Annotated in this window: 36 protein-coding genes; 34 read left to right on the forward strand and 2 right to left on the reverse strand. The window is 50.6% G+C overall.

What is annotated here, in order from left to right; all coding sequences use genetic code 11:
* The first annotated feature begins 90 nt into the window (after window positions 1-90).
* From Psfp_RS13735 to argH, 16 genes are all read left to right on the forward strand, one after another.
* Window positions 91-471 (forward strand): hypothetical protein, encoded by a 381-nt coding sequence (locus Psfp_RS13735; protein WP_134219109.1) that lies wholly within the window; start codon window positions 91-93, stop codon window positions 469-471.
* Window positions 468-737, forward strand: a complete 270-nt coding sequence (locus Psfp_RS13740; RefSeq protein ID WP_134219110.1) for a hypothetical protein — start codon at window positions 468-470, stop codon at window positions 735-737. The genes Psfp_RS13735 and Psfp_RS13740 overlap by 4 nt, the downstream gene beginning before the upstream one ends.
* A 153-nt stretch (window positions 738-890) precedes the next feature.
* A complete protein-coding gene (locus tag Psfp_RS13745) occupies window positions 891-1,679 on the forward strand; it encodes a DUF4279 domain-containing protein (protein WP_134219111.1) in 789 nt (262 codons plus the stop codon).
* Window positions 1,680-1,772: 93 nt separating this feature from the next.
* The gene (locus tag Psfp_RS13750; RefSeq protein WP_153189535.1) at window positions 1,773-2,252 is read left to right on the forward strand and encodes a hypothetical protein; all 480 of its coding nucleotides are present in this window, start codon (window positions 1,773-1,775) and stop codon (window positions 2,250-2,252) included.
* Window positions 2,253-2,314: 62 nt separating this feature from the next.
* Window positions 2,315-3,115, forward strand: a complete 801-nt coding sequence (locus Psfp_RS13755) for a DUF4279 domain-containing protein (protein WP_134219113.1) — start codon at window positions 2,315-2,317, stop codon at window positions 3,113-3,115.
* 200 nt (window positions 3,116-3,315) lie between these two features.
* Window positions 3,316-3,597 carry a hypothetical protein gene (locus Psfp_RS13760; protein ID WP_134219114.1) on the forward strand — a complete coding sequence of 94 codons (282 nt, stop codon included), beginning with the start codon at window positions 3,316-3,318 and terminating at the stop codon, window positions 3,595-3,597.
* 319 nt (window positions 3,598-3,916) lie between these two features.
* Entirely contained in the window at window positions 3,917-4,900 is a 984-nt protein-coding gene (pdaA, locus tag Psfp_RS13765; RefSeq protein WP_134219115.1) for a delta-lactam-biosynthetic de-N-acetylase, read from the forward strand.
* A gap of 198 nt (window positions 4,901-5,098) precedes the next feature.
* Window positions 5,099-6,142 carry an N-acetyl-gamma-glutamyl-phosphate reductase gene (gene argC / locus Psfp_RS13770; protein WP_134219116.1) on the forward strand — a complete coding sequence of 348 codons (1,044 nt, stop codon included), beginning with the start codon at window positions 5,099-5,101 and terminating at the stop codon, window positions 6,140-6,142.
* 175 nt (window positions 6,143-6,317) lie between these two features.
* Window positions 6,318-7,535, forward strand: a complete 1,218-nt coding sequence (argJ, locus tag Psfp_RS13775; protein ID WP_134219141.1) for a bifunctional glutamate N-acetyltransferase/amino-acid acetyltransferase ArgJ — start codon at window positions 6,318-6,320, stop codon at window positions 7,533-7,535.
* Between the two features lie 406 nt (window positions 7,536-7,941).
* Window positions 7,942-8,829, forward strand: a complete 888-nt coding sequence (argB, locus tag Psfp_RS13780; protein WP_134219117.1) for an acetylglutamate kinase — start codon at window positions 7,942-7,944, stop codon at window positions 8,827-8,829.
* A 204-nt stretch (window positions 8,830-9,033) separates the two neighbouring features.
* Entirely contained in the window at window positions 9,034-10,233 is a 1,200-nt protein-coding gene (locus Psfp_RS13785; RefSeq protein WP_134219118.1) for an aspartate aminotransferase family protein, read from the forward strand.
* Between the two features lie 281 nt (window positions 10,234-10,514).
* Complete coding sequence (gene argF / locus Psfp_RS13790) at window positions 10,515-11,435, forward strand: ornithine carbamoyltransferase (protein WP_243120654.1); 921 nt, start codon at window positions 10,515-10,517, stop codon at window positions 11,433-11,435.
* A 204-nt stretch (window positions 11,436-11,639) separates the two neighbouring features.
* Window positions 11,640-12,845 (forward strand): argininosuccinate synthase, encoded by a 1,206-nt coding sequence (locus tag Psfp_RS13795; RefSeq protein WP_134219119.1) that lies wholly within the window; start codon window positions 11,640-11,642, stop codon window positions 12,843-12,845.
* A 597-nt stretch (window positions 12,846-13,442) separates the two neighbouring features.
* Window positions 13,443-13,622: a hypothetical protein gene (locus Psfp_RS13800; protein ID WP_134219120.1), complete on the forward strand. Its 180-nt coding sequence runs from the start codon at window positions 13,443-13,445 to the stop codon at window positions 13,620-13,622.
* 309 nt (window positions 13,623-13,931) lie between these two features.
* Complete coding sequence (locus tag Psfp_RS21755; RefSeq protein WP_192895432.1) at window positions 13,932-14,102, forward strand: hypothetical protein; 171 nt, start codon at window positions 13,932-13,934, stop codon at window positions 14,100-14,102.
* A gap of 14 nt (window positions 14,103-14,116) precedes the next feature.
* Entirely contained in the window at window positions 14,117-15,499 is a 1,383-nt protein-coding gene (gene argH / locus Psfp_RS13805; protein ID WP_134219121.1) for an argininosuccinate lyase, read from the forward strand.
* Between the two features lie 101 nt (window positions 15,500-15,600).
* Here the strand turns inward: argH and Psfp_RS13810 are convergent, their stop codons facing one another.
* Window positions 15,601-16,155: a hypothetical protein gene (locus tag Psfp_RS13810; protein ID WP_134219122.1), complete on the reverse strand. Its 555-nt coding sequence runs from the start codon at window positions 16,153-16,155 to the stop codon at window positions 15,601-15,603.
* 27 nt (window positions 16,156-16,182) lie between these two features.
* On the reverse strand, window positions 16,183-16,533 hold the full coding sequence (locus tag Psfp_RS13815; RefSeq protein WP_134219123.1) for a hypothetical protein: 351 nt from the start codon (window positions 16,531-16,533) through the stop codon (window positions 16,183-16,185).
* Between the two features lie 535 nt (window positions 16,534-17,068).
* Between Psfp_RS13815 and ilvE the strand changes: the two genes are divergently transcribed.
* The 18 genes from ilvE to Psfp_RS13905 all read left to right on the forward strand — a co-directional run bounded on the left by ilvE (window position 17,069) and on the right by Psfp_RS13905 (window position 41,132).
* Window positions 17,069-17,971, forward strand: a complete 903-nt coding sequence (gene ilvE / locus Psfp_RS13820; protein ID WP_134219124.1) for a branched-chain-amino-acid transaminase — start codon at window positions 17,069-17,071, stop codon at window positions 17,969-17,971.
* A gap of 113 nt (window positions 17,972-18,084) precedes the next feature.
* Complete coding sequence (gene ilvB / locus Psfp_RS13825) at window positions 18,085-19,743, forward strand: biosynthetic-type acetolactate synthase large subunit (protein ID WP_134219143.1); 1,659 nt, start codon at window positions 18,085-18,087, stop codon at window positions 19,741-19,743.
* 371 nt (window positions 19,744-20,114) lie between these two features.
* The gene (ilvN, locus tag Psfp_RS13830; RefSeq protein WP_134219125.1) at window positions 20,115-20,636 is read left to right on the forward strand and encodes an acetolactate synthase small subunit; all 522 of its coding nucleotides are present in this window, start codon (window positions 20,115-20,117) and stop codon (window positions 20,634-20,636) included.
* Window positions 20,636-21,628 (forward strand): ketol-acid reductoisomerase, encoded by a 993-nt coding sequence (gene ilvC / locus Psfp_RS13835; protein ID WP_134219126.1) that lies wholly within the window; start codon window positions 20,636-20,638, stop codon window positions 21,626-21,628. The genes ilvN and ilvC overlap by 1 nt, the downstream gene beginning before the upstream one ends.
* Window positions 21,629-21,871: 243 nt before the next feature.
* A complete protein-coding gene (ilvB, locus tag Psfp_RS13840) occupies window positions 21,872-23,533 on the forward strand; it encodes a biosynthetic-type acetolactate synthase large subunit (protein ID WP_134219127.1) in 1,662 nt (553 codons plus the stop codon).
* Window positions 23,534-23,824: 291 nt separating this feature from the next.
* Window positions 23,825-25,366, forward strand: coding sequence for a 2-isopropylmalate synthase (locus Psfp_RS13845; protein WP_134219128.1), 1,542 nt, complete (start codon window positions 23,825-23,827; stop codon window positions 25,364-25,366).
* 29 nt (window positions 25,367-25,395) lie between these two features.
* On the forward strand, window positions 25,396-26,658 hold the full coding sequence (leuC, locus tag Psfp_RS13850; RefSeq protein ID WP_134219129.1) for a 3-isopropylmalate dehydratase large subunit: 1,263 nt from the start codon (window positions 25,396-25,398) through the stop codon (window positions 26,656-26,658).
* A complete protein-coding gene (gene leuD, locus Psfp_RS13855) occupies window positions 26,659-27,150 on the forward strand; it encodes a 3-isopropylmalate dehydratase small subunit (protein WP_134219130.1) in 492 nt (163 codons plus the stop codon).
* 57 nt (window positions 27,151-27,207) lie between these two features.
* The gene (gene leuB, locus Psfp_RS13860; RefSeq protein WP_134219131.1) at window positions 27,208-28,287 is read left to right on the forward strand and encodes a 3-isopropylmalate dehydrogenase; all 1,080 of its coding nucleotides are present in this window, start codon (window positions 27,208-27,210) and stop codon (window positions 28,285-28,287) included.
* Window positions 28,288-28,335: 48 nt separating this feature from the next.
* Window positions 28,336-28,695, forward strand: a complete 360-nt coding sequence (locus Psfp_RS13865; RefSeq protein ID WP_134219132.1) for a four helix bundle protein — start codon at window positions 28,336-28,338, stop codon at window positions 28,693-28,695.
* Between the two features lie 65 nt (window positions 28,696-28,760).
* The gene (gene cimA, locus Psfp_RS13870; RefSeq protein ID WP_134219133.1) at window positions 28,761-30,368 is read left to right on the forward strand and encodes a citramalate synthase; all 1,608 of its coding nucleotides are present in this window, start codon (window positions 28,761-28,763) and stop codon (window positions 30,366-30,368) included.
* A gap of 221 nt (window positions 30,369-30,589) precedes the next feature.
* Window positions 30,590-31,423 (forward strand): diadenylate cyclase CdaA, encoded by an 834-nt coding sequence (cdaA, locus tag Psfp_RS13875; protein ID WP_134219134.1) that lies wholly within the window; start codon window positions 30,590-30,592, stop codon window positions 31,421-31,423.
* Between the two features lie 4 nt (window positions 31,424-31,427).
* Window positions 31,428-32,390: a CdaR family protein gene (locus Psfp_RS13880; RefSeq protein ID WP_134219135.1), complete on the forward strand. Its 963-nt coding sequence runs from the start codon at window positions 31,428-31,430 to the stop codon at window positions 32,388-32,390.
* 138 nt (window positions 32,391-32,528) lie between these two features.
* On the forward strand, window positions 32,529-33,866 hold the full coding sequence (gene glmM, locus Psfp_RS13885) for a phosphoglucosamine mutase (protein WP_134219136.1): 1,338 nt from the start codon (window positions 32,529-32,531) through the stop codon (window positions 33,864-33,866).
* A 688-nt stretch (window positions 33,867-34,554) separates the two neighbouring features.
* The gene (glmS, locus tag Psfp_RS13890; RefSeq protein ID WP_134219137.1) at window positions 34,555-36,384 is read left to right on the forward strand and encodes a glutamine--fructose-6-phosphate transaminase (isomerizing); all 1,830 of its coding nucleotides are present in this window, start codon (window positions 34,555-34,557) and stop codon (window positions 36,382-36,384) included.
* Window positions 36,385-36,551: 167 nt separating this feature from the next.
* The gene (locus Psfp_RS13895) at window positions 36,552-37,385 is read left to right on the forward strand and encodes a TnsA endonuclease N-terminal domain-containing protein (protein ID WP_205079576.1); all 834 of its coding nucleotides are present in this window, start codon (window positions 36,552-36,554) and stop codon (window positions 37,383-37,385) included.
* The gene (locus Psfp_RS13900) at window positions 37,382-39,586 is read left to right on the forward strand and encodes a Mu transposase C-terminal domain-containing protein (protein ID WP_134219139.1); all 2,205 of its coding nucleotides are present in this window, start codon (window positions 37,382-37,384) and stop codon (window positions 39,584-39,586) included. Before Psfp_RS13895 ends, Psfp_RS13900 begins: the two co-directional genes overlap by 4 nt.
* The gene (locus Psfp_RS13905; protein WP_243120655.1) at window positions 39,573-41,132 is read left to right on the forward strand and encodes an ATP-binding protein; all 1,560 of its coding nucleotides are present in this window, start codon (window positions 39,573-39,575) and stop codon (window positions 41,130-41,132) included. The genes Psfp_RS13900 and Psfp_RS13905 overlap by 14 nt, the downstream gene beginning before the upstream one ends.
* The last annotated feature ends 177 nt before the right edge of the window (window positions 41,133-41,309 follow it).

Here is a 41,309-nt window from a genome sequence, read left to right on the forward strand (position 1 = left end):
GGAACGGTTAATTGATCCCTGGACAACATATGAACCGAAGTAAACCTCAGTTTCCACTATTGGTTAGTATAACCATATAATTATTATGACTTGTTAATTACATATTATGGTAAACCGATCACGGATGTATTAGCATCATCAATATTAGTTCCATATAGCGAGGAAGTTGCAGATAGTGTAATTGATCCGCCTCCTCGATGCTTAATTTTTTTCGGAGGTCAAATTCAAATTACTGGATTTTCAAGACATGCTATAAACCAGGCGATCTCGCGTGATGGGGTTGGTGTTTCTAGTGAAGCAATATTAGATGCAGTCAATAATCCAACTAAAGTGATTCCTCAAGTTGGTGGTACAATTAAGTATGTCGGCGAAAGAGCGGTTGTTATACTTAACGAAGAAGGTAAAGTAGTTACGACATGGGCTAGAAATAGATTAGGATGGCGTATTTTTGAATGGGGGGGATTAAAATGACTAATTATAAACTACACCCTGAAGAGAAAAGATTACTTCATGAAATCATTATAAAACATCAACCAAAATTATTGCCCCTATTAGATATATTAGCTTCATCCGGAAATATAGTATTAACTTCTGAACAAAGAGAGAATCTCCGTGAGGTTATAGCGGATGAGCTTGTTGTAAGTGGGCTTGATAAAAACTACGAACCGAACCCACGAGGGTTAATATTAGAAGGTTTAATTGATCGCCTATGGTATTTCTCTGAAGATAGTCAATAATCAATAACCGGGCAAATGCTTGAATGTAAATTATAAATTAGGCCATTTACTGGTTGTATTTTAGGCCACAAGGTGGAGGCAGTGATGGTGATCGTTAACATTAACATATCTCAGGAAGATTGCCCATTGAATTAAAAGTTTGGGGTATGATTTATGGAAGCTATTGATTTATTACCTGATGAATTAAAAGTGAAATCCCTGTCCAGAAAAGAAGTTATACTTTCGTATGAAGATGTCATAAAGGCTATAAATAATTACTCTAATAATAACTGGGTTGTACTGAACTGGGAGGGTTGGATTAAATATTCTGAAGGAAAACACGGCCATTCAAGAAATTATCGAGGAATATCAGATATTATCAAGGAAGAAAGTGAAAGTTGGGATTCCTTTGTTAAAAGGGCGGCTATTCACTGTATTAGTACTATCAAACAAGCTCAAAAATTATGGCACAGTAAACCGGAGTATCCTGGGGCAATGTTGTATTTTTGTGTTACTGCTGTTGAAAAACCAGCATCTGATGAAGATATTAAAGAATTTGAAGAACATTATTATTATTGCTTCTCCGCTACCCTGCGAATCTTTGGAGATGAAGTTCCCTTTGAAGAAATCTCCAAAACTATTGGATTAATTCCCACATATACCCATAGAAAAGGCGTTCCAATGCATGTTAATAGGCCAAATAGATTATGGGAACACGATATGTGGTCGTATGAAGCACCTATTCAGGAAGAAGAACCTTTGGATGTTCATATTGAAGCACTTTGGAATAAATTAAAGTCTCACAGAGATTACCTGCTTAAATTAAAAGAACATTTTTCAGTAGATATATTTCTCAGTTATGGTTCAAATTCTGGTACTGCGGGTTTTGGGATTAAGCCAGGGGCATTAGAAATGTTTATTGAACTAAATATACCTTTTACGGTTTCCGTTATAATTGGTTAACCTTTTTCCTATGATGAGAACGGACGCATATTTCGGATAAGAGATGGTCAGACGGATCGAAGCAGATTGTTCAATTACTATCCCAACGGATGGGTGCAAAATAGAAATGACATAATTAGTATAATAATTTCAGTAGTTATAGGTAATACAATTAGTAATATTGTAAGTTCTGTATCTCATTCTTCATCTCATTCTATATCGTATAGTTCTCCAGATGATTCTTTAATTATTTTAGCAATGGGAGGCCGTGGTGAAGGTCTCGTAGATAAGGTTGCTAGGGAAAGAGGTTTGAATCGAAGAAAATTCGGGGATTATGTTGAAAAGCGTAAAGGTGATTATGACAGGCGTGGTAATGATAACTTTAATGAAGAAGAGATGCATGGATTAGCAGATGATTTTGAAAGCGAATATGGTAAAGGTAACAGTTGGAAAGATAGATTTAGAATAGTGCCCATTCCTGCTTGGTCTGGGGAAGCAGCGTTAAGTCCCGCAGCACCCGCTTTTGTGCCATTCCCAACAAAGGTATGGAATGATTGGATAAAAATTATGAATCCTTCTAATGTAGTTTATTAAGATTGCCAACATTCGAAAATAAACGAGTGCTAAAATATAAGAACTTGGAGGAAAGATAACATATGAGAGCTATTGATTTATTGCCAGAAGAATTAAAAATAAATTCTTTATCTAGAAAAGAAGTTATACTTTCGTATGATGATACACAAAAAGCAATAAATATCTTTAAAAAAAATAACTGGGTTATATTAAAATGGGAAGGTTGGGTTAAGTATTCTGAAGGCCAATATGACCGATCAGAAAAATTTAGAGGAATATCATATATACTTAAAGATAAAAAAGAAACCTGGGAATCTTATGTAAAAAGGTCCGCAAAACGCTGTCTCGAGACTATTAAAAAATCACAGCAAAAATGGGATATTAACCCAGAGTATCCTGATTCGATATTATTTTTTTGTTTAATTGCCGAAGAAAAACCGAAATCACAGGAAGACTTAAGTGATTACGAAGAAGAGTATTATTTTGCGTATTCAGCAACCTTACGTATCTTCGGCGACAGAATTGACAATTTTGATGAGATTAATAAAAACGTTGGGTTAATGCCCACCCACACACACAAAAAGGGTACACCAATTAATGTTAAAAGACCAGGTAAATTGTGGAACAGTGACATGTGGTCATATAAAATACCTGTTCCGGAAGAAGAACCTTTAGATGTCCATATACAGACATTATGGAATAAATTAAAACCACATAAGGAGTACTTGCTTAGCTTGAAGAAACATTTGAAGGTAGATGTGTTTCTCGGATACCGTTCAAATTCGGACACTGCTGGTTTTCGTATTGCCCCAAAGTCTTTAGAAATGTTTGCCGAATTAAATATTTCTTTTGAAGTTTCTGTTATTATTGCAGGAAGATATTAAGATAAACTCTTGACGGTAAGGAGGATAGGTATCTTAACATAGCAGGCTTTAACTATATTATGTTAAAAGACAAATTTAACTTTTTAAGAAAGCAGCTGAACTAGGTGTGAAAGTACTGTTATTGGTAACTTGTGATGCCTACGATGCGATGACTACGAACGGTCTTATGGGCCGGCAGTGATACCTGCTGGTGGGGAAATGTGCAATATTACGCAGGAAAGACAGCCAGTGGGGTTTATGGTGGCTGTGAAGCTATAGCGAACGATTATGGACTTAAAGATGCTTTAACAACTGTGGGAATGTCATTTGGTGATGGTTATAGTAAGGCTGTGCTTGCAAAAGATCCCCTTATTGTAGCTAAGAAACCGATAACAAAAGCCACTGCTCACTTTGTACCATTTGTTGGTAAAGGTTTGATTATCAAAGATGGGATTACTTTTTTTAGCGGCTTCAAGAAAGGTTGGAATGATTATGGAAGGTAATAAAAGCAAAAAAGTCACGTTATTGTCGCATATATTAATAGTGTTAATTATTTCATTTATATTAGGAATAGCTGAATCTCAGATATTATTGGATAAGCCCCTAAAATATTGTGAAAATATGACCTGCTATGCAGGTGGTTCTAAAAGGCTTATGACTTACGGGGCTTATTGATCTGAAAAAAACATGCTTCTAAAAGGAGAGTGGATTTTTCTGTCGAATTATTAATTGCATAATTCAGGGATCTTGTCGTATCAGGGATAATCAGAGTGATTTTCGTCAATCATAGTTTTATAATCAATTTTCAGCCGGGAGTATATTATGGATTATTTAAAAAACAAAAAGGTAGCTGTGAGCATTTTGATTGTAGGCCTGTTTGCCCTGGTCGGCGCAGCAGGTTATGCCCTGAAAAAACCTGCAAATGTAACCGGGCCGAGCAGTTCAGGTGAGGTTTACCAGGCTCAGTCCAACGTCGACGAGACTATTCCCACTGCCATTACCGGGGATGCGCCATCAATAGATGAAGATGGAGCAACCGCCGGAGTTCCAGCGGAAGAAAAGCCGGCAGTGGAACAAAAGCCCGCGCAAAGCACAGTTGTGACCGGCAATCTCTCCAACAACAAGAAGGGCTGGGGCTTAAAACGCAATGATACCCACCAGCAGCCGGAGATGTCTGCGTCTACCAGCGCCGGGCTTAGTAAATACGGCGCTTACTGGATTGGCAGCCCCGACGAAAAAACATTGTACCTGACCTTTGACGAGGGGTATGAAAACGGCTACACCTCCCGGATCCTGGATATACTCAAGGCTAATGACGTGAAGGCCGCTTTCTTTGTCACAGGACATTACTTGAAATCACAACCGGAACTGGTCAAACGCATGGTTGATGAAGGGCATATCGTGGGCAACCATACCGACAGCCACCCCAGCCTGCCTGGCATATCAGATGAGGAAATAAAAAAGGAACTCCAGGTTGTGGAGCAGGCTTACGAACAGCTTACCGGCAGGAAGGGTATGAGATACCTCCGCCCGCCCATGGGCGAGTACAGCGAGCGGACCCTCGCGGTAACCCGGGAACTGGGCTACCACAACATTTTTTGGAGCATGGCCTTTGTTGATTGGGTGCCCATGCCCGGCGGGCCGGACGAGGCTTACCAATCGGTAATGGACAACCTGCACAACGGCGCCCTGGTCCTGCTGCATGCGGTCTCCAAGGATAACACGGAGGCGCTGGACAAGATCCTTAAAGATACCAAAGCCCAGGGTTATATTTTTAAGACCCTGGATGACCTGGCCGGAAATTAACCGGCTCTCACGCGCAGAAAACAGGGCGGCAAACAGCCGCTCTTTTCTCATTTCTTAGGCGCCAATCGAGATGGTTCTCGCTGGAAACCTTCTCTTGCCGATATTTTTCTCTGATCGGAACTTTGGTTGTTGTAATATTATGCAGTCATCTGTATAATTATTAATATTACGTTTTGTGATTTAACGGGGGGAGAGCTTTTGTCAATCAAAATAAGTATTATCGGAGCCACGGGCTATACAGGCGCGGAACTGGTCAGGCTCCTGTCCGGGCACCCGGAAGCCGAACTGGTGGCTTTAACCACCCAAAGCTACGTGGATATGCCCTTCTGGGAGGTTTATCCGCATCTGTATAAATATAATCAGCTCATAGCTGAAAAAATGGATTTAGCCAGGCTCCTGGACCAATCGGATGTGTTATTTGTAGCCTTGCCGCACGGCCATGCCATGCCGGTCGCCTTGGAGGCGGCGCGCCGCGGCAAGGTCGTGATCGACCTTGGGGCAGACTTCCGCCTGAACGATTACCGTGTCTATGAAGAGTGGTACAAGGTTGAGCACGGAGCCAGGGAACTGCTCGGGACGGCAGTTTACGGCTTGCCCGAGGTGAACAGGGAGGCGGTCGGCAAGGCGTCTCTGGTGGCCAATCCAGGCTGCTATCCTACCAGCGCCATTTTGGCTCTGGCGCCCCTGCTGAAAAACAAACTGGTCAACCTGCGCAGTATCATTATAGACTCGAAATCAGGCGTTTCCGGAGCAGGCCGCGGGCTTTCCCTTGGTTCGCATTTTAGTGAGGTTAATCAGAATTTCAAGGCTTACAATGTGGCGATCCACCGTCATACACCGGAAATTGAGCAGGAACTGGGGAAAATAGCGGGTGAGGCTGTGACCGTATCATTTACCCCGCACCTTTTGCCGGTAACCAGAGGTATCTTAAGCACGGTTTACGCGGAGCTCGCCTCCCCCCTGCGGCAGGAAGAGATCCAGGAAATTTTCCTTGATTATTACCAGGATGAGTATTTTGTCCGTGTGTTGCCGAAAGGGATGCTGCCCCAGATAAAATGGGTGGCCGGAACCAACCACTGCGACCTTGGAGTCACGGTAGACACCCGCACCGGTCGGGTGGTGGTTATTTCCGCTATCGACAACCTGGTTAAGGGAGCCTCCGGCCAGGCGGTCCAAAACATGAACATCGTCTGCGGCCTGCCCGAATATACCGCCCTGGCCGGCCCCGCGCTTTATCCGTAGAGGCGCTGAAGCATTTAGAAACCCACACCGCTATCGCGGCGCCGGCCGGGAATGAAGATATGCCAATCAACAACATTGGCACGAGTGAACGCGCGCCTGCGTTGGGCTGGGATGCAAGCGGTGTCTTTTATTTTGGGTGGGCAAACATTTTTACCGGAGGTTTTTTAAAGTGGAAATAAAAGAGTCCAAGTTTGATTGGGTCCCCGGAGGGGTTACCGCGGCTTCCGGTTTTTCAGCCGGTACCGCTTTTGCCGCGATCAAGCAGGTTGACAAGAGGGATGTCGCGGTTATTTATTCTGTTGTCCCGGCTGCCGCCGCCGGGGTTTTTACCTTGAATAAGGTCAAGGCCGCCCCGGTGCTGGTGACCATGCGGAACCTGTCTACGGGTACCGCCCAGGCCGTGGTTGTCAACAGCGGCAACGCCAACGCCTGCAACGGCGAGCAGGGCTTGCGCGACGCGCAGGCTATGGCCGCCGTGACGGCAGAGGTCCTGGGCATACCGGCGGAAGCCGTTTTGGTGGCCTCAACCGGGGTCATTGGCCGCAAAATGCCGATGGAAAAAATCCTGCCGGGCATCCGCGCGGCTGCCGGCCAGGTTGCGCCGGAAAACGGTCCTCTGGCAGCCCAGGCTATCATGACCACCGATACCTTCCCCAAGGAAGCCGCGGTCCGGTTGGAATTGGGAGGTAAACAGGTCACCATTGGGGCTATGGCCAAGGGCTCCGGGATGATTCACCCGAATATGGCGACGATGCTATGCTTTATCACCACCGACGCCGCAGTAGCGCCCGGCTGCCTCAAACAAGCATTAAAATATGCCGCGGACCGGAGCTTCAACCTGGTCACCGTGGACGGGGATACCAGCACCAATGACATGGCGGTAATCCTGGCCAACGGCAGGGCCGGCAACGGGGTAATCCGGGAAGAGGATAGTGACTACGTCAACTTCCGGGAGGCTCTCACCGAAGTATGCGCCAGCCTGGCCAGGGACATAGCCAGGGACGGTGAGGGAGCGACCAAGTTGATTATTGTTGAGGTTTTAGGCGCCGCCACTGAAAAGGACGCCCGCCAGGCGGCCAAGGCGGTGGCTGGCTCAAGCCTGGTCAAGGCGGCGGTCTTCGGGCGGGACGCCAACTGGGGGAGGATCATCTGCGCCGCAGGTTACTCGGGGGCCGATTTTGACCCGGAAAAGGTTGATATCTTTCTGGGGGATGAGCAGGTGGCAAGGGATGGCGGCTCTATTGACTTCAGTGAAGAGCGCGCCCTGGAAATACTTAAAAAGGATACGGTCAAAATTACTTTAAACCTGAACTCCGGCGACTGCGGCGCCACCGCCTGGGGCTGCGACCTTTCCTACGATTACATTAAAATAAACGCAGACTATCGCACGTAAGATAAGTTTTTGGGGTCAGGCTTACTCAAGGGATAGATCTTAAGGGTCGGTCGTAGGGCGTAAGGCGTAAAACTCTTAGATGAACGTAATGGGGCGAGGGATATCTTAAAAAGGTCCCACAGGTGGCAGATATACTTACGGCTTACGTCTCAGCTCGAATAAATACAGGTGCGAATTCATTCGCACACGAGTCGTTGATAAAATTTGGTCCCAAATACTAGAGTAAATCATGCAAACTTGAGAACAGGTAAACTGACCCCGAAGGAATGCAGTATATACTACGCCTTACACCTGACCACAGAGGAATGCACTATAGAATTACGCCCTACGCCCGACCACAGAGGAATGCACTATAAGCACGGCATCTACAACGGCCTGCATCTAAATATTGGGGGGGGGGTAAATCGTGACTACTGCCCAGGATAGAGCTAAAATACTGGTGGAGGCCTTGCCTTACATCAAGAAATTTTACGGTAAAACCATTGTCGTCAAATACGGTGGTCACGCCATGCTGTCGCAGGACCTTAAAGAAGCAGTCTTTACCGACATGGTACTGATGAAGTATGTGGGTATGCATCCGGTAATAGTACACGGGGGCGGGCCCGACATCACCGCTATGCTCCAAAGGATTGGGAAAAGGTCCCACTTTGTAGGAGGCTTAAGGGTGACTGACAAGGAAACCATGGAGATTGCGGAGATGGTCCTGATCGGTAAAATCAACAAAGAAATTGTCGCCCAGATTAACCGCATCGGAGGCCGGGCCGTGGGCCTGTCCGGCCAGGACGACGGGCTCTTTGAAGCAGTTAAAAAGTACCGTATCGTACGTACTCCCGAAGGCGCCGAAGAACTGGCCGACATCGGCTTTGTGGGAGACATCAGCAAGGTTAATCCCGAAATTGTAACGGCGATTATCGAGAGGGGCTGTATACCGGTGGTATCACCTGTGGCTGTGGGAGCAGGCGGGGAAAGCTACAATATCAACGCCGACCACGCCGCCGGGAGGTTGGCTGCCGCGCTCGGCTCCGATAAATTGATTATACTTACCGATGTGGAGGGGATCATGGCCGACCGCAGCGACCCCAACTCACTCATTTCATCCATACGTGCTGATGAAATTGCCCTGTTAATTGATAAGGGCGTCATCGACGGAGGCATGATCCCCAAGGTCGAATGCTGCCTGGACGCCCTGGCCAGTGGAGTGCAGACGACCCACATCCTGGACGGCAGAGTCCCTCACTCAATCCTGTTAGAAATTTTTACAGACAAAGGTATTGGAACCATGGTGGAGAAGTAGAAATGGACGTGGGACGTGAGACATGGGACGTGAGGATTTTGGCGGAATTTTATTTACACAGAGTAAGTTATGTCTTAAGTCGTAATTTGATAACAGAGAAGTAGCAAGCTGAAATAAGAATAAGCATCTTGTCGTGGGATCTGAAAGGAATGCAGTATATACCCACGTCCCACGACTCACGACTAACAACTGGGGGGGTTATTCATGAACACGAAGGAAATTATTGAACTCAGCGAAAAATATCTGATGAAAAATGTCGGGCGTATTGCCCTGGCCCCGGTGCGGGGTGAAGGAGCGCGCCTGTGGGATGCGGACGGTTTGGAATACCTGGATTTCGTCAGCGGTATTGCCGTAAACTCACTCGGCCACTGCCCGCAGTCCGTGGCTGACGCGATCAGTTGGCAGTCTCACCAGTTGATGCACTGCTCCAACCTCTACTACATAGAGCCGCAGGCTCTGCTGGCCAAGCTTCTGGTAGAAAATTCCGACCTGGACAAGGCTTTCTTCTGCAACAGCGGCGCCGAGGCCAATGAGGCCGCCATCAAGCTGGCCCGCAAATACGCCAGGTTGAACTACGGCGAAGAGAAGTTTGAGATCATCACAGCTTTAAACTCCTTTCACGGCAGGACCCTGGCAACAGTTACCGCGACGGGGCAGCCGAAATACCAAAAGGGTTTTGAGCCGCTGCCGGGCGGGTTTAAATATGTACCCTTTAACGACCTGGGCGCTCTGGAGGAGGCCATAGGCCCCTCAACCTGCGCGGTTATGCTGGAGCCGATTCAGGGTGAGGGCGGGGTCAATGTGCCTGCGCCTGAATACCTGGAAGGGGTTGCCGGGCTCTGTCAGGAACACGGGGCGCTGTTGATCTTTGATGAGGTCCAGTGCGGTCTGGGCCGGACCGGCAGCTTCTTTGCCTATGAACATTACGGGGTGGCGCCGGATATTCTCACGCTGGCCAAGGCTCTGGGCGGAGGTTTTCCGATTGGCGCCACGCTGGCTAAAGAGAAGGTTGCCGCAGCCTTTCAACCAGGCGACCACGCCTCCACTTTCGGCGGCAACCCGCTGGCCTGTGTCGCGGCCCTGGCCGCCATGCAGGAGCTGCTTTACGGCGGGGTCCTGGAAAACGCCATTTCCGTTGGAGAATACTTCTATGAACAGCTAAAAGGACTGGCCGCCAAATACGATTATGTGAAGGATGTCAGGGGCATGGGCCTGCTGCTCGGGATGGAACTGTCGGTCAAGGGTAAGCCGTTGGTAGAAGGCTGCCATACAAGAGGACTTTTGATTAACTGCGTGAATGATTACGTTCTCCGCTTTATTCCTCCCCTGACCATTAATACGTCGGATGTAGACCTGGCGGTCGGAATTCTCGATGAGGTAATGGCAGAATTAAAAACTGAATAAATATAAACTGTTGAAATGGCGCCTGCATCGCTGGTGTTTTCAATGATGCGTGGCGCCGCCGGCGGTATAGGCGACTATTCGAAATATAAGTGACAGCGTCCGATAGTGAAAGGTGAGCTGTTTAGTCGATATACGACGGATTAATTGTCCTGCATTTCAATGTGCGGCCGGTCTGTACTTGCGGCAGGGATGTCTCTTGAAACCATAGTAACCTAAACGTGGCAATACGTTTAGGTTACTTAAGAAAGAAGGTATTTAGATTGCTATCTGTAGGAATGGATATGAAAGGCCGGGATTTTTTGAACCTGCAGGATTATACGCCGGGGGAGATAGGCGCTTTACTTGAATTGGCCGAAGAGCTAAAGGAAAAGCAAAAGAGTAACGTGCCTCACCCTTACTTGCAGGGGAAAACCCTGGGGATGATTTTTCAAAAATCCTCCACCCGTACCCGGGTTTCCTTTGAGGTGGCCATGTACCAATTGGGAGGGTACCCCCTATTCTTAAACGCCGGCGACCTGCAGTTGAACCGGGGTGAATCCATCGCCGATACCGCCCGGACACTATCCCGCTACCTGGATGGAATAATGATCCGCACCTACTCTCATGCGGACGTCGAGGAACTGGCCAAGTATGCCGCCATACCTGTGATTAACGGTCTCACCGACCTGAACCATCCCTGCCAGATCATGGCTGACCTGATGACCGTCAAGGAGCATAAAGGGCAACTGGCCGGGCTCAAACTGGCCTATGTGGGGGATGGCAACAATATCTGCCATTCTTTGCTTTTTGGCTGCGCCAAGGTTGGTATGAGTATCAGTGTAGCTTCTCCCAAAGATTACTGGCCGCAGGAGCAAATCGTAAACCAGGCCAGACAGGACGCACTGTCGGCCGGGGCCGCGGTTAGAATAACCACTGACCCGGTTGAAGCGGTGTCCGGGGCGGACGTAGTGGTGACCGATGTTTGGGCCAGCATGGGGCAAGAGGTTGAAAAGGCCGAACGCGTTGCAGTCTTTGCGCCCTATCAGGTCAACCGGAAGCTGGTTGCGCACGCCAAGCCCGACTATATTTTCCTCCATTGCCTGCCGGCCCACCGGGGCGAAGAGGTTGTGGAGGAAGTTATTGACGGATCTCACTCGGTCGTCTGGGACGAGGCTGAAAACCGCCTGCATGTTCAGAAAGCGGTGCTGGCAGCCCTGCTCTAAAGACATCTGTCCTGCTCGACGCGAAACCAGCAGAAAAGCAACCTGGCAATGTGGGCACGATCGTACTTGCACGAAAAGGCTTGACTTGCGGGTCTGGGGTTATCCTCCGCTCGTTCCGGATAACCCCAGACCCACTACCCCAGAGGCTTTTCGAGAACCATTGCAATAAGTTTAATTCTAAAAGGATAAGGAGATGTTGTTTGAATGTCTAAAGTAGTGCTGGCCTATTCGGGGGGCCTGGATACGTCCATCATCATACCGTGGTTAAAGGAGAACTATGGCTACGAGGTTATTGCCATGGCTGCCGACCTCGGCCAGGGGGAAGAGCTTGCCCCATTGCGCGAGAAAGCCATTAAAACCGGAGCCAGTAAGATATACATCGAGGATGTGCAGCGGGAGTTCGTCGAGGACTATATTTACCCCACCTTAAAGGCGGGCGCGGTATACGAGGGCAAGTACCTGCTGGGGACTTCCATGGCCCGGCCGCTGATAGCCAAAAAACTCGTTGAAATCGCCAGGAAGGAGGGGGCCGAGGCCATAGCCCACGGCGCCACCGGCAAGGGCAACGACCAGGTCCGCTTCGAGCTGGCGGTGAAGGCATTGGCTCCCGATTTGAAGGTGATCGCGCCCTGGCGGGAATGGGATATCCGTTCCAGGGAAGACGCTGTCGACTATGCCGGCGCCAGGGGCATCCCAGTCCCGGTCACCAAAGCCCGCCCCTACAGCATGGACCGCAACCTGTGGCACTTAAGTCACGAGGGGGCGGACCTGGAGGATCCCTGGAACGAGCCGCAGGATGATATGCTGGTCCTGATTACGCCGCCCCATAGAGCACCGGATAAACCAACCTACGTCACGCTCGATTTTGAGCAGGGGATTCCCGTCAAGTTGGACGGTGAGACTCTCGACCCCGTAGCCCTGATCCAGAAGCTGAACGAAGTTGCCGGGGCCAACGGCGTGGGTATCGTCGACATGGTGGAAAATCGCCTGGTGGGGATGAAGTCGCGCGGTATTTATGAAACCCCGGCTGGTACGGTGCTTTTTGCAGCCCACCGCGAAATGGAGCTTTTGACACTGGACCGGGCGACCCTGCACTTTAAGGAAGGTGTCGCTTTACGTTACGCCGAGCTGGTGTACGACGGGGTATGGTTCGCCCCGCTCAGGGAAGCCCTGGATGCCTTTGTAGACAGCACCCAGCGGACGGTCACCGGTACCGTGGTGATGAAGCTGTATAAAGGGAACTGCTCGCCGGCCGGCGCCAGGTCTCCCTACTCTCTCTACGACCAGGAGCTTTCCACCTTCAGCCGCGACGAGATTTACAACCAGCGGGATGCGGAAGGCTTCATCAACCTGTTCGGCCTGCCCTTGAAAGTCCGCGCCATGATGGAGCAGAAGGCGGGCTTAAGGTAGGCCCTGAACTTAATGTCATACTGTTACAACCGAAAATTGGTTCAGTTAACAGTTGGCGCCGCCCAAAACGGCGCCAACTTTCTCTGTCACGCCTATCTCAAAAGTATGTTCGAAATGACCCGATTTTGCAGGTCTGGGGTTAAAATTAGCCGTAGGCCGTAAGGCGTAAAACATAATAGCAAGGGATCATCCCCCTACCTTTTTTAATAACCTTACGCCCTACCCTGACCGGTAAGAAATGCAGTATCAGCCTGCACCTGGATGCGTTCCTTAGCGCGTGCGTTGCATGCAGAAAAGCTTGAATAGCGCGTAGCTGCCGGGTGGCTGTCTGTAGATGCGGTTGGCATGATGTTATAGTTGCTGAAATGTAGAATTGCGAAGAGAGCGGAGGAAAACCCCGTACCCACTGCCCCAGAGGCTTTTTCTGAATCATTCTACAATCACCTTTTTCTTAACCCGAATTTAAGCTTGGCTTAACATTGCCATGGTTGTCTCTTGAACTGCTTCGTATACAATATAATTAATTTCTGTACTTTTAAGGAGGAGGATTTTGGTATATGATTATATGAGGTAATGTAGTGACAAGAGGTAATCTAATTGAGGAAGCTGACTGTGACCTTCGTATGTGAAAACAGGCATGATGTGGAGAGCGTTACGGTAGACCTGACGCGCCGGGGCGATTTGACCAATGATGAGATTTGGGAACTGCAGACCAAGGGCTGCCAGTGTAAGAAATGCGGCAGTAAAAATTTTATCTACCGCACCCGGTACAAATAGATATCATTGACTTTCCAAGATTTAGGTGTTATGATGAATGCATTCCGTTGAAGTGCTCCAAATATTTGCGACAGGAAGGAGGAAAGTGATGACAGGTGAGTTAATCAACGAAATCCTGGCCGGTATAGGCCTGGAGCTGTTGGAGGAAGACACCCGGCAGGGCAATGCCGGCCGCGAAATCCCGGTTAGCCAAAAGTAAGAGGAGGTAGGTGAGTGAAATTGCCTTCCTCTTTCTTATTTTTGTTTATAGTTGCATAAAAACCAGGACATGTTAAAATTAGATAAAAACTTACATTGAGGTGAAAAAGAATGGAAGAACAGGAGAGAATTGAAGGCCAGGAGTTCACGGAGGACCATCCTTACCGCAACAACAAAGGCTTAAAGATTTTTATTCTCGTGCTTACCATAGCTGTTTTTGTCATTCCTGTCTTTGTAGTGTTAAACATGCTCAAAGGTAGACCACCTTTTATGTTTTTCTAGAAGGAGCGCGGTATATGACCAAACTTTGGGGAGGTCGTTTCCAGAAGGAGACCGACCACCTGGTAGAGGATTTTCATTCATCTATTTCATTTGACCAGAGGCTTTATCAATATGATATCAAGGGCAGCATAGCCCACGCCCGGATGCTCGGCAGGTGCGGCATTATTACTGAAGAGGAGGCCGGCGCTATTGTATGCGGGCTGGAAGAGGTGCTTGCTGAAATAAAAGCCAGCCAGGTGGAGTTTTCGGTTGAGGCTGAGGATATCCACATGAACGTTGAGCAGCTCTTGACGGCCAAAATCGGCGACCTTGGGAAAAAGCTGCATACCGCCCGCAGCAGAAACGACCAGGTGGCGCTGGACATCCGGATGTACCTCAAGGACGAGATCGACCAGGTCAGCGGGTTGTTGCGCCAGCTGCAGGAAGCCCTGCTGGACCTGGCTGAAAGGCACCTGGGCGTCTTAATGCCGGGCTACACCCACCTGCAGCGCGCCCAACCCGTTACCCTGGCCCATCACCTCCTGGCCTACTGCCAGATGTTTGGCCGGGACGAGGGCCGGCTGGCCGACTGCCGCCGCAGAACCGACGTAATGCCCCTGGGCGCAGGAGCCCTGGCCGGGACCACTTTTCCGCTCGACCGGCAATATGTGGCTGAACAGCTCGGCTTTGCGGCCATCACCCAGAACAGCCTGGACGCCGTCAGCGACCGTGACTTCGCGGTTGAGTTTACCGCGGCCGCGTCCCTGGTGATGGTACACCTGAGCCGTTTTTGTGAGGAGATTATACTCTGGGCCTCAGCTGAATTCGCCTTTATTGAACTGGATGACGCGTTCAGCACCGGCAGCAGCATGATGCCCCAGAAAAAGAACCCGGATGTTGCGGAACTGATCCGGGGCAAATCCGGGCGGGTGTTTGGGAACCTGCAGGCTTTGCTGACCATGCTGAAAGGGCTGCCCCTGGCCTACAACAAAGACATGCAGGAGGATAAAGAGGCTCTGTTCGACGCGGTGGACACCGTCAAAAAATGTCTCCTGGTTTTCAGGCCCATGCTTGAAACCATGCGGGTCAAAGAGGATAATATGCAAGCCGCGGCAAGCAAGGGTTTTACCAATGCCACCGACCTGGCCGATTACCTGGTGCGCCGGGGATTGCCTTTCCGGGAAGCCCACGAGGTAGCGGGCAAACTTGTGTTTCACTGTTTGCAGCAAAAAATTACCCTTGACCAGTTAAGCCTTGATGATTACAGTAAATTTTCCACTCTGGTGGAGGAGGGCGTGTATGACGCCATCAGCCTCAAAAGGTGTGTGGATGCCCGGCGGGTGCCGGGCGGTCCCGCTTTGGAAGCCGTGCGGGAAGCCATCGCCAAAGCCAGGCAGCGGTTGGCGGCGAGTAAATAAAACAACTGCGCCCGTATAAAGAAGTCAAAGTCGCCCTGAAGGCGACTTTGCTGATCCATGCAGTGGCCGGCATACTAAAACAATTCTTGTTTCATTCGGCGCTATTTTTCTTCTTTCTTTTCCTTTTCCTTTTCCTTTTCCGCGTAAGGAACGCCTGGATATATACCTGGAGATAAACCGGGAGCAATGCCTGGCGGGGAAATGGGTACCCATGGGGGTAAGGTTGCTCCGGGGCCGGCCGGTGGAAGAATACCGGGGATCGGGCCTACGCCAACGCCAGGGCAGGGAATGCCGGGGATCGGCCCTACGCCAACGCCAGGACAGGGAATGCCAGGTCCCATGCCCATATCAGGGCAGGGCACGCCAGGACCCATGCCCATGCCGGGCCCCATACCTATACCAGGACCCATGCCCATACCGGGTCCCATGCTGGGGCAGGGCATGCCGGGGGATACCGGCGTACACATATCACTGTATGCACAAAGTATATTATGGTAAACCATAGCTTCTTGCAGTTCACCGCTCATAAAGCGCAGCAGCTTTTTTCTTACCAACTCGTTTGGAGCTACCATGGCCAGCTGTGCCGCCATGCAGATTTGCCGAAGTTCCACGTTAAGCAGTTGACATATCTGATCCATAAACAGGTTTTCCTGCATGATTTTTCAAACCTCCTTTACTCATGTCTACTTTTTGTCAGTTTGTTCTCCTTCGCCATAAAACAGCGGCGGGCCGCCGGGGGGATTTACCATGTGACCCGGATCGCCCATTCCTGGAACGATAGAGGCACAGCCAAACTCTCCTGCCAGTTCACATAATCTTTGCACCTTCATGGCTTCCTCGGCAGCCGATTGGGCAAACATTTGCCTGAGGCAGGAACTTGGCGCGGTCTGGGCAAGCTGGGTATAGACGGGTATCTCCATTTGTTCACTCTGTATGAGCCTTTTTAGAATTTCACAGGGGTCACGTGGACACATCATATCGTCCATCATGCCGCCGGTCATGCCTCCAACAAGACCTTCTTTACTCGCATCCATAGGAACTCCTCCCAATACTAATTTGCTATATATATATGAATAAAGAATAAATGTGGTTACCTTCCCCTCTGAAGCTAAATTTTACAAACGCTATGTTTACAGGGTATACGCCGTCAAAGAAAAAATTCTTGACACATATTTGGGTTTTATGTATACTGGATAACAAATTCAATTTGGTAAAGGCTGTGAAGGGGACCAAGGCTTAGTATCATGGCGGCAGAGAGCTGGGGTAGCTGAAAACCGGCGCTTATGTGCAAGGCTTACACATCACCCTGGAGCCGCCGGCTGAAAGAATTTAGTAAGCTGGGCCGGGTTGGCGCCCGTTAAAAAAGCCGTGCTTGTTAAGCACATCAAGAGGCCTTCGCCTTTGGCGGAGGCAAGCAGGGTGGTACCGCGCGGGTTATAAGCCCCTCGTCCCTGGCAGTATATTCAAGCTGCCGGGAGAGGGGTTGTTTTATTTCTTTAATAACTTTAATATTAGAGAGAAATATCAACATGTTTAAACATAATTAATTCATCTGGGGGAGTGGATACCATGATAATTTACCTTAACGGCGAGTTTGTACCAGAGGAGCGGGCTGTAGTTTCGGTCTTTGACCACGGGCTTTTATATGGTGACGGGGTGTTTGAAGGGATCCGCGCCTACCATGGCCGGGTCTTTAAACTGGGTGATCACCTGGACCGGCTTTACGACGGGGCCAAGGCTATTGCCTTGGAAATACCTGTGGCCAAGGAGGAAATGCAGGAGATCGTGCTTGAGACACTGCGGCGCAACGATTTGCGTGACGCCTACATCCGCCTGGTGGTGACCAGGGGTGTCGGCGACCTGGGTCTCGATCCCCGCAAATGCTCCAAAGCCTTTGTTTTCTGTATAGCTGCTTCTATTACACTGTATCCCGAAGAGCTATATGAAAAAGGGCTGTCGGTGATCACTGTGGCAACCCGTCGCAATATCCCTACCGCCTGTATTCCCCGTGTCAAATCGTTAAACTACCTGAACAACATCTACGCCAAGATAGAAGCTGCCCGGTCCGGCGCGCCTGAGGCCATTATGCTGAACCAGGAGGGTTACGTGGCCGAAGCAACGGGAGATAATATTTTCCTGGTCAAAAAGGGCGCTCTTATTACCCCGGCGCTCCATGTGGGACTCCTGGAAGGCATTACCCGCAATACGGTAATGGACCTGGCCAGGGAGCGAAACATATCGGTTGAAGAAAAAGTGTTTACTCTTTATGATGTTTACACTGCCGACGAGGTCTTCTTAACCGGTACCGCCGCCGAGATTATTCCAACCGTCCAGGTTGACGGGCGACTTATTGGAGACGGACAGCCGGGACCCATGACTAGGGAATTAAGGACTGCTTTTCACGAACTGACCAAGGTGGACGGTCCCCTGATTTATCAGGAGAAGGCTGAATGCGGCTGCTGCGCGAAATAATAATATGAAATAATTTAAAACGGGGCTATCGGCCGGCCGCGTTCCGGCCTTTTTTATTACTTATACTGACTTTGTACTACGACTGATGACCGGGAGGATTAACTGTGGGTGGAGTGAAATTATCCGGGGCGGAGATCCTGTTAAAAAGCTTGCAGGCTGAAGGTGTGGATACCATATTCGGCTACCCCGGCGGCCAGGCCCTGCCAATTTATGACGCGCTTTACGATTCCGACATCAGGCACATCCTGACCAGGCATGAGCAGGGGGCCGCCCATGCGGCCGACGGCTATGCCCGCGCCACCGGAAGGCCAGGTGTGTGTCTGGCCACTTCAGGCCCCGGCGCCACCAACCTGGTGACCGGCATAGCCAATGCCTACATGGATTCGGTACCGATGGTGGCTATTACCGGACAGGTTTCCCGCGCTCTTTTAGGCCGGGATTCTTTTCAAGAAGCAGATATCATCGGTATCACCCTGCCCATTACCAAGCACAGCTACCTGGTGGAGGACCCGTCCGAACTGGCCCGGGTTGTCAAGGAGGCGTTTCATGTCGCCACCACCGGCAGGCCTGGTCCGGTGCTGATCGATATGCCCAAGGACGTTTCTTCCGGAATGTTTGATTATGAAGCGTCCGGTGAACTTCAGCTGCCTGGCTACAGTCCGGTAAAAGACGGGGAGCCCGGCCGGGTGCTGGAGGCGGCCAGGGCTATTGCGGCATCAAAGCGCCCGGTTATTTACGCCGGTGGCGGCGTGGTTATCTCCGGGGCTCATAATGAGCTTTTGCAGTTGGCTGAACTGCTGATGGCGCCGGTCTGCACCACCCTTCTGGGAATGGACGGCTTTCCGGGCAACCACCCGCTTTCCCTCGGTATGCTGGGTATGCACGGGACCAAGTACGCCAACTTTGCCGTCTGTGAGTGCGACCTCCTGATTGCCGTGGGCGCACGTTTTAACGACCGTGTAACCGGTAAATTGGAGACTTTCGCCCCGGAGGCCAAGATCATCCATATTGACATAGACCCGGCTGAAATTGGGAAGAATGTGCGGGTGGATATTCCCATCGTGGGGGACGTGAAGAGAGTTTTGAAACAGCTTCTGGCAGTCCTCCAGCCCGGACTGGGCGAGGCCTGGCGGGACAGGATCCAGGCCTGGAAGAAAGAATATCCCTTAAGCTACTGTGATAATGGAAGGCTGAAGCCGCAGTCGATCATCAAGGAAATTTACAACCTTACCGGAGGCGCCGCCCGGGTGACGACCGAGGTGGGACAGCATCAGATGTGGACGGCCCAGTATTACACTTTTACCAAGCCTCGTTCTTTCATTACCTCCGGGGGCTTTGGCACCATGGGGTTCGGCTTGCCTGCCGCCATCGGCGTCCAGGTGGGCTGCCCGGATGACGTGGTCTTTGATATTGCCGGCGACGGCAGCATCCAGATGAATATCCAGGAAATGTGTACGGCGGTAAATTACGAACTGCCGGTCAATGTCGCTATCCTGGACAATGGAGTCCTGGGTATGGTTAGGCAGTGGCAGGAACTCTTCTACAACCGCCGCTATTCCCAGACAGAGCTGTCCAACCCGGACTTTGTCAAATTGGCTGAGGCCTACGGAGCTGAAGGGATCAGGGTAACCAAACCGGCCGAGGTGGCCCCGGCCTTAGAACAGGCCATCCGCTCCAGCAAACCGGTGATGATAGATTTCATCGTGGACAGGGAAGAAAACGTACTCCCCATGGTACCACCTGGGGGGTCAATCGGCAAAATGCTAGGCTAATGAGACGTGAGACGTTAGTGACATATTATAAAAGTCGTAGGCCGTAAGGCGTAGGGCGTAAAGGGCAACAGTGGTAACTTTGGTGATTCGTATGGATGGTGGAATAATATTGAAATCCAGTGTTAAGTAAAGGGATATAAGAATAACTTAACCTGCGATTTATACTCAACGCCCTGCGGCCTACAGTTTATGACTTGAAGGTATGAGGCTATGGTGTTAGGGGTAAACGGTCGCTGCCCGGGACACATTTTCAGCCGCAACCAGCTTTAACTACGCCTGACGACTTACGCCCTACGCCCTGTTTGAGTTAAGGCGCAAGCATCTCTGGTTAAAAAAGTTTTAATATATCTAGTGCTATAGGGGGGAGTCAGATGAGGCACACCCTGGCGGTGACAGTGGAAAATAACACGGGTGTATTGACCCGGGTGGCCGGTCTTTTCAGCAGGCGGGGTTTTAACATTGACAGCCTGGCGGTTGGCAGGACAGAAAACCCGCGCATTTCGAGAATGACTATCATTGTGGAGGGCGACGACCAGGTCGTTGAGCAGGTCGCCAAGCAGCTGCACAAACTGGTAGACGTTATTAAAATCAGTGACATCACGCGCAGCCCCTATGTTGACCGGGAACTGGTGCTGATCAAGGTGAACGCCGAACCTGCGTCCCGTGCCGAAATCATGCAGCTGGTGGACATTTTCCGGGCGCGCATCGTCGACGTGGGACCTAAAACCCTCACTGTCGAGGTAACCGGAGACGAAGGTAAAATTGACGCTTTTGAACAATCATTGCGCCCATTTGGGATCAAGGAACTGGTCCGTACGGGTAAAATCGCTATGCTGCGAGGCATAAAGACCAGTTCTAAAAATAACAGCCACAAAGAGGAGGATACCAACTAATGGTAAAAGTCTATTATGACGAGGATGCGGATCTCAGTTTGCTAAGGGGTAAAAAAGTTGCTGTTATGGGTTACGGCAGCCAGGGGCATGCCCAAGCCCAGAACCTCAAGGATAGTGGTGTAGAGGTCATCGTCGGCCTGCGCAAGGGCCGGCCCAGCTGGCAGCAGGCCGAGGCGGACGGGCTGAAAGTTATGACCGTGCCCGAAGCGGCGGAACAGGCGGATATCATCCAGATCCTTCTGCCGGACGAAATGCAGGCCAGGATTTACCGGGAGCAGATCGCGCCTTATCTCAAAGAAGGCAACGCCTTGATGTTTTCCCACGGTTTTAACATCCACTTTGACCAGATTGTACCGCCGGACAATATAGACGTGTTCATGGTAGCGCCCAAGGGACCGGGCCACATGGTTCGCCGCATGTATGTGGAAGGAAAAGGAGTTCCTTCTTTGGTTGCGGTTTACCAGGATTATACGGGCAAAGCCAAAGACCTCGGCCTGGCCTATGCCAAGGGTATCGGGGGAACAAGGGCAGGTGTGTTTGAGACCACTTTTAAGGAAGAAACCGAGACCGACCTTTTCGGCGAGCAGGCCGTGCTGTGCGGCGGTGTCACCGCCCTGATGAAAGCCGGTTTCGACACCCTGGTAGAGGCGGGCTATGCTCCTGAAATGGCTTATTTCGAGTGCATTCACGAGATGAAATTAATCGTTGATTTGATTAACGAGGGCGGCCTTAGCCAGATGCGCTATTCAATCAGCAACACTGCCGAATACGGCGACTATATGACCGGCTCGCGCCTGATCACTGAAGAAACCCGCAAGGAAATGAAAAAAGTCCTGTCCGAAATTCAAAACGGCGTGTTTGCCAAGAATTGGATCCAGGAGAACCAGGCCGGCTGTCCGTCCTTTAAAGCAATTGCCAGACAGGAGAAAGAGCTCCTGGTCGAAAAAGTCGGAGCCAGACTCCGCTCAATGATGTCCTGGCTGAAAAAGTAGCAGGTATTTGGGGATGAAGTCGTAGGCCGTAAGGCGTAAGGTGTAAAATGCAGACGCGTGAGCTTTGCAACGACCATATTGATGTAGGTGCGAATTCATTTGCACAGACCTAAGAGGAATGCAGAATAACTACGCCCTACGACTTATGCCTTACGACAGTGTTTATGACTTACGAATGCGACTGGCTATACAATCATTCCTAGGATGAAAATATAAATTTGTATTTTGGGGGGGGTGTTGGCTATGGAAATCACTGTGGCGGAGGCGCTGGTTCGCTGCCTGGAACAGGAAGGCGTCGAAATGGTTTTCGGTTATCCGGGGGGAGCAATCCTGCCCGTATACGACGCCTTGAACAATACATCTATTAAGCACGTCCTGGTACGGCACGAACAGGGGGCTGCTCATGCTGCGGACGGGTATGCCCGTGTCACCGGCAAGGTTGGGGTCTGTATGGCCACATCCGGACCCGGCGCCACCAACCTGATTACCGGTATCGCCAACGCCTATATGGACTCAGTCCCCATGGTGGTAATCACAGGCCAGGTAGCGACCACCCAGGTGGGTACGGACGCTTTCCAGGAGGTGGACATAACCGGCATCACCCTGCCTATAACCAAACATAATTATTTGGTGAAAGAACCGGAACAGCTGCCGGCTATCGTCAAAAAGGCCTTCCATATCGCGTCCACCGGACGTCCGGGACCGGTACTGATCGACCTGCCTAAAGACGTGGCAGAATCCAGAATTAAATTCAAGTATCCCAAAACCGTCGAACTGTCCGGCTATAAGCCCACCTACAAGGGACACCCCTCGATGGTCCAGCAGGCGGCCAGGATGATCATGGAGTCTGAGCGCCCGGTTATATATGCCGGCGGAGGGATCAGGATCTCCAACGCCGCTCCGGAACTGCTGCAGCTCGCGGAAACCATCTCCGCCCCGGTGACCCATACGCTGATGGGCCTTGGTTGTTTTCCTGGCAACCATCCCCTCTTCCTGGGCATGCTGGGCCTGCACGGAACACGCCATGCCAACCAGGCGGTAACAGAGTGCGACTGCCTGATTGCCGTGGGAGCCCGTTTTGACGACCGGGTGGTAGCCAAGATAAGCGGGTTTGCGCCAACAGCCAGGATTATCCATGTTGATATAGACCCGGCTGAAATCGGCAAGAACGTCCGTATTCACCTGCCCATTGTAGGGGATGTCAAAAATGTCCTGCGGGCGATCCTGCCGCTTTTGGAGATTAAGGACAACACCCCCTGGGTCGAGCGTGTCCAGGAATTGAAAAGGAAATACCCTTTGCAGTACAGTCGCGACGGCCTTTTGAAACCACAATTTGTTCTTGAAAAGTTGAATGAACTAAAAGATGACAGCGCCATAGTCGTTACCGATGTGGGGCAGCACCAGATGTGGGCGGCACAGTACCTCCGCTTTAAGGAGCCGCGCAGCTTTTTGTCTTCAGGCGGCCTGGGCGCCATGGGCTATTGCCTGCCGGCGGCGGTCGGCGCCAAGCTGGGCGCCCCGGACAAGGATGTCATTGTGGTGATCGGTGATGGCGGCTTCCAGATGACCATGCAGGAACTGGGGACAGCAGCCGAACAACGGCTTAACCTGAAAATTTTCATCCTCAACAACCACAGATTGGGTATGGTGCGTCAACTGCAGGAGTTTTACTGCGACAAAAGGTATATTGCCGTGGACCTGCAATTCAATCCCGATTTTGCCGAACTTGCCAAAATCTACGGGATGGAAGGCTACACCGTTAACACGGAGGAACAGCTGGAAGCAATCCTGCCACAGGTTCTGGCATCTCCTGCTCCGGTAATTATTAACTGCATGATTGACCCGAATGAAAACGTCATGCCAATGGTCTTAAGCGGTTCGACCATCAGTGAAGCAATAGACTAAAGCTATACTAAGTGAATCTCGTATCCGCAAGAAACAGTTACAGACTCAAAAAATATATGTAAGCGAAAAAGCATTGGCGTAAGGCGTAGGGCGTAAGGCGTAAAGTTGCTTGATGGGTTATCTCTCAAGATATGTGCAGATTATCCAAAGACCCGGATGGAATGCAGGATATAATACGCCCTACGCCCTACGCCTTACGACGCTATAAATATGGTTGCTAGAAAACAATAACAGCTAATCCGTATATACAGGTCGGATGTTCGACGATAGATGACGGAATATGGAGGTTTTATGAGTCAGCGAGTCTACATTTTTGACACCACCTTAAGAGACGGAGAACAATCTCCGGGGGTCAGCCTCAATATTGGTGAAAAAATTCAGATAGCCAGGCAGTTGGCCAGGCTTGGGGTCGACATCATCGAGGCCGGCTTTCCCATTTCCTCGCCAGGTGACTTTGAGGCGGTCCGTGCCGTAGCGCGTGAAGTAAAGGGTGTGACGGTAGCCGGCCTGGCCAGAGCCAACTTCCAGGATATTGACCGGGCCTGGGAAGCGGTTCGCCACGCCGAACAGGCGCGCATACATACTTTTATCGCCACTTCGGATATACACATGCAGCATAAGCTGCGCATGAGCCGGGAGCAGGTGCTGGAAGCGGCCGTGGCCGCGGTTAAGCGCGCCAAAGGCTTTACGGGCGACGTTGAGTTTTCGGCGGAGGACGCGTCCCGTACCGAACCCGCTTTTTTATTCCAGGTCATTGCCGCCGCCATTGAGGCCGGGGCCACGGTGATCAATATACCGGACACCGTCGGCTATGCCGTCCCCGGAGAGTGGGGCAGCTTTATCGAGACCATCTGCCGCGAGGTTCCCGGCATTGACCGGGTGACCGTCAGCGTGCACTGCCACAACGACCTGGGGTTGGCTGTCGCAAATTCTTTGGCGGCTGTCTTAAACGGCGCCAGGCAGGTGGAAGGAGCGATTAACGGCATTGGTGAGAGGGCCGGCAACGCCGCGCTGGAGGAAGTGGTGATGGCGCTTTACACCAGAAAGGACAGGTATAATAATCTTTACACAGGTGTTCATACCGAGGAAATTTACCGTACCAGCAGGCTGGTCAGTACTTTGACCGGCATGAAGGTCCAGTCTAACAAGGCCATTGTCGGCAACAACGCCTTCGCCCACGAGTCAGGTATCCACCAGGCTGGCGTCTTAAAAGAGCGCACTACCTATGAAATTATGAACCCGGCCATGGTCGGCGTCAGCAAAAGCAACCTGGTCATGGGCAAGCACTCCGGCCGGCACGCTTTTCGCCAGAGGCTTGAGGATATGGGCTTCGCCCTTTCCGAGGAAGAACTGAACAAGTCCTTTGAACGTTTCAAAAAACTGGCTGATAAAAAATCGGACATTACCGATGATGATATAGAGGCAATTGTCGAGGAAGAAATGAAACTGGTGCCGCAGACCTACAGCCTCGACTATATGCAGATTTCCAGCGGCACCGCGGTCGTTCCCACCGCCACCATCGGGCTTTTAAAGGATGAAGCGCGGCTGGAGGAAGCCGCCTGCGGCAACGGACCGGTTGACGCCATCTGCCGCGCGGTGGATAAAATTACCGGCATCAACTGCACCATGATCAGCTGGGGCATCAACGCCATCACCGCCGGCAAGGACGCGCTGGGTGACGTGACCTTAAAGATTACCACCGACGGCCAGCGGGTTTACACAGGCCGCGGGATCAGCACCGACGTCCTGGAAGCCAGCGCCAAGGCCTATATCAACGCTGTCAACAAGCTGGTATGGGAAGCGGAGCAGGCTAAAGCGGCGGAAGGGGAATGATTATTTATCAGTGAACGGAGTGAAAAAGCATGGCAATGACCATCACCGAGAAAATCCTGGCTGCCCATGCAGGCAGGAAGAGGGTCTCTCCCGGAGAGCTGATCAACGCTCGTGTTGACCTGACACTGGGCAATGATATCACAGCGCCGGTTGCTGTCAGAGAGTTTGAAAGAATAGGGGTGGCCGGTGTTTTCGACCGGGAGAGGGTAGCGCTGGTCCCCGACCACTTTACCCCCAATAAGGATATCAAGTCGGCCGGGCAGGTCGCCATACTGAGGGAGTTTGCCAGGAAGCACGATCTACCCAACTATTTCGAAGTCGGCCGGATGGGTATTGAACACTGCCTGCTCCCGGAGCAAGGCCTGGTGGGCCCCGGCGACCTGATTATCGGCGCTGATTCACACACCTGCACCTACGGCGCGCTGGGCGCCTTTTCCACCGGCGTGGGCAGCACCGACCTGGCCGCAGCCATGGCCCTGGGGGAAATCTGGCTTAAAGTTCCGGAAACAATTAAATTTGTTTTCGAAGGGGAACTGCAGCCCTGGGTGGGCGGCAAGGACCTGATCCTCCATGTTATCGGGGACATCGGTGTCGACGGAGCGCGGTACCAGGCGATGGAATTCGCCGGTCCTGCAATTGAAAACCTGTCCATGGACGGGCGCTTCACCATGTGCAATATGGCTATTGAGGCAGGCGGCAAAAACGGTATTGTGGCGCCCGATGAAAAAACCCGCGCTTTCGTGGAGGACCGCTGCCGCCGTCCGTACCAGTTTTACCATAGCGACCCGGATGCGGGCTATAAAGAGGTGCGCCGCTATGACGCCTCCCGCATTGAACCCCAGGTGGCCTTCCCCCACCTGCCGGAAAACAGCCGGCCCATAAGCGATGTGGGGAACGTGGAAATCCAGCAGGTGGTCATCGGCTCCTGCACCAACGGCCGCATGGAAGATCTCAGGGCGGCCGCCATGGTGATCAAAGGTAAAAAAGTGCATAAAAACGTACGCTTAATTATTTTCCCGGGCACCCAGGAAATTTACCTGCAGGCCTTGCGGGAAGGTTTGATTGAAACCCTGGTCGAAGCCGGCGGCGCTGTCAGCACGCCCACCTGCGGGCCGTGTCTGGGCGGGCATATGGGTATCCTGGCCGCCGGCGAGCGCTGTGTGGCCACCACCAACCGCAACTTTGTCGGCCGGATGGGGCACACAGAGAGTGAAGTCTACCTTTCCAATCCCGCCGTTGCCGCGGCATCAGCAGTACTTGGCCGCATAGCCGGTCCCACGGAGGTGCTATAGATGGAGCTCAAAGGAAAGGCCTGGAAGTTCGGAGGGGACGTTGACACCGACGCCATTATTCCGGCGCGTTATCTGAACACTTCGGACCCGGGCGAACTGGCAAAACACTGTATGGAAGACGCCGACCCCAGCTTTCCTGCCAAGGTGCGGCCCGGTGACATCATTGTGGCTGGGAAAAATTTCGGGTGCGGCAGTTCCAGGGAACACGCCCCTATCTCGATTAAGGCCGCCGGGGTATCCTGCGTCATTGCCGGCACCTTTGCCAGGATTTTTTACCGCAATGCTTTCAATATCGGCCTGCCAATCTTTGAATCGCCCGAGGCGGCGGCTGAGGTGAACGAGGGAGAAGAGCTCACGGTTGACGCGGACACCGGCGTGATCACCAACCTCACCACCGGCAAAAAATACACAGCCACCCCGGTGCCGCCCTTCATGCAGCAGATTATCGCCGCGGGCGGACTGATTAACTACGTTAAAGAAAAAGTGAAGTAATAAAGAAGGAAGGAAGCAGGAGAACCGTCCCCTTGCTTCCCAGATAGGAGAAAGGTTATGTCTAAAATAGCTGTATTGCCGGGTGATGGAATCGGCCCGGAAATTATCGACCAGGCGGTCCGTGTTTTGGAAGCGGTTGGCGAACGCTTTGGGCATAAATATGAGTTTGCCTGGGGTTTAGTGGGTGGAGCGGCCTATGACGCGACCGGCGTGCCGCTGCCCGAGGAAACCCTGGAGCTCTGCCTTAACAGCGAGGCCATCCTCTTCGGAGCCGTAGGCGGCCCCAAATGGGACGATTTGCCGCTGCACCTGCGGCCTGAACTCGGGGCTCTCCTGGCTCTCAGGAAGAAGCTGGGCTTGTACGCCAACCTGCGGCCGGTCAAGGTATTTCCCTCACTGGCCAATGCTTCCACGCTGAAACCGGAGGTGGTTGCCGGCCTCGACCTGTTAGTGCTCCGGGAGCTTACCGGCGGCCTTTACTTCGGCAAGAAATACCGGGAGGCGTTGCCTGACGGCGGTACCCGCGTGGTTGACACGCTGGAATACACCACCCCGGAAATTGAGAGGATCATCCGCAAAGCCTTTGACCTGGCCAGGCTGCGCCGCGGCAAGGTGACTTCGGTGGATAAGGCCAACGTGCTGGAAAGCTCGCGTTACTGGCGGGAGGTGGCCGTGGCGATCGGCCGGGAGTATCCGGATGTGGAACTCAATCATATGTATGTAGACAACTGCGCCATGCAGTTGGTCAAAAACCCGGGGCAGTTTGACGTCCTTGTGACTGAAAATATGTTCGGCGACATTTTAAGCGACCAGGCTTCCGTACTGGGCGGCTCTTTAGGAATGCTGGCGTCCGCCAGCCTCGGAGGAAAAATAGGGTTGTACGAGCCTGCGCACGGCACCGCGCCAGAACTGGCCGGCTTAAACTGCGCCAACCCCATTGCCGCCATCCTGTCCGCAGCCATGCTCCTGCGCTTCTCCCTGAAACAGGGCCAGGAAGCGGACTGCATCGAGCAGGCCGTCACAGACGTGCTTGACATGGGCTACCGCACCGCCGACCTGATGGAAAAAGGCAAACAACTTGTCAATACGGATGAGATTGGAAGCCGGATTATAGAGCAAATAGGACGTGAGACGTGAGACGTGGGACGTGAGAAGCCGGAATATCCATAGGGAAGTGAGACACATATGCGGACCGGGTATAAAAACCTTGAGGTCTATAAGAGGTCTTACAGACTGGCACTGGAAATACACAAATTTACCCAATCATTTCCAACCTCAGAGAAGTATGAACTTGGCAGTCAACTCCGAAGAGCTTCACTTTCGGTAGCCTTAAATATCGCTGAAGGATACGGTAGAAAAGATTCTTCAAGAGAATTTCAGCATTTCTTAAGGAATGCCTTAGGCTCCTGCAACGAAATTTGTGTCCTGCTGGATTTCATTAGAGCGCTTAATTATATTCAGGAAGAGTATTATAAAAAATTGTCTGAGGAGTACGATGTCCTTGGAAAACAAATCTTTCGTTTAAGGGAAAAAAATATTGGATAACTACAAACAATGTTTTTCCCACGTCTCACGTCCCACGTCTCACGCCCAATTTAGGAGGTTTTTCAATGCCCTCAGTAAAGATTTACGACACAACGTTACGGGACGGCACGCAGGCTGAGGGCATTTCCTTGTCCTGTGAAGATAAGATAAAAATCGCCCAGCGTCTCGACAAAATGGGCTTCCATTATATTGAAGGCGGCTGGCCGGGGTCCAACCCCAAGGACGCTGATTTCTTCTGGCGGATTCGGAGTTACAACTTCAAGAACGCCAGGCTGGCAGCTTTTGGTTCCACCCGCCGGGCGAAACTGGCTACTGAAAATGACGACAATGTCAAGGCCCTCCTTGCTTCGGGGGTCAGGTGCGCCACCATTTTCGGCAAGACCTGGGACCTGCACGTAACCAAATCCCTGGGTACTACCCTGGCAGAAAACCTGGCCATGATCCGTGATACCGTCTCTTACCTCAAAGGCCAAGGTCTGGAAGTGTTCTTCGACGCCGAGCATTTTTTTGACGGCTATAAGGCCAATTCGGCTTATGCTCTGGCGGCGCTTGAGGCAGCCGCGGAGGGCGGGGCCGATACCCTGGTGCTTTGCGACACCAACGGGGGCAGCTTGCCTCTGGAGATTAAAGAAATTGTGGAAGTGGCCGTGCAGCGGCTCAGTATACCTATAGGGATCCACGCCCATAACGACGGTGAACTGGCTGTCGCCAACACGATCATGGCGGTGCAGAGCGGAGCGTTGCAGGTGCAGGGGACGGTCAACGGCTACGGCGAGAGGTGCGGCAACGCCAACCTCTGCTCCGTTATTCCCAACCTGTCCCTGAAACTGGGCATCGATACCATCCCTCGTGAGAATATGGCGCACCTGGTGGAAATGTCCCATTATGTCAGTGAGGTAGCCAATCTCAGCCCGGATGCCCGGCAGCCTTACGTGGGGATCAGCGCCTTCGCCCATAAAGGCGGTGTACACGTCAGCGCCCTTCTGAAGGATTCCAAAACCTACGAGCACATTGAACCGGAACTGGTGGGCAACCACCGCCGCGTGCTGATCTCCGAGCTATCCGGTATCTCCAACCTGCTTTACAAGTATAAAGAGATGAACCTCGAGTTTGACCGGCAGAGCCCTGAAGGCAAGCGTATTCTGGCGGAAATTAAGGAACTGGAAAACCAGGGTTTTCAGTTTGAGGGGTCGGAGGGGTCTTTCGAGCTCCTTATGCGCAAAGCCCATGACAACTACACCGAGCCGTTTTCCCTGGAGGCCCTGCGCCTCCTGGTTGAAATAAAAGAAAACAACCCCGCCTATGCCGAGGCTATTATTAAAATACGGGTAGGTGACCAGGTGGTGCACACAGCGGCTGAAGGCAACGGCCCGGTTAACGCCCTGGACCACGCCCTGCGCAAAGCTTTGAAGGATTTCTATCCCAACATCGGCTCGATGCATTTAAACGACTACAAGGTGCGCGTACTGGATGAGAAGGACGGTACCGGGGCCAGTGTACGTGTCCATATCGAGACCGGCGACGGCCAAAATTCCTGGGGTACGGTCGGGGTCTCCCAGAACATTATTGAGGCCAGCTGGCAGGCGCTCGCCGACAGCATCGCCTACGGTCTGCTGAAGGGGGAAAAGTCGGAGCTTGAGAGCAGCCCTGAAATTTCTGCCGCGGGAGAATAGTTTGAATAGACGTGGGACGTGGGACGTGAGAATATACTGCATTCCTTTGGGGTCTTAAAACCCTTGAGATCCATCATGTATTCCCACGTCCCACGACTATTTTTAATATTTTCCTGCAGGAAACGATATACCCGCCACAGAAATAAAACATTAACAGTGGTGGGTATTTCACCACCCAGGAGAAATACTACTTCCTGTAACCTTTCAAGGGAGGAATACCGGTGGAGCAGTTCTGGCTCCCGAATTTGGACTACCTTAAAGCGGTACTTAAATTTAACCTGAGCAGCGTTATCGATATTGCGATCGTTGCTTTTGTTATGTACAGGTTGATGCTTTTAATCAAAGGGACCAGGGCGGTGCAGTTGATTAAAGGCCTGATCGTACTGCTGGGCCTTACCGCCCTTTCCAGTCTTTTTAACCTCAACACCGCCAACTGGCTGCTGCGGCAGGCCATGACCGCGCTGGTGGTGGCGCTACCGGTAGTATTCCAGCCGGAGCTCAGACGAGCCCTGGAAAAACTGGGGCGTGGAAGATTTCTCTCGACCAACACCATCAGTCATGGTGAAGTCGACCCGTCCAGGGTTATCGCCGAAATTTGCCGGTCGGCCACTTTGCTCTCCAAAAATAAAATGGGGGCGCTGATTGTCCTGCAGCGGGAGACGGGTCTGGAGGAATATATCGACACAGGTGTCAAAATAGACGGCGTGGTTTCCGCCGAATTTCTGGTTAACATATTTATTCCCAAGACGCCGCTGCATGACGGGGCGGTAGTAATTCGCGGGGAACGCGTGGCTGCGGCGGCCTGTTTTCTACCGCTCAGCGAAAACCCTTACCTGACCAGCGACCTCGGCTCCAGGCACCGGGCCGGCATCGGCATCACTGAACATTCCGACGCGGTGGCCGTTATTGTCTCCGAGGAAACCGGCAGCGTTTCCCTGGCCGTTGAAGGTGACCTGACACGATACCTGGACGAAGCAAGCCTGATGGACAGGCTTTCATCTTTATTAAACCTGAAGGCCGGCAGTTCGCTTTCATCACTCTGGTTCAGGAGGTAATGACTTGGGTCGTCTGGACTGGCAAAACAACTCTCTAATACTGCTTGCAATATTTCTGGCTTTTGTCATGTGGATTTACGTAAGCAACGAACAAAACCCGGTCAGGGAAAAGATCCTTACTGTAACACTGGAGCACACCGGTCCGGCCCAAAACTATATCATTACGGGCGGCCTGCCTGAAAGCGTCCGGGTAAGGGTGCAAGGCAACCGCAATGACCTGGCCAATCTCGCTCCAGCTGACTTCAGGGCAGTTGTCAACCTGCCGGAAGGCAAGACCGGGGATGTGCTTCTACCGGTACAGGTAAGCGCCCCGCCCAACCTGCGGGTGGCCCAGGTCAGCCCGGAGGAGGTTACAGTTGGATTAGACCGCATGGTGGAAAGGCAAATTGCCGTGGCGGTCAGCCTGAAGGGGACGCCGGCCCAGGGCTATTCCGCGCTGGCCCCCGCGTACAATCCGGAAACGGTAACCGTAAGGGGACCCTCACGCGTGGTTAACGATATCGGTCAGGCATCCGCGGTAGTTGACATTCAGGACGCTTCAAGCGATGTTACCCTGACCGTACCGGTAAACGCGGGATCCTCGAATGTGACCCTGATCCCGGCAACGGTCCAGGTGGTTGTGCCCGTTGTCAATACCCTGGCTTCCAAGAATGTACCGGTTTCGCCACAGATAACCGGCAGCGCTGCGGCAGGGTTTGCCGTAAAAAGGAGCGCCGGAGATCCGGCTTCGGTCCAAATCTACGGTCCGGTGGAGGTTATCAGCAATATTGATGAGATCCGCACCGAGCCTGTCGACATCCAGGGCGCCGATAAAAATGTGACCAAAGAAGTGGGCCTGGTAACGCCGGCAGGTGTGACCGCCGTACAGCCTGCCCGGGTAAAAGTCCTGGTGGAAATCAGTAAGTCGGATGAGACGCCTCCTTCACCGGGAGGAGGCAGTGAAGATCCCTCCGAGCCAAAACCATAAATTGTTGGGCTTTCTAACGTTACCATGGACCTATGGCTGACATACAATAACGTAGATTCAGAGAAATTGACAATTCTCCAGCCCAAAAGTTATAATAAATTGTTGTAATTTGCCTTGGATGAAAGGAGAACCGGTTATATGGCGGGTATGTTTGGTACAGATGGGGTAAGGGGTGTGGCCAACCGTGAACTGACACCTGAACTTGCCTTTCAGCTGGGCCGGGCCGGGGCCTGTATCCTGGCCGGAAACGGTGCCGGCTCCCGTATAGTAATCGGTAAAGATACCCGCGTCTCGGGAGATATGCTTGAGGCCGCCTTGGCGGCCGGTATTTGTTCTGCGGGCATTGATGTCTTGAAAGTAGGGGTTATGCCCACTCCCGCTATTGCTTTCCTGACCCGTGATTTACAGGCGGCGGCAGGAGTGGTCATCTCGGCTTCTCATAACCCCGTGGAAGACAACGGGATCAAGTTCTTTGGCCCCAGCGGCTACAAACTGCCCGACGAAACCGAGGCTGATATCGAGGCGCTGGTGCTGGAAGACTGCGCCTCCGTGCCGTCTCCGGTGGGAGGCGGGGTGGGACGTGTCTACCAGGTGGCCGACGCCGCCGACCGTTACGTGAACTATGCCTGCAACACAGTCAGCACAGACCTGAAAGGCTTAAGGTTTGTGGTGGACTGCGCCAACGGGGCGGCTTCTTACGTGGCGCCGTTGATATACAGGAAACTGGGAGCCGAAGTACTGCCCATCTTCAACTATCCGGATGGGGTGAATATTAACAAGGGGTGCGGTTCGACCCACCCCGAGGACCTGATGGAAGCTGTAATTGAGGCGGGGGCTGACCTGGGCCTGGCCCACGACGGGGACTCCGATCGTGTCCTGGCTGTGGATGCCGACGGCCGGCTGGTCGACGGCGACCAGATTATGGTTTCCTGCGCCGGTCATTTGAAAGCCAAGGGGCGGCTGGAAAAGGATACGGTAGTGGTCACGGTTATGAGCAACCTTGGCTTGCACCTGGCTTTACGGAATTGCGGAATTAACGTCATTGAAACAAAAGTCGGCGACCGCTACGTCCTTGAGGAACTCCTGCGTACCGGAGCACGCTTTGGGGGAGAGCAGTCCGGACACATTATTTTTCTGGACTACAACACCACCGGCGACGGCATTATTACCGCATTGCAACTGCTGTCTGTGATGAAGGAAAGCGGCAAGCCGTTGAGCAAGCTGGCGGCCCAGATGGAGCGCCTGCCCCAGCTTCTGGTAAATGTGCGGGTAGCCGACAAAAATGCGGTAATGGATAGCCCTGTCCTGTCGGCGGCGATCAAGGAGGAAGAAAAGAAAATGGGCGGCGCCGGCCGTATCCTGGTCCGGCCGTCCGGTACGGAGCCGCTGGTGCGGGTAATGGCCGAAGGAAAAGATATGCTGCAGCTGGAGGGAATAGTTGGCAGGCTGTCGAATATAATTCAAGAGATTGAGTAAGGGGGGTGAAAAATCGAGGACCAGCAAATATCAAACAATAATAAAATATGCAAGCGCCTGAACCCTGCCCGAGTTTTATTTGTAGTTTTTCGGGTGGTGGCGGGATCGGTGAGTTTTCAGAAAAGCCGGCTCCGCTTCACTTGCCAGGGTTGACGAGGAGGGGGTTTATCGAAGTTTTCGGCGGGTGCCCCCCGGTCTAAGCCGGACCGTTAACAGCATGACAAAACCACCGGGTAACCGGTGGGACAAAAGTGCCTGTGGCAGCAGCGGCTAAATATGCAAGGGGTAAGTGTCGCCTTTTTGACCGCCCTAAATACGCGGTTTTTTATGCCGAGGCTAATCATGCCCGGTTTTTTTGTTTTTTAACTGCCTATGCGTACATGAAAACTTAGCAATTGCGCCCATATTTTTATGGCAGGCTCCTTATATGTTTCCGGATAGTTCCTCATGACGCCATCGTGGCGTCACGTATCATAAAAATACCGGTGATGCAGGTGCGACTTTAATCGCCAACGGCGCGTTGGCGCCGCACTTGCCGTCTAATGTAACTTTGTACGAATGAATTTACACCGACATGCAAGCAACGTAGTATAGGCTGAAATGTTTTTAGGTGGAATATCGAATTTAATCTTAACTATCTTATTGTTACCTGTAGTTCAAATAGAGGAACTTGGGAGGTAAATAAAACATGTGTGGTATTGTAGGATATATCGGTCCCAAAGAGGCCGTTTCTGTTCTGGTTGACGGACTGGAAAAGCTGGAGTACCGGGGCTACGACTCCGCCGGGGTGGCAATCCCTGGTGAAGAAAACCTGGAAATATTAAAAAAGGTCGGCAAACTGGCCGTCCTCAAGGATAAATTAAACTGTGAGGAACACTGCGCCAACGTCGGTATCGGTCACACCCGCTGGGCCACCCATGGCAGGCCTTCGGATACCAACGCTCACCCGCATACGGACTGCACCGGGCAGTTTGCCGTTGTGCACAACGGTATCATTGAAAACTACCTCAGCCTGCGGGAATGGCTGGAGTCTGAGGGACATGTCTTCCGCTCCCAGACCGATACCGAGGTATTGCCCCACTTAATCGAGCACTTTTATGACGGAGATCTGCTGGAAGCCGTACTGGCGTCAGTGTCGAAGCTGGTGGGCTCTTACGCCATGGCGGTAGTCTCCTCCAAAGAGCCGGATAAACTGGTCGCGGTTCGCCAGGACAGTCCGCTGGTGGTGGGACTGGGTGAGGGTGAGTACTTTCTGGCCTCGGATATCCCGGCTCTTTTGAAGCACACCAGGTTGACCTATATCCTCAATGACGGTGAAGTGGCAGTGCTGGAAAAGGGCGGGGTCAAGGTTATGGATCTTGACCGCAAGGAAATCCGCAAAAGCATCTTTGAAGTAAAATGGGCCGCTGAGCAGGCTGAAAAAGGCGGCTACGACCACTTCATGCTGAAGGAAATCCATGAGCAGCCCAAAGCCCTCAGGGATACCTTAAGCGGCCGGATTGAGGCGGACAACTCGCGGGTTAACCTGGAAGAGGTAACAATCACCCCGGAAGAAATAAAAGGACTGAAGAAAATCTTTATTACCGCCTGCGGTACGGCCTATCACGCCGGTTTGGTGGGGAAATATATCATTGAAAAGCTGGTACGGCTGCCGGTAGAGGTAGATATCGCCTCCGAATTTCGCTACCGCCAGCCGATTATTGAACCGGGCACCCTGGTGGTTATCATCAGCCAGTCCGGCGAGACCGCCGACACTCTGGCCGCGCTGCGGGAGGCCAAGCGGCAGGGAGCCAGGATTGTGGCCGTGACCAACGTGGTGGGCAGTTCCGTGGCCCGTGAGGCTGACGACGTCATCTATACCTGGGCCGGTCCCGAGATTGCCGTGGCCTCCACCAAGGCCTATACCACCCAGTTGGTGAGCATGTATCTCCTGGCCCTGCACCTGGCCGGCCTGCGCGGGACGCTGGCGCCTGAGAAAATCAGTGAGCTCCTGGCCGAGATGAAGACACTGGACGAAAAGACCCAGGAGATTCTCAACGATTCTCAAGTAATCAGGGATTTTGCCAGGGAAATCGCCAACAGCGACGATTTGTTCTACCTCGGGCGGGGCCTTGACTACTCCGTGGCTATGGAAGGCTCGCTGAAGCTTAAGGAGATCTCCTACATCCACGCCGAAGCCTATGCCGCCGGTGAACTGAAGCACGGCACCCTGGCCCTGATCGAAGAGGATACGCCGGTGGTGGCCCTGGTCACCCAGGAAACTCTCTTTGAGAAGATGGTCAGCAACATCCAGGAGGTCAACGCCCGCGGCGCCGCCGTGCTGACTCTGGCCATGGAAGGTCTGAAGGAAGTGGAGAAGGTGTCCCGCAAGGTCGTCTATATCCCCAGGACCCACGAGGTGCTGGCCCCGATCCTGACCGTGGTACCGCTGCAGCTGCTGGCCTACCACACCGCCGTAGCCAGAAACTGTGATGTCGATAAACCACGAAATTTGGCGAAGTCGGTAACGGTGGAGTAAGATTTGGGAGGGTTCAAAAGCGCTTGTTGGTTTAAAATAATAAACGTATTTTTAAAATATAAAATGCATTTTTAAAAAAATAAATGTATTTACAATAGGCACTTTCTGTCATACAATGGAAATATAGACAGGGGGTGCCATATTTTATGCCTAAGCGGCAACGGGGGATGACCAAAAATAAAATTGAAAGGTGGCTGAAGGAAGGACGTGGACAGGGCATAGGTGTAGACTATAAGCCCTGGCTTACTGTCCAAGATGTTCCTTCAGCCGGCAGATCGCACCGTGAAATTGGCATAAAAACTCCAAGACAGTTTACTTTTTTCTCGGATCTTGAAAACCGTTACTTTCACATCCTTGAGTATTCAGCAAGTGTAATAGATATAAGAGAGCAGTACCCGCTTCTTCCCATTGAAGAAACTATTTTTATCGCTGACGATTTGGGTATTAAACATCCGACCGACCCTACTACCGGTGAAAACGTTGTCATGACAACTTCTTTCTTAATAACTATCACCCAAAATGGGCAGAACCGACTTCTGGCAAGGACTGTAAAGAGCTCGTCAGAGTTGGATTCAAAACGGAAGATCGAGAAATTGGAGATTGAGCGTAGGTACTGGGAAAAACAAGGAGTGGATTGGGGTATTGTTACGGAATACGAGATAAACCGCCTACTTGCTGATAATATAAAAGCCATTCGTAATTATTATGATTTGAAAATTTGTGGTTTATTTGAAGGTATATCAGATCGACAAATACAAAGTTACTTATCCCAGCTTACAAGAGAACTTTGCGGTGATTTAGTTGTTGTCAGGAATATATGCTGCAGATTTGATGAAAAAAATGGTCTTGAGCCAGGGAGTGCATTGGCTTTGTACAAACATCTTGCTGTTACAAGACAGTTGGATGTGAATATAATTAATGAGCCACTTGAGCTGGCCAAGCCTGTAACAATTAAGCTCCTTGAATATAAGAAGGTACAGACTGGGGTTGAAATTATATGAATGGAATTACAGTCAATAAAGTGCTCAAAAGAATAGATGCTATTTCTGCAGGTGTAGACGAACTTATACGTATTATTTGGATTAATCAAGATGGTCGCTTTGCCCAGTATGTCTCGTTATCCATAGATGTAGCGATGCCGCACCCGATCAAAGTTTCAGTTATTCGTACCGCAATTGAGAACGGATTTATGGCTGACGGGGATGATCCATTTGCCACTGTTATTAATGAAAGTGAAATTGCTGAAAACTATAAATTAATACGTGAACGTAAATGGCAAATTGTTTCATATGTGTGGGATAAGAATAGGGAACGGGCTTTATTAAAAAAGGAACGCCCTAAATTGTTTGAGGAAGTTGCGAAAATATTTGATGTGCACCCCATGGATGTAAGGAGGACTATGTCGCGTTTCTGGCAGAGAGGTATGGTCCCCAATGCCCTGCTTCCTGATTTTAATAAAAGGGGTTCTAAGGGCATACAGAAGTCTGATACAACAAACAAGAGAGGACGTCCCAGGGAAAAAGTTGGAGACGATGCAGAACTACCAGGCATTAATATTACTGATGACGTAAAAGACAAGATTCGCGAGACAATAGCTGTATATTATTTAAGTAAGAGCAAACCGACTGTCAAGGATACATACAATCAAATGCTTTTGCGTTATTTTTCGGATATCAGTTACAAGAATGGGGAGAAAAAATCTATCATCTGGGATGAAGACCGGATACCTTCCTATCATCAATTTTATTATTGGTTGAAAAAATTCACAAATACCAAAGAAAATATCTTAGGACGGGAAGGCGAGCGGGAATTTGCCCTGAAATATCGTGAACTGCTTGGTGATACAACCGCTGAAGCTTTTGGTCCGGGATTTAAATATCAGATTGACGCCACAATTGCTGATGTTTATCTAGTCAGTAAAGCCAACCCTAACTATATCATTGGCAGACCCGTCTTGTATTTGGTTATAGATGTATTTTCGCGCATGGTAGTTGGCATGTATGCGGGTATTGAGGGACCGTCATGGATCGGAGCGATGATGGCGTTTGACAATGTTGTGGCAGATAAAGTAAAGTTTTGCAAGCAGTATGGTATTGCAATCAGGCCTGAAGATTGGCCGTCGAGTCTTTTACCGGAAAGGCTGTTGGCAGACCGGGGGGAATTTGAGGGCATATGCCCTGAATCAATAATAAGAAATCTTGGTATCACAATTGAAAATACACCGCCATACAGGGGAGACCTGAAAGGTATAGTAGAGCGACACTTTCGTACCACCAATGATAGGATTAAAAGGCGCTTACCGGGAGCAGTGAAAAAAGCGGTCAGAGAGCGTGGCGAGGCTGACTACAGGTTGGATGCACATCTCAATATAGAAGATTTTATCAAGGTAATGATCCATGAGGTAATAAGGCACAACACTAGCGTAATGGAGCAATACTCCAAGTCAATGCTTGAGATTAGTGATAATGTCCGATCAGTGCCTGTTGAGATATGGGATTGGGGTATTAAAAACCGCAGGTGCGGTTTTGTAGCTCGCGATCGTGATTTTGTGAGGCTTTCATTGATGCCAAGGGAAAAAGCGACTATCACGCGTGAAGGAATTAAATTTCACGGAATTTACTATAGCTGTGACATGGCAATCAGGGAGGGCTGGTTTATCAATCCAAAAAGCACATCTCTACAAGTAGCCTATGATCCAAGGCGGCTTGACCATATTTATATACCAGACATATCAGGCAAGGGCTATACGAAATGCTTCCCTGTAGCAAATTCCAAGAAATTTGGCAGCATGTCATATGATGATTACATTATGCTCCAGAAGTATCTGGAAGAAGAAAAGGCTTCTCTGAAAGCAAGCAAAACGCAGCGTGAAATTGACACTGACGGACAAATACAAAAAATTGTTCGTCAAGCTAAGAAGAGAGCAGAAAATTGTGAACAGGGCGACATGAGCAAGACCGAAAAGCTGCGAAATATACGAAGTAACAGGGCGGTTGAGCGGGAACTGCGCCATGATGAAGAAGGATTTGAGTTGGGAGCAGGACAGAAAGGGAAAAATGACAATAGTAATCAGCAGAGTAGAGAGACTGATATTGTTTCTATTACGGATGGTAAGAAGAGAAAAACACAAAGTGACTATGAAGATGAAATCCTCGATTTGTTGAAACGTAAAGGGGATGAGAAACTTGGTGGGAAAAAATAGTATTGTTTCAGACTATTACGTTCTGGTGGGCCAGAAGGTTTCTAAACCAGAATATAAAAAGCAGTTGCTATCAGAGTATAATGGGAATCCGCTGATAGAGGCGCTTCCACCAATATTTAGCAAGAATGATGTACTCATAGAGCATATAAAGTATCCGGAAGTACCTGATAATATAGACCAAATTCCTGCTGAAATCAGATATCAGATGCTGCAAAGAATCAAGGAATTTTATTTGCCGCCAGTTGAATTTGTGGATATTGAACGCCGGCTGTCATCTTTAATCAGAATGGGATATACTGCACGCAACCCGGTCAAAAATAGAATGTTTATAAATGTATTGCAGGAAATCAATGATGTAAAGTCGCTTTCTGATGAAGAAAAGATTGCCCAACTGGCCAAACTGCAGGTGCCAAACAGAACTTCAGCTTCCAGTTTTAGCGTCATCGGAGTTTCTGGAATAGGCAAGACTACGGCGATAGAAAAAATACTATTGATGTACCCACAGGTAATTTATCATTCCAGTTACAACGACGAGCCATTTACACGGACGCAGCTTGTATGGCTAAAAATGGATTGCCCGTATGATGGCTCGCTGAAAACGCTCTGCCGCAGTTTTTTTTCAGCAGTTGATAATGTGCTTGGAACTACAAATTATTTTCAGAAATACGGCAATCCAAGAAATTCAACAGCATTAATGATGGTACACATGGCCTATGTAGCTGCTTTGCATAGCATCGGTATTTTTATTATTGATGAGATTCAACATTTACTGACATCAAAAGTCAACTCAGAAGAAATGCTCAATTTCTTTGTAACACTGGTTAACACAATAGGTGTTCCAGTTTTTTATATTGGTACATACAAGGCTATGAAAATATTAAACAGGGATTTTCGCCAGGCTCGCCGCGTTGGGACGGAAGGCGTGCTTATGTGGGATAGAATGAAAAGGGACAAAAAATGGAGTACTTTCATACAATCTCTTTGGAAGTTTCAATACTTGAATGAATATACGGAGCTTACCGACAATCTAGATGATACTATGTATTATCTATCTCAGGGCATAACGTCAGTGGCGGTATCTATCTTTGTACTTGCACAAAAGAGGGCTATAGAAAGGGAAGAATGTATCACCAAAAAATTATTGCATGCTGTTTATGATAATGAGCTTGCCATGATTAAACCGATGCTAAACGCTCTTAGAAACAATAACATCCGTGATCTTGCAAAGTATGAGGATCTTGTTATTAATATTGATGAATTGATGTTCAATAGACAAGAGAATGATGTGCAAGAAACTATCGCCGCTCTGGTTGCTCAGAAACGGTCACCCCGGAAATTGGGTGAACAGCAGAATGATGATTCTGATAATATGGTAATGCCTAAGACTGTTGCCGATAAAGGTAATAAAGTTGTATCAATGAAGGGGTTTGTAAAGGATGACTTGCGAGATTTACACAGTAAGGCGATAGAAAAGAAATTGAGTACTTACATGGTATTAAAAGAGGCTGGGTTTATCAAGGATCCTTTAAGAGAGTTGGTGCAATAAGCCTATGCTTATTTTTTTTACAGATCCCTATGAGGACGAAATATTATATAGCGGTTTAAACCCCTAATTTTAGAGTCTACTCCCCTTATTCTCTTGTTTACATAGAATTAATAAATATTGCTCACGGAACAGGAAAACCAATAAGCCTCAATTCATTTATTGTGAACAGCTAAGGCG

It is taken from the genome of Pelotomaculum sp. FP (assembly GCF_004369245.1).
GTDB classification, from domain to species: Bacteria; Bacillota; Desulfotomaculia; order Desulfotomaculales; family Pelotomaculaceae; genus Pelotomaculum_C; species Pelotomaculum_C schinkii.

Bases quoted from the DNA above. Each gene is read 5' to 3' on its own strand.
- Psfp_RS13740 (WP_134219110.1), top strand. From the start codon at position 468: ATGACTAATTATAAACTACACCCTGAAGAGAAAAGATTACTTCATGAA.
- Psfp_RS13745 (WP_134219111.1), top strand. From the start codon at position 891: ATGGAAGCTATTGATTTATTACCTGATGAATTAAAAGTGAAATCCCTG.
- Psfp_RS13755 (WP_134219113.1), top strand. From the start codon at position 2,315: ATGAGAGCTATTGATTTATTGCCAGAAGAATTAAAAATAAATTCTTTA.
- pdaA (WP_134219115.1), top strand. From the start codon at position 3,917: ATGGATTATTTAAAAAACAAAAAGGTAGCTGTGAGCATTTTGATTGTA.
- Psfp_RS13785 (WP_134219118.1), top strand. From the start codon at position 9,034: ATGAACACGAAGGAAATTATTGAACTCAGCGAAAAATATCTGATGAAA.
- argF (WP_243120654.1), top strand. From the start codon at position 10,515: ATGAAAGGCCGGGATTTTTTGAACCTGCAGGATTATACGCCGGGGGAG.
- Psfp_RS13795 (WP_134219119.1), top strand. From the start codon at position 11,640: ATGTCTAAAGTAGTGCTGGCCTATTCGGGGGGCCTGGATACGTCCATC.
- Psfp_RS21755 (WP_192895432.1), top strand. From the start codon at position 13,932: ATGGAAGAACAGGAGAGAATTGAAGGCCAGGAGTTCACGGAGGACCAT.
- argH (WP_134219121.1), top strand. From the start codon at position 14,117: ATGACCAAACTTTGGGGAGGTCGTTTCCAGAAGGAGACCGACCACCTG.
- Psfp_RS13810 (WP_134219122.1), bottom strand. From the start codon at position 16,155: ATGCAGGAAAACCTGTTTATGGATCAGATATGTCAACTGCTTAACGTG.
- Psfp_RS13815 (WP_134219123.1), bottom strand. From the start codon at position 16,533: ATGGATGCGAGTAAAGAAGGTCTTGTTGGAGGCATGACCGGCGGCATG.
- ilvE (WP_134219124.1), top strand. From the start codon at position 17,069: ATGATAATTTACCTTAACGGCGAGTTTGTACCAGAGGAGCGGGCTGTA.
- ilvN (WP_134219125.1), top strand. From the start codon at position 20,115: ATGAGGCACACCCTGGCGGTGACAGTGGAAAATAACACGGGTGTATTG.
- ilvC (WP_134219126.1), top strand. From the start codon at position 20,636: ATGGTAAAAGTCTATTATGACGAGGATGCGGATCTCAGTTTGCTAAGG.
- ilvB (WP_134219127.1), top strand. From the start codon at position 21,872: ATGGAAATCACTGTGGCGGAGGCGCTGGTTCGCTGCCTGGAACAGGAA.
- Psfp_RS13845 (WP_134219128.1), top strand. From the start codon at position 23,825: ATGAGTCAGCGAGTCTACATTTTTGACACCACCTTAAGAGACGGAGAA.
- leuC (WP_134219129.1), top strand. From the start codon at position 25,396: ATGGCAATGACCATCACCGAGAAAATCCTGGCTGCCCATGCAGGCAGG.
- leuD (WP_134219130.1), top strand. From the start codon at position 26,659: ATGGAGCTCAAAGGAAAGGCCTGGAAGTTCGGAGGGGACGTTGACACC.
- leuB (WP_134219131.1), top strand. From the start codon at position 27,208: ATGTCTAAAATAGCTGTATTGCCGGGTGATGGAATCGGCCCGGAAATT.
- Psfp_RS13865 (WP_134219132.1), top strand. From the start codon at position 28,336: ATGCGGACCGGGTATAAAAACCTTGAGGTCTATAAGAGGTCTTACAGA.
- cimA (WP_134219133.1), top strand. From the start codon at position 28,761: ATGCCCTCAGTAAAGATTTACGACACAACGTTACGGGACGGCACGCAG.
- glmM (WP_134219136.1), top strand. From the start codon at position 32,529: ATGGCGGGTATGTTTGGTACAGATGGGGTAAGGGGTGTGGCCAACCGT.
- glmS (WP_134219137.1), top strand. From the start codon at position 34,555: ATGTGTGGTATTGTAGGATATATCGGTCCCAAAGAGGCCGTTTCTGTT.
- Psfp_RS13895 (WP_205079576.1), top strand. From the start codon at position 36,552: ATGACCAAAAATAAAATTGAAAGGTGGCTGAAGGAAGGACGTGGACAG.
- Psfp_RS13900 (WP_134219139.1), top strand. From the start codon at position 37,382: ATGAATGGAATTACAGTCAATAAAGTGCTCAAAAGAATAGATGCTATT.